The 55,389-nt window shown below is 62.8% G+C and carries 57 protein-coding genes (1 of these 57 running past the window's edge); 34 read left to right on the forward strand and 23 right to left on the reverse strand.

Annotated features, from left to right (window positions below; all coding sequences use genetic code 11):
- Positions 1-536 precede the first annotated feature (536 nt).
- From V6M87_RS01950 to V6M87_RS01965, 4 genes are read right to left on the reverse strand one after another with little or no spacing between them, the layout of a single operon-like run.
- Entirely contained in the window at positions 537-1,307 is a 771-nt protein-coding gene (locus tag V6M87_RS01950) for an SDR family NAD(P)-dependent oxidoreductase (protein ID WP_332848042.1), read from the reverse strand.
- Positions 1,308-1,341: 34 nt separating this feature from the next.
- The gene (locus tag V6M87_RS01955; protein ID WP_332848043.1) at positions 1,342-1,857 is read right to left on the reverse strand and encodes a TPM domain-containing protein; all 516 of its coding nucleotides are present in this window, start codon (positions 1,855-1,857) and stop codon (positions 1,342-1,344) included.
- The gene (locus V6M87_RS01960) at positions 1,857-2,675 is read right to left on the reverse strand and encodes a TPM domain-containing protein (RefSeq protein ID WP_332848044.1); all 819 of its coding nucleotides are present in this window, start codon (positions 2,673-2,675) and stop codon (positions 1,857-1,859) included. The genes V6M87_RS01955 and V6M87_RS01960 overlap by 1 nt, the downstream gene beginning before the upstream one ends.
- Before the next feature lie 2 nt (positions 2,676-2,677).
- Positions 2,678-3,277, reverse strand: a complete 600-nt coding sequence (locus V6M87_RS01965; RefSeq protein WP_332848045.1) for a LemA family protein — start codon at positions 3,275-3,277, stop codon at positions 2,678-2,680.
- A gap of 147 nt (positions 3,278-3,424) precedes the next feature.
- Between V6M87_RS01965 and pyrF the strand changes: the two genes are divergently transcribed.
- On the forward strand, positions 3,425-4,243 hold the full coding sequence (gene pyrF, locus V6M87_RS01970; protein WP_332848046.1) for an orotidine-5'-phosphate decarboxylase: 819 nt from the start codon (positions 3,425-3,427) through the stop codon (positions 4,241-4,243).
- 92 nt (positions 4,244-4,335) lie between these two features.
- Here the strand turns inward: pyrF and sbcB are convergent, their stop codons facing one another.
- From sbcB to V6M87_RS01985, 3 genes are all read right to left on the reverse strand, one after another.
- A complete protein-coding gene (sbcB, locus tag V6M87_RS01975) occupies positions 4,336-5,781 on the reverse strand; it encodes an exodeoxyribonuclease I (protein ID WP_332848047.1) in 1,446 nt (481 codons plus the stop codon).
- 125 nt (positions 5,782-5,906) lie between these two features.
- The gene (locus V6M87_RS01980; protein WP_332848048.1) at positions 5,907-7,544 is read right to left on the reverse strand and encodes a methyl-accepting chemotaxis protein; all 1,638 of its coding nucleotides are present in this window, start codon (positions 7,542-7,544) and stop codon (positions 5,907-5,909) included.
- 233 nt (positions 7,545-7,777) lie between these two features.
- Positions 7,778-8,743 (reverse strand): GGDEF domain-containing protein, encoded by a 966-nt coding sequence (locus tag V6M87_RS01985; protein ID WP_332848049.1) that lies wholly within the window; start codon positions 8,741-8,743, stop codon positions 7,778-7,780.
- A 165-nt stretch (positions 8,744-8,908) separates the two neighbouring features.
- Between V6M87_RS01985 and V6M87_RS01990 the strand changes: the two genes are divergently transcribed.
- A complete protein-coding gene (locus tag V6M87_RS01990; protein ID WP_332848050.1) occupies positions 8,909-9,784 on the forward strand; it encodes a helical backbone metal receptor in 876 nt (291 codons plus the stop codon).
- A gap of 64 nt (positions 9,785-9,848) precedes the next feature.
- On the opposite strand, the gene V6M87_RS01995 is transcribed toward V6M87_RS01990, so the two are convergent.
- From V6M87_RS01995 to V6M87_RS02010, 4 genes are all read right to left on the reverse strand, one after another.
- Positions 9,849-10,214 (reverse strand): HPF/RaiA family ribosome-associated protein, encoded by a 366-nt coding sequence (locus V6M87_RS01995; RefSeq protein ID WP_332848051.1) that lies wholly within the window; start codon positions 10,212-10,214, stop codon positions 9,849-9,851.
- Between the two features lie 82 nt (positions 10,215-10,296).
- Positions 10,297-10,977 carry a DUF1345 domain-containing protein gene (locus V6M87_RS02000; protein ID WP_332848052.1) on the reverse strand — a complete coding sequence of 227 codons (681 nt, stop codon included), beginning with the start codon at positions 10,975-10,977 and terminating at the stop codon, positions 10,297-10,299.
- Complete coding sequence (locus tag V6M87_RS02005) at positions 10,964-12,223, reverse strand: MFS transporter (RefSeq protein ID WP_332848053.1); 1,260 nt, start codon at positions 12,221-12,223, stop codon at positions 10,964-10,966. Before V6M87_RS02005 ends, V6M87_RS02000 begins: the two co-directional genes overlap by 14 nt.
- 125 nt (positions 12,224-12,348) lie before the next feature.
- A complete protein-coding gene (locus tag V6M87_RS02010; protein ID WP_332848054.1) occupies positions 12,349-13,377 on the reverse strand; it encodes a CDP-6-deoxy-delta-3,4-glucoseen reductase in 1,029 nt (342 codons plus the stop codon).
- A gap of 110 nt (positions 13,378-13,487) precedes the next feature.
- On the opposite strand from V6M87_RS02010, the gene V6M87_RS02015 reads away from it, so the two are divergent.
- The gene (locus tag V6M87_RS02015; protein WP_332848055.1) at positions 13,488-14,438 is read left to right on the forward strand and encodes an SDR family oxidoreductase; all 951 of its coding nucleotides are present in this window, start codon (positions 13,488-13,490) and stop codon (positions 14,436-14,438) included.
- Here the strand turns inward: V6M87_RS02015 and V6M87_RS02020 are convergent.
- The 3 genes from V6M87_RS02020 to V6M87_RS02030 form a co-directional block, all read right to left on the reverse strand.
- Positions 14,369-14,920 carry a glycine-rich domain-containing protein gene (locus tag V6M87_RS02020; protein WP_332848056.1) on the reverse strand — a complete coding sequence of 184 codons (552 nt, stop codon included), beginning with the start codon at positions 14,918-14,920 and terminating at the stop codon, positions 14,369-14,371. The two genes, V6M87_RS02015 and V6M87_RS02020, sit on opposite strands and share 70 nt — an antisense overlap.
- A gap of 227 nt (positions 14,921-15,147) precedes the next feature.
- Positions 15,148-15,894, reverse strand: coding sequence for a glycine-rich domain-containing protein (locus tag V6M87_RS02025; RefSeq protein WP_332848057.1), 747 nt, complete (start codon positions 15,892-15,894; stop codon positions 15,148-15,150).
- Positions 15,895-16,158: 264 nt separating this feature from the next.
- Positions 16,159-18,018, reverse strand: coding sequence for a CHASE domain-containing protein (locus V6M87_RS02030; RefSeq protein ID WP_332848058.1), 1,860 nt, complete (start codon positions 18,016-18,018; stop codon positions 16,159-16,161).
- A gap of 204 nt (positions 18,019-18,222) precedes the next feature.
- Between V6M87_RS02030 and V6M87_RS02035 the strand changes: the two genes are divergently transcribed.
- Positions 18,223-19,383, forward strand: coding sequence for an esterase-like activity of phytase family protein (locus V6M87_RS02035; protein WP_332848059.1), 1,161 nt, complete (start codon positions 18,223-18,225; stop codon positions 19,381-19,383).
- A gap of 259 nt (positions 19,384-19,642) precedes the next feature.
- On the opposite strand, the gene V6M87_RS02040 is transcribed toward V6M87_RS02035, so the two are convergent.
- Together V6M87_RS02040 and V6M87_RS02045 are read right to left on the reverse strand one after the other, a co-directional pair.
- Positions 19,643-19,978: a hypothetical protein gene (locus V6M87_RS02040; protein WP_332848060.1), complete on the reverse strand. Its 336-nt coding sequence runs from the start codon at positions 19,976-19,978 to the stop codon at positions 19,643-19,645.
- 69 nt (positions 19,979-20,047) lie between these two features.
- Positions 20,048-21,802, reverse strand: a complete 1,755-nt coding sequence (locus V6M87_RS02045; RefSeq protein WP_332848061.1) for a glutamine--tRNA ligase/YqeY domain fusion protein — start codon at positions 21,800-21,802, stop codon at positions 20,048-20,050.
- Between the two features lie 164 nt (positions 21,803-21,966).
- Between V6M87_RS02045 and V6M87_RS02050 the strand changes: the two genes are divergently transcribed.
- From V6M87_RS02050 to V6M87_RS02070, 5 genes are all read left to right on the forward strand, one after another.
- Entirely contained in the window at positions 21,967-22,257 is a 291-nt protein-coding gene (locus V6M87_RS02050; RefSeq protein WP_332848062.1) for a DnaJ domain-containing protein, read from the forward strand.
- A gap of 26 nt (positions 22,258-22,283) precedes the next feature.
- Positions 22,284-22,805 (forward strand): hypothetical protein, encoded by a 522-nt coding sequence (locus tag V6M87_RS02055; protein ID WP_332848063.1) that lies wholly within the window; start codon positions 22,284-22,286, stop codon positions 22,803-22,805.
- Positions 22,802-23,581, forward strand: coding sequence for a hypothetical protein (locus tag V6M87_RS02060; protein ID WP_332848064.1), 780 nt, complete (start codon positions 22,802-22,804; stop codon positions 23,579-23,581). The genes V6M87_RS02055 and V6M87_RS02060 overlap by 4 nt, the downstream gene beginning before the upstream one ends.
- A gap of 29 nt (positions 23,582-23,610) precedes the next feature.
- On the forward strand, positions 23,611-24,561 hold the full coding sequence (locus V6M87_RS02065) for a hypothetical protein (protein WP_332848317.1): 951 nt from the start codon (positions 23,611-23,613) through the stop codon (positions 24,559-24,561).
- A 78-nt stretch (positions 24,562-24,639) separates the two neighbouring features.
- Positions 24,640-24,891 (forward strand): hypothetical protein, encoded by a 252-nt coding sequence (locus V6M87_RS02070; protein WP_332848065.1) that lies wholly within the window; start codon positions 24,640-24,642, stop codon positions 24,889-24,891.
- Between the two features lie 51 nt (positions 24,892-24,942).
- Here V6M87_RS02070 and V6M87_RS02075 read toward each other — a convergent pair whose 3' ends face one another.
- Entirely contained in the window at positions 24,943-25,875 is a 933-nt protein-coding gene (locus V6M87_RS02075) for a LysR family transcriptional regulator (protein ID WP_332848066.1), read from the reverse strand.
- Between the two features lie 105 nt (positions 25,876-25,980).
- Between V6M87_RS02075 and V6M87_RS02080 the strand changes: the two genes are divergently transcribed.
- Genes V6M87_RS02080 through mgrA form a run of 3 tightly spaced genes read left to right on the forward strand, consistent with a single transcriptional unit; the run spans position 25,981 to position 28,801 of the window.
- Complete coding sequence (locus V6M87_RS02080) at positions 25,981-26,754, forward strand: SDR family NAD(P)-dependent oxidoreductase (protein ID WP_332848067.1); 774 nt, start codon at positions 25,981-25,983, stop codon at positions 26,752-26,754.
- 14 nt (positions 26,755-26,768) lie between these two features.
- Positions 26,769-27,755 (forward strand): aldo/keto reductase, encoded by a 987-nt coding sequence (locus V6M87_RS02085; RefSeq protein WP_332848068.1) that lies wholly within the window; start codon positions 26,769-26,771, stop codon positions 27,753-27,755.
- 8 nt (positions 27,756-27,763) lie between these two features.
- Entirely contained in the window at positions 27,764-28,801 is a 1,038-nt protein-coding gene (mgrA, locus tag V6M87_RS02090; protein WP_332848069.1) for an L-glyceraldehyde 3-phosphate reductase, read from the forward strand.
- A 64-nt stretch (positions 28,802-28,865) separates the two neighbouring features.
- Here the strand turns inward: mgrA and V6M87_RS02095 are convergent, their stop codons facing one another.
- Positions 28,866-29,759 (reverse strand): LysR substrate-binding domain-containing protein, encoded by an 894-nt coding sequence (locus tag V6M87_RS02095; RefSeq protein WP_332848070.1) that lies wholly within the window; start codon positions 29,757-29,759, stop codon positions 28,866-28,868.
- Between the two features lie 101 nt (positions 29,760-29,860).
- On the opposite strand from V6M87_RS02095, the gene V6M87_RS02100 reads away from it, so the two are divergent.
- Both V6M87_RS02100 and V6M87_RS02105 read left to right on the forward strand, forming a co-directional pair.
- A complete protein-coding gene (locus V6M87_RS02100; RefSeq protein ID WP_332848071.1) occupies positions 29,861-31,111 on the forward strand; it encodes an MFS transporter in 1,251 nt (416 codons plus the stop codon).
- A 59-nt stretch (positions 31,112-31,170) separates the two neighbouring features.
- Positions 31,171-31,497 (forward strand): hypothetical protein, encoded by a 327-nt coding sequence (locus V6M87_RS02105; protein WP_332848072.1) that lies wholly within the window; start codon positions 31,171-31,173, stop codon positions 31,495-31,497.
- Positions 31,498-31,500: 3 nt separating this feature from the next.
- Here the strand turns inward: V6M87_RS02105 and V6M87_RS02110 are convergent, their stop codons facing one another.
- On the reverse strand, positions 31,501-32,724 hold the full coding sequence (locus V6M87_RS02110; RefSeq protein ID WP_442920544.1) for a CaiB/BaiF CoA transferase family protein: 1,224 nt from the start codon (positions 32,722-32,724) through the stop codon (positions 31,501-31,503).
- Positions 32,725-32,798: 74 nt separating this feature from the next.
- Complete coding sequence (locus tag V6M87_RS02115; protein WP_332848074.1) at positions 32,799-34,565, reverse strand: cation:proton antiporter domain-containing protein; 1,767 nt, start codon at positions 34,563-34,565, stop codon at positions 32,799-32,801.
- A gap of 253 nt (positions 34,566-34,818) precedes the next feature.
- On the opposite strand from V6M87_RS02115, the gene trpS reads away from it, so the two are divergent.
- Entirely contained in the window at positions 34,819-35,838 is a 1,020-nt protein-coding gene (trpS, locus tag V6M87_RS02120) for a tryptophan--tRNA ligase (protein ID WP_332848075.1), read from the forward strand.
- 33 nt (positions 35,839-35,871) lie between these two features.
- The gene (locus V6M87_RS02125) at positions 35,872-36,921 is read left to right on the forward strand and encodes a serine endopeptidase (RefSeq protein WP_332848076.1); all 1,050 of its coding nucleotides are present in this window, start codon (positions 35,872-35,874) and stop codon (positions 36,919-36,921) included.
- Positions 36,922-36,965: 44 nt separating this feature from the next.
- Here V6M87_RS02125 and V6M87_RS02130 read toward each other — a convergent pair whose 3' ends face one another.
- Positions 36,966-37,370, reverse strand: a complete 405-nt coding sequence (locus V6M87_RS02130) for a DUF3597 domain-containing protein (protein ID WP_332848077.1) — start codon at positions 37,368-37,370, stop codon at positions 36,966-36,968.
- A 210-nt stretch (positions 37,371-37,580) separates the two neighbouring features.
- Here V6M87_RS02130 and V6M87_RS02135 point away from each other — a divergent pair, with 210 nt between their 5' ends.
- The 7 genes from V6M87_RS02135 (at position 37,581) to V6M87_RS02165 (ending at position 46,008) form a co-directional block, all read left to right on the forward strand.
- Entirely contained in the window at positions 37,581-37,889 is a 309-nt protein-coding gene (locus tag V6M87_RS02135; RefSeq protein ID WP_332848078.1) for a DUF1294 domain-containing protein, read from the forward strand.
- Positions 37,886-38,647 carry a glycerophosphodiester phosphodiesterase gene (gene ugpQ / locus V6M87_RS02140; protein WP_332848079.1) on the forward strand — a complete coding sequence of 254 codons (762 nt, stop codon included), beginning with the start codon at positions 37,886-37,888 and terminating at the stop codon, positions 38,645-38,647. The genes V6M87_RS02135 and ugpQ overlap by 4 nt, the downstream gene beginning before the upstream one ends.
- Positions 38,648-39,029: 382 nt before the next feature.
- Positions 39,030-41,639, forward strand: coding sequence for an alanine--tRNA ligase (gene alaS, locus V6M87_RS02145; protein WP_332848080.1), 2,610 nt, complete (start codon positions 39,030-39,032; stop codon positions 41,637-41,639).
- A 245-nt stretch (positions 41,640-41,884) separates the two neighbouring features.
- Positions 41,885-42,142, forward strand: a complete 258-nt coding sequence (locus tag V6M87_RS02150) for a sulfurtransferase TusA family protein (protein WP_332848081.1) — start codon at positions 41,885-41,887, stop codon at positions 42,140-42,142.
- A gap of 143 nt (positions 42,143-42,285) precedes the next feature.
- On the forward strand, positions 42,286-43,035 hold the full coding sequence (locus V6M87_RS02155) for an electron transfer flavoprotein subunit beta/FixA family protein (RefSeq protein WP_332848082.1): 750 nt from the start codon (positions 42,286-42,288) through the stop codon (positions 43,033-43,035).
- Between the two features lie 36 nt (positions 43,036-43,071).
- A complete protein-coding gene (locus tag V6M87_RS02160) occupies positions 43,072-44,004 on the forward strand; it encodes an electron transfer flavoprotein subunit alpha/FixB family protein (RefSeq protein ID WP_332848083.1) in 933 nt (310 codons plus the stop codon).
- Between the two features lie 213 nt (positions 44,005-44,217).
- The gene (locus tag V6M87_RS02165) at positions 44,218-46,008 is read left to right on the forward strand and encodes an acyl-CoA dehydrogenase (RefSeq protein ID WP_332848084.1); all 1,791 of its coding nucleotides are present in this window, start codon (positions 44,218-44,220) and stop codon (positions 46,006-46,008) included.
- 68 nt (positions 46,009-46,076) lie between these two features.
- Here the strand turns inward: V6M87_RS02165 and V6M87_RS02170 are convergent, their stop codons facing one another.
- A complete protein-coding gene (locus V6M87_RS02170; RefSeq protein ID WP_332848085.1) occupies positions 46,077-46,775 on the reverse strand; it encodes a hypothetical protein in 699 nt (232 codons plus the stop codon).
- A 115-nt stretch (positions 46,776-46,890) separates the two neighbouring features.
- Here V6M87_RS02170 and V6M87_RS02175 point away from each other — a divergent pair, with 115 nt between their 5' ends.
- The 3 genes from V6M87_RS02175 (at position 46,891) to V6M87_RS02185 (ending at position 48,940) form a co-directional block, all read left to right on the forward strand.
- On the forward strand, positions 46,891-47,472 hold the full coding sequence (locus tag V6M87_RS02175; RefSeq protein WP_332848086.1) for a TetR/AcrR family transcriptional regulator: 582 nt from the start codon (positions 46,891-46,893) through the stop codon (positions 47,470-47,472).
- A gap of 97 nt (positions 47,473-47,569) precedes the next feature.
- A complete protein-coding gene (locus tag V6M87_RS02180; RefSeq protein WP_332848087.1) occupies positions 47,570-48,418 on the forward strand; it encodes an alpha/beta hydrolase in 849 nt (282 codons plus the stop codon).
- 9 nt (positions 48,419-48,427) lie between these two features.
- A complete protein-coding gene (locus V6M87_RS02185) occupies positions 48,428-48,940 on the forward strand; it encodes a GNAT family N-acetyltransferase (protein ID WP_332848088.1) in 513 nt (170 codons plus the stop codon).
- A gap of 1 nt (position 48,941) precedes the next feature.
- On the opposite strand, the gene V6M87_RS02190 is transcribed toward V6M87_RS02185, so the two are convergent.
- Complete coding sequence (locus V6M87_RS02190; protein WP_332848089.1) at positions 48,942-49,358, reverse strand: TM2 domain-containing protein; 417 nt, start codon at positions 49,356-49,358, stop codon at positions 48,942-48,944.
- Positions 49,359-49,578: 220 nt separating this feature from the next.
- Between V6M87_RS02190 and rpsP the strand changes: the two genes are divergently transcribed.
- From rpsP to V6M87_RS02230, 8 genes are all read left to right on the forward strand, one after another.
- Positions 49,579-49,830, forward strand: coding sequence for a 30S ribosomal protein S16 (gene rpsP, locus V6M87_RS02195; protein WP_332848090.1), 252 nt, complete (start codon positions 49,579-49,581; stop codon positions 49,828-49,830).
- Between the two features lie 31 nt (positions 49,831-49,861).
- A complete protein-coding gene (gene rimM, locus V6M87_RS02200) occupies positions 49,862-50,392 on the forward strand; it encodes a ribosome maturation factor RimM (protein WP_332848318.1) in 531 nt (176 codons plus the stop codon).
- Positions 50,393-50,427: 35 nt separating this feature from the next.
- The gene (trmD, locus tag V6M87_RS02205) at positions 50,428-51,186 is read left to right on the forward strand and encodes a tRNA (guanosine(37)-N1)-methyltransferase TrmD (RefSeq protein ID WP_332848091.1); all 759 of its coding nucleotides are present in this window, start codon (positions 50,428-50,430) and stop codon (positions 51,184-51,186) included.
- A gap of 87 nt (positions 51,187-51,273) precedes the next feature.
- Positions 51,274-51,657 (forward strand): 50S ribosomal protein L19, encoded by a 384-nt coding sequence (gene rplS / locus V6M87_RS02210; protein ID WP_332848092.1) that lies wholly within the window; start codon positions 51,274-51,276, stop codon positions 51,655-51,657.
- Between the two features lie 71 nt (positions 51,658-51,728).
- Positions 51,729-52,397: a CoA pyrophosphatase gene (locus V6M87_RS02215; RefSeq protein ID WP_332848093.1), complete on the forward strand. Its 669-nt coding sequence runs from the start codon at positions 51,729-51,731 to the stop codon at positions 52,395-52,397.
- Positions 52,398-52,479: 82 nt separating this feature from the next.
- A complete protein-coding gene (locus tag V6M87_RS02220; RefSeq protein WP_332848094.1) occupies positions 52,480-53,439 on the forward strand; it encodes a CobD/CbiB family protein in 960 nt (319 codons plus the stop codon).
- Positions 53,440-53,536: 97 nt separating this feature from the next.
- Complete coding sequence (locus V6M87_RS02225; protein ID WP_332848095.1) at positions 53,537-53,866, forward strand: DUF3579 domain-containing protein; 330 nt, start codon at positions 53,537-53,539, stop codon at positions 53,864-53,866.
- A 154-nt stretch (positions 53,867-54,020) separates the two neighbouring features.
- Positions 54,021-55,389, forward strand: partial view of a M16 family metallopeptidase gene (locus V6M87_RS02230; protein ID WP_332848096.1) — the 5' portion only. The gene runs 1,349 nt beyond the window's last position; 1,369 of the gene's 2,718 nt are visible here — the first part of the coding sequence; its start codon is at positions 54,021-54,023; its stop codon lies beyond the right edge, outside the window.

A 55,389-nucleotide genomic window follows, 5' to 3' on the forward strand; every position in this document is an offset into this window, starting at 1 on the left:
GCCCGACGAACGTGGGCTGGCCGTCATATATGACTTGCCTCGTCCTAGCATGGATCACCATGCGTCGTCCTTGCGCCTTGCCCACGTTCGCCGTGCAGCGCAATCGCGCACGACACCATCAGCTTCCTCCTACCTACCGGGATGGGTTCTAAGGCGGACCTTGCCAGGACCAGCAGACAAAAAAATGCCCACCTTTTGAAGGCGGGCACAACCCAAGAATGGGACCAGACGGAGATCGGTTCGGTGCACCGTGTAAGGCGCGGTACACCTGTCTGCAATCAGGCATATCGGTTGCGTGTAGAGCAGATGAATTGAGTATAGGAGCCACGTATGACGTGGATATGACACAGGACAAACACGTCGGTCCACCGTTGCGAGTCCATAAAAATCAGGGCAAAAAAAAGCCCGCTCTGGGCGGGCTTGAAACTATTTTCTTGGAGGAGAATAGTGGAGACAAGTTCATTATGCTGTGCGGGAAATCGGTTGTCTAATGGTCTTTTCAGATACCAGATATTCGCGCCACGCATAACTTCGACTCAAGCACCGTCCTTAACGGGAACCGTGTAGTTCAGCGCCATGCGCCCACCGTCGGCGTAGATGGTCTGGCCGGTCATGTAGGAGGCGTCGTCGCTGGCCAGGAAAGCAGCGATGGCGGCGACTTCTTCCGGTTCGCCGCAGCGCCCCAGCGGGGTGCGCGACAGGATCGTGTGGCGTGCCTCCGGGCTGCCCAGCACGGCTTTTTTGGCCAGCTCGGTCAGGATCGTGCCGGGACCGATCGCATTCACGCGGATGCCGTACTGGGCCAGGCCGATGGCCGCCACGCGCGTGAGCTGGTTGACCCCGCCTTTCGAGACCACGTAGGGCACCTGGTTCGGAATGGTCAATTCGGCATTCACGCTCGACATATTGATGATGCAGCCGCTTTCGCGTTTGACCATCTCGCGCGCCGCCGCCTGGCTGCACAGGAACATCGATTTCAGGTTGATGCGCAGCACCCGGTCGAAGTCTTCTTCTGCCAGGTCGAGGAAATCGGCCGCGTGGGTGACCCCGGCATTGTTGATCAGGATATCGATCTGGCCGAAGGCGGCGAGGGTGGCGGCGATCAGGGCGTCAACGTCGACTTTCTGGCTGACGTCGGCGCCGAAGAAGCGCGCATTCTCGCCCAGTTCTGCGGCGACCTGCGCGCCCTCGGGCCGGATATCGGCCAGCATGACGCGTGCCCCTTCCTGCAACAAGCGCACGGCGCAGGCGTGGCCGATGCCCTGGCTCGCACCGGTAATAATCGCAACTTTATTGGCTAATTTCATGCATCGCTCGCGGGAGAATCGTAAAAGCGCGAGTTTACAGCATGGCTGGCCGGTCCGGTAACTCGTTGGGGCGCCTGTCGGTGGCGGGAAAGTGCGTGCGCAACAAGTCGTTGACACGGGCGATCGCGGCCAGCGTACTGTCGTGGAAATTACCTTGTGCGAAGCCGGCTGTCATCGTGTTGCAGACGGCTTGCCACGTTGCCGCATCGATGCAGCGGTCGATCCCGCGGTCGGCGACGATGTCGACCCGGCGCTCGGCAAGATTGACGTAAATGAGGACGCCGCAATTGTCCGCGGTATCCCAGACGCCGCATTCGGCAAACATGGCCAGCGCGCGCTGGCGGTTGCTCACGCCGGCCCAGACGGCCGCCAGCGGCAGCGATTTTTCCACCACCAGGCGGATTTCACCGCGGTGGGTTTGTTCGCCAGTCATCACTGCCGCCGTGATGGCGTCCAGCGTGGGGGGCGGAAACGCCCGTTTTGCCACGGCGGTGGTGGTGGCAACATGGCGCCAGACACGCTTGAAGTTGGTTTTCAGATTGTCGCTCATTACCAGTCTCCCGAGGCGCCGCCGCCATCAAAGCTGCCGCCGCCACCGCTGAACCCGCCACCGCCGCCAAAGCCACCGCCGCCGAGGCCGCCGCCGCCGCGTCCTGCATTGGCCAGGATGCTGCCGATCACGAACCCGGTCGCGCCACTGCCCCAGCCGCCACGACCCAGGCTGGCGCCACGGCCGCGCCCGCCGAACACGCCGCGCAGCACCATGAAGCCGACCGCGATCGCCAGCAGGGCGACCAGCGGAAAGCCGCCACTACTTTGTCCGGAAACCGGCGCAGGCGTTTGGGCCTGCGCCGGTGCCGGGAATTTTTCTGCGCTGAGCAAGGTTGCGATGGCGCCGACGCCGGCCGCCAGGCCTTCGTAATAATTCTTTTCGCGGAAGTGCGGTGCGATCACATCCTGCAGCACGCGCTTGGACTGGGCGTCGGTGAGTGACCCCTGCACGCCGCGCCCGGCTTCGATGCGCAAGCGGCGCAAGGCGCTTGGATTGTCGCGTGCCACCATCAGCAGCACGCCATCGTCGACGCCCTTGCGACCCAGTTTCCATGCTTCCACCACGCGGATGCTAAATTGCTCGATGGCTTCCGGCGCGGTGGTCTTCACGGTCAACACGGCAATCTGGCTACCGGTCCGCGCTTCATAATCGGCCAGGACAGCTTCCAGTTTGGCTTGCTGGGACGCGTCGAGCATGCCGGCACCGTCGACCAGGTGACCGGTCAGGGCCGGCACGGCTTGCAGCTGCGCCCGCGCCGGCGCCGCCGCCGCCGCCAATAACAACAGGGAGAGGGCGCAAGCCCACAAGGCGCGCATGCTTATTTGCCGAAGTTGACGGTGGGTGCGGTCGAGATGGCTTTCTCGTTCTCTACCGTGAACGATGGTTTCGCGCTATAGCCGAACGCCATCGCCGTCAGATTGGTGGGAAAGCTGCGCACCGTCACGTTGTAATCCTGCACGCTGACGATGTAACGCTGGCGTGCCACGGTGATGCGGTTTTCCGTGCCTTCCAGCTGCGACTGCAGGTCGCGGAAACTGGTATCGGCCTTCAGGTCAGGGTATTTTTCCGACACGACCATCAAGCGAGACAGCGCACCCGACAATTCGCCCTGCACCGCCTGGAACTTCTTGAATGCTTCCGGATTGTTCAGCACTTCCGGCGTGATCTGGAAGCTGGTCGCGGCCGCGCGCGCGCGCGTGACCGCTTCGAGCGTCTCGCGTTCATGGCTGGCATAGCCCTTGACGGTGTTGACCAGGTTCGGGATCAGGTCGGCGCGGCGCTGGTACTGGTTGACCACTTCACTCCATGCCGCCTTGGTCGCTTCGTCCTTGGTCTGGAACTGGTTGTAGCCGCAGCCGGACAGGATGGTGGCAGCCAGGATCAGGCCGGCGAGACGGGAAAAGAAGGAAATGCGCATGATGAGGTGTCCATACAAGTTGTCAGATGGTCAAAAATATACCTGAAACCCGCGAGATGAGGCGTTTCTTGTGTGCGCAGGCGGACATTGGAGAGTCCGGTAGCGGCGAGTACAATCACGCACATTGTTTTTCAGACCAGGACTACCGTGACTTTCATCGAACAATTGTCCGCCGCGTGGAGCAGTAATAACTCGCTGCTGTGCGTCGGCCTCGACCCCGACCTGGACCGCTTGCCGGCCGCGTTCTCGCGCGACGCCGCCGGCGTGCTCGCGTTCTGCAAGGCCATCGTCGACGTGACTGCCGACCTGGCCTGCGCATTCAAGCCGCAAATCGCCTATTTTGCTGCCTTGAAAGCTGAGCCGGAACTGGAGCAATTGTGCGCCTACATCCGCGTGCGCTATCCGCACTTGCCGATCATCCTCGACGCCAAGCGCGGCGACATTGGCGCCACCGCGCACCAGTACGCGCGCGAAGCGTTCGACCGCTACGGCGCGCATGCCGTCACCGTCAACCCGTACATGGGCTTCGATTCGATCGAGCCGTACTTTGCTTGGCCCGACCGCGGCGTGATCGTGCTGTGCCGCACTTCGAATGCGGGCGGGTCGGACCTGCAGTTCCTCGATGTAGGCGAGCGGCCGCTGTACCAACACGTGGCGCAGCTGGTGGCGGACAAATGGAACCGTCACGGCCAGTGCGCCCTGGTGGTGGGCGCAACCTTCCCGGAAGAAATCGCGCAGGTGCGCGCGCTGGTGGGCGACATGCCGCTGCTCATTCCCGGGGTTGGCGCGCAGGGTGGCGACGTCGAAGCGACCGTGCAAGCCGGCAAGACCGGGCAGGGCACAGGGATGATGATCAATTCCTCGCGCGCGATTTTGTATGCCACGCCGCAGGATGGCGAAGACTTTGCCGCCGCCGCGCGCCGTGTGGCAACCGAGACGCGGGATGCGATCAACGCCTGCCGCTAAGTTGGCGGCGCTGGTGCTGGATGTTCAGTATGGGCGCCGGCTTTCGCCGGGGTGACGGCTGCACGGCTTTCACCGGGGTGACGGCTGCGGGGCTAACGAACCTCCGGGGCGATCGCCTCGGCGTAGTCGTACAGCGCCCCTAAAATTTGTTCGGCGTGCTCGTCGGCATCTTCCGACAGCGCGTCGATCTCCATTTGCAGCTGCTCGATCGAGCGCGCGCCGCCGGCGCCGTCGTACAGGCGCGCCGCACGATGCCGTTCCCACTGGCGCCGTTCGCCATCGCCCAGGCTGTCCGGGAAATTGCGCGCGCGGTAGCGGAACAGGATTTCTTCCAGGCGCTCATCGTCGAAGGTCGGGCGCGCCTTGGCAAGTTGTTCCGGCGTGTCGCCGCGCAATTGTTCCAGCTTGCGACGGTCGTTGTTGCCAACAAAACCGCCATACAGGTCTTCATCGACATCCAGCGGGGCCGAGGCAGGGCGCTGGTACACCTCGGCCCAGATCGCGGTCATGTCCGGCCCGGACGCGGCCAGCGCGGCGTGACGCTGCCCCTGTTCCAGGTTGAGTTCCCAGCGCGCGGCCTGGGCCGCGCTGAGCGTTTTCAGATTCCCCACCAACATCGGCGATTTATTCAGGTGCACGCTTTTGACGGGCAGGCGTGTGACGCCTTCCGGCAGGTCGGCATTGCGCGTAAACATGCGCATGCGGATGGTCTCGACGTCGAGCGTGAACAGCTCGGACGGATCGTGGCGGCAATCCCAGACCAGCACTTCGTTCTTGTTGGTCGGATGGGTGCCCAGTGGATAGACCAGCCCGATGCAGCCGCGTTCGGCGGGAAACATGCCGGACACGTGCAGGAACGGCGTGCGCTCGGCCCGGTCCAGGTGCAAGCCCATTTCGCTGGCGACCTTGTCCTTTTTGCGCAGTTGCAGGCAGAACGTGAACAGTTTTGGTTGCTTGTCGCGGATCAGGCGCGCCAGGGCAATGGTGGCACGCACGTCGGACAGCGCATCGTGTGCGGCCTCGTGGAGCAAGCCGTTCGCTTTGGCCAGGTCCCCGAGTTTGAAGCTGGGCTTGCCGTCTTCGCGCAGCGGCCATTCGATGCCTTCCGGGCGCAGCGCATAGGTCATGCGTACGACGTCCAGCAAATCCCAACGGCCGCAATTGTTTTGCCACTCGCGCGCATACGGGTCGATCAGGTTGCGCCAGAACAGGTGGCGCGTGATTTCATCGTCAAAACGAATGGTGTTGTAGCCGACCCCAATGGTGCCGGGCTGGCTGAACGCCGCCTCGATGGTGGCGGCGAATTGGTACTCGGGCACGCCCCATTCGAGACACTGCTGCGGCGTGATGCCGGTGATCAGGCAGGACTGCGGATCGGGCAAAAAATCCGGCGCAGGCTGGCAGTACAACATGATCGGGTCGCCGATTTCATTGAGGTCGGCATCGGTGCGGATGGCGGCGAACTGGGCAGGACGGTCGCGTCGCGGAACCGCGCCGAAGGTTTCGTAGTCGTGCCAAAGGTAGGTGAATGAGGACATGCTGGAATTCCTTGGGCGTCATGGGGAAAAACCACGACGGATGCTGCCACCGTGATTCCAGCATTGTACTGAATTGGCGCGGCTTGCAACGGGGTGGCGCCGGTCGCGCCGCCCCGCCTGCCTGCTCAGGCTGGCACTTTGGCCAGCAGCTTGCGTGGCGCCGCCGTGGCCGGCGCCACCGGACGGCGCGCCTGCGGCCTGGTGGCGCGGTCATCCTTGACTTTGAACTGGCTGACCTCATCCGACAGCGCTTGCGCCTGGTCGCGCATGCTTTCCGCCGCCGCCGCTGCCTGCTCGACCAGGGCCGCATTTTGCTGTGTCATTTGGTCCATCTCCGTGATGACGGTATTGATTTGCTCGATTCCGCTACTTTGCTCCTGGCTCGCGGCCGTGATCTCGCTCATGATGTCGGCCACGTGCTTGACGCTGGTGACGACTTGATCCATGGTCCGGCCGGCCTCGTCGACCAGGCGGCTGCCCTGTTCAACCTGTCCCACCGAGTCGTCGATCAAGATCTTGATTTCCCTGGCCGCCGATGCCGAACGCTGGGCCAGCGACCGTACTTCGCTGGCGACCACGGCAAAACCGCGTCCCTGTTCGCCGGCACGCGCCGCTTCCACTGCCGCATTCAGGGCCAGGATATTGGTCTGGAATGCAATGCCATCGATGACCCCGATGATATCGACGATCTTGCCCGAACTGGTCCGGATCGAACCCATGGTCTCGACCACCTGGCGCACCACCGTGCCACCCTGGACTGCCACGCCACTGGCGGTCATCACCAATTGATTCGCCTGGCGCGCGTTGTCGGCATTTTGCTTCACGGTACTGGTCAATTCTTCCATGGTGCTGGCCGTTTCCTGTAAGGCCGAGGCTTGCGACTCGGTGCGCCGCGACAGGTCGGCATTGCCGGCAGCAATTTCCTGCGCTGCCACCGAGATTGTGTCGGTCGAGCCGCGCACGCCGCCCACCAGATGCGACAAACTGCCGCTCATTTGCCGCAGCGCGTCGAGCAACTGCCCGGTTTCGTCACGGCCAATACCGTCGATTTCCGTCGTCAGATCACCCGCCGCCACGCTTTTGGCGACCTCGACTGCCCGTGCCAGCGGTGCGGTAATCGAGCGCGTCAGCAGCAGTGTCGAGGTCGCCCCCAGTGCCAGCATGACCGCGCCCAGCGCCATCATGAGGTTGCGGCTGGCGATATTCGTGGCAGCGATCCGGGCCGCTTCCTGATCGACCTGGTGCCGCTCCTCTGCCGCCAGTTCGGCAATCGCGGTGAGGAATGCTTTCGACACCGGAATGAATTTTTCTTCGAGCAACTGATTGGCAGCTGCGGAGTTGCCGGCTTTTTGCTGCACCATGATTTCCTGGCGGCTTGCCAGGTAGACCTTGCGCACATCGACGACCGCCTTGAACAAGGCGATTTCCTGCGGGGTATCCATATGGCCTTCGACAGTTTTTTGCAGTTCATTGGATGCTTTCGCACCTTCAGCGGCATCGGCGGTAAAAAAGACATCGAGCGCCGGGTCGTTGGACTTGATGATGGCCTGGGTGCGGCGTACTGCCACGTGAATGTAGCGGTTCCAGTCGCCGATGAGGCGTTCGGTCGCGAGCGGTTCGCTCAGCAGCGCAGCCGCAGCGCGCGCCACATTGTCAAGGCGGTTGATGCTCACGCCGATTGTGAGCAAGGAAAAAAACAGGATGCTGGCAAAGCCAAGACCGAGGCGGCGGCCGATACCGAGATTTCGAAAGTAAGTAAGCATGATTTTCAGAGGTGGGTTAGGGCGGTGAAACCTGGCGCCCTTACGCACCATGCGGTTCGATTGCAGACAGCTGGCTGTCGTCGATCACGCGGCATGGCAGGGGCGAACACCCATTCAGTGTAGAAGGGGTGCTTGCCTTGCTGCAACTTATTTTTACTTACTAATTGATGTGTACCAACTATTCGTCTCATTCCGGCACGATACCTGCGCGATACCGGCGCCGCCCGCCCGGCTCAAAAACAGATGCGGTCGCGTCCGGCTTCCTTGGCGCGGTACAGCGCTGCGTCGGCGTCGGCCACGATGCTGCGTTCGTCGCCGCCAGGTGTCAACGAGGCAATGCCGAACGAGCCGGTGATATGCGGCAGCGGTATGCGCATGTCGTCGAACACGACGGTATTGCGCATCTTTTCGCACAGGCGCTCGGCCACCATTGCTGCCACCGACGGCGCGGTTTCAGGCAACAGCACCAGGATTTCCTCGCCGCCGTAACGGACCGCGAAATCGGACGGGCGCAGCAGTGCGCGCACCAGCGTGGTGGCGGCGCACAGGGCACCGTCGCCGGCCAGGTGGCCATGGGTATCGTTGAATTTCTTGAAGTGGTCGAGGTCTATCATCAGCACCGACAGCGGGTGGCCGTCCTGGCGCGCGCGCGCGACCAGTTTCGGCAGCATGTCGTTCAGCCAGGTGCGGTTGTAGAGTCCGGTCAAACCATCGTTGAGCGATAGCTGGCGGTAGAACTCGCCCAGCTTCTGACGCCGGCGCAGCAAGGCATTGGCGGCGCGAATACGGAACGACAGCAGGCGCAGCAGATTGCGCGCCACGCCATTGCTCTGGTCGATCAGGCGCCACACCAGGTCCGGCTCGATGACCAGTAATTCGGTGTCTTCCACTGCCGTCATGGCGGCCAGGTTAGTGGCGTCGTCCAGCACCGATTGCTCGCCCACGCTCTCGCCCGGCAAGATGCGCGCGGGTGCGCCTTCGGCGAACATCACGCCGTTATCGTCCGCCACTTCCAGCGCGCCGGACAGCACGATGTACAGGCGCGCGCGGAAGGTGTCCTCCACGACCTTGTTTTCCGCCAAACGTACAATGGCGCAATGCGCCAGGGCAGCGTTGACTTCGGCGCTTTCCGCGTCGCGGAACAATTGCAGGTCGGCGGCGCTGTAGCGGGAAGCACCAAAGGTACCGATGTTTTCCAAATTATTCTTTCATGGTCATGATTTAACTGCAGGTTGCATGAAAATTGTAAAAATATGGCTTAAAAACGTGGTAAATCCGCCAAGTCGCGGCATGCGCGCGACCAACCCTCCGCATTCTATGCGATTTGTTTGGCAGATGGCCGCTGGCGATGTTCCAATATAGTAATGAAAGATACCGATCCCTACAGTCCTGAGTTCAGGCTGGCAGTGCCATCATCCGGCCAGCCGGGCGCCACGTCACCCTACCCGGTCGACGCGGTCGGGACCCCACATGCGCCCGCGCCCGGCGCCCGCATCGTCTGCCTGGTGCCGTCCATTACGGAGTTGCTGTGCGACCTGGGCCTGGCCGATCAACTGGTTGGGCGCACCGGGTTTTGCATCCATCCGGCCGCGGTGGTTGCCGCCATTCCCAAGGTGGGCGGCACCAAGGATGTGAACATCGACAAGATCCGCCAGCTGCTGCCCACGCACGCTATCGTCAACATCGACGAGAACACCAAACCCACTGCGGAGGCGCTGGCGGAGTTCGTCCCGCACGTGGTCGTCACCCACCCGCGCGCGCCGCGCGACAACCTTGCCCTGGCGCGCCTGATGGGTGCGATCTTCTGTAAACAAGCGGAGGCCGAACGCTGGTGCGCCCAGTTCGAGCGCGAGCTGGCGGCGCTGGAAGCGATGCAGCCGGGCGCCGAGCGCACGGTGCTGTACTGCATCTGGCGCGACCCGTGGATGACGATTTCCAGCGACACCTATATCGCCCGCATGTTGGGCGAACTCGGCTGGCAAGTGCCGGCGTTTGACGATGCGGCGCGTTATCCCACGTTTGCCTGGACCGATGGATTGCTCGACCAGATCGACGCCGTGTTGCTGTCGACCGAACCCTACCGTTTTACGGACGCGCACGTGGAGGAGCTGGCCAGTCAGATCGGCAAGCCAGTCATGCTGGTCGATGGGGAAATGATGTCGTGGTATGGCAGCAGGGCGGTGGCGGGGCTGGGCTATCTGCGCAAGCTGCGCACCGAGCTGGAGCGTGGGATCGGCTAGTGTGCCCGGTGAAGGTGGGCGCCGGCGCGGCGCTGGCAATGCAGCGGCGCCGGCCCAAACTGCTTTATGCTGCGAGGTCCGGATCTTCTTCGGTCGCAGCCACTGGCGGCGTGCTGTGCAGGTTCTTGTCGTGCAGGCGGCCCAGCGCGCTGTCGATGGCACGCTTGAGTTTATCGGCGGCGCCGCTGATGGCCTGGTGCACATTGGCGGCATGGTTGGTGACGGCGATAGGCTGGTAGCCGGTCACGCGCGCTTCGAGCATGCAGCGCAGGCCGCCGGCTTTCTGGCCATTGTCGTCGCTCAGGTGCACTTCGACGCGGGTGATGTGCTCGCCAAAACGGTCGATGGCTGCCTTGACGGCGGTTTCTACATGTTCGTCCAGTCCGGCGCTGCGTTGGATGGACTTGTCGGTGTTGATGTTGATCTGCATAAGGTTCCTCCTGCTTAACAAAAAACGGTGATTTGATCTTACACCGTGCGCAGAAAATCGCGCGTCCAGCAGAACGGCGCGTTCAATTGTTCATCAGTCCCGCCGCAATATTGATCGCCAACCCGACAATCACCAGGTTGAACAGGTAGCAAATCACGGACTGGCTGAGCACCAGTTTGCGCATGGCGCGCGACATGACGCAAACGTCCGAGGTTTGTACCGCCACCGAAATAGTGAAAGAGAAATAGAGGAAATCCCAGTAGTTCGGTTCCTTTTCGTCGTCGGGAAATTTCAGTTCCGGCTGGTCGCTGTCGCTGTTGTAAAACATGTGCGCGTAGTGAAAACAGTAGAGCACGCCGAGCAGCAGCCAGGAGCCGGTCACGGTGACGGCCGTGATGATGTAATGCAGTGCCTGCTGCCCGTCACCGCCCTTGCCCGCGCTGGCCAGTTCCGAGATCACGGCGGCCATCGTCAGCGCAATCCCGATCGTCATCGTGACCAGCACCAGCGCCGCGCTTTCATCCTGGCGGGCGGCCAGTTCGCGGACCCGGTGGTGGTCGGCCTTGTTCAGCGGATAGATAATGATGAGCAGGTACAGCCACACCGTGACGTTCCAGCCGATCAGCGCCTGGCGCAGCGCCGTTTCGTCGTGGAAGAACAGGCCGCTGGCCACGCCCACCAGCAAGGCCACGGTGAGATAGGGCCGGCTGCTGACGAAGCGGTGCAGCAGCGTGCGTTCGGCCAGTGGCTTATGCTTGGGCACGGGCTTTTTCTTCCGCGTCGTGATGAGGGAAGCGGTCCATTTTCGACAGCACCGGGAACAGCACGGCCCACAGGCCCGTCACGACCAGCGTGGCCGCACCGCCGAGGAAAATCGCCCGCACCAGGCCGAGCCAGCCGGCCGTGATGCCCGACTCGAATTCGCCCAGTTCGTTGGACGCCCCGATGAACACCGAGTTGACCGCGCTGACGCGCCCGCGGATGGCGTCCGGCGTTTCGTACTGCACCAGCAAATGGCGGATGTAGACGCTGACCATGTCGCCCGCGCCCAGCAGGCACAGGGCGATCAGGGCGATCGAGAAATTCGCGGTCCAGCCCAAGGTGAGCGTGGCCAGGCCGAACACCGCCACGCCGCCGAACATCCAGGCGCCCACGCGGCGCCGGATCGGGAAGAACGCCAGCGCGATCGAGCAGATGGCGGCACCCGCGCCGGGCGCCGTGCGCAGCCAGCCCAGCCCGCTCGCATCGGTATGCAGGATGTCGTGTGCGTAGGCCGGCAGCAGCGCGGTGGCGCCGCCGAACAGCACCGCGAACAGGTCGAGCGAAATGGCGCCCAGCACGATCGGGCGCGACCACACGAAGCGCAGACCTTCGAGCAAGGTGCTCCAGCTGACCGGCGCCGTGTTCATCACTTGCGGCGCGCTGGTGGTCATGGCCATCGTGATTACCGACAGGGTCAGGAGGATTGCGGCGACCAGGTACACGGTGGTCGGACCGAAGGCGTACAGCAAGCCGCCCAGCACCGGGCCGGCAATCACGGCCACGTGGAAGCTCGACGAGGACAGCGCCACGGCCTGGCTGAAGCTCTCGTGCGGCACCAGGTTTTTCAACACCGCCTGCGAGGCCGGCATCATGAACGCGCGCGCGCTGCCGAAGATGACCAGGATCGCGAACACCGGCCAGACGATGGTGCTGCCGCTCCAAGTAAAGGCCAGCAGCAGCGCGCTGGTGGCCAACTGCGCGCCGAAGCACCAGACGATGATGTTGCGGCGGTTGTGCGTATCGGCGATGTGGCCGGCCCACAGAATGAGCACCAGGAAAGGCGCGAATTGCGCCAGGCCGATCAGGCCAAGGGCAAACAGGCTGTGCGTCATCTGGTACACCTGCCAGCCGACGGCAACGCTTTGCATTTGCACCGCCAGGGTGCCGAGGACGCGCGAAGAGAGGTAGAGCGAGAGGTTACGGTTGCGCAGGACGGCAAAGCCGTTGGACGAAGACTTCACGGACATGGGGGCTTTCGGGACAATGCGACGAAGGAAGGTCTCATTGTGCCCGATGTGGACGAGCTGCGCAGTCCATACGGGCCCAGCGCCAGCGCATTTATTTGTCTGCCCACCCGCGCCCGAATTGCCTTTTAAAACTGGTGCAGATCCGCTTCCGACGTAAAGGCATCGGCATAAAACTCGTCTTCCGGCAAACCGCACTTGCCGACGTAATCGGCGCGCGCGGAATCGACCATGATGGGGGCGCCGCAGGCATACACCTGGTAGCCCGACAGGTCGGCCTGGTCTTGCATGACGGCGGCGTGCACGTAGCCGGTGCGCCCGCTCCAATGATCGTCCGGCTGCGCATCGGAAATCACCGGCACGTAGCGGAAATGCGGCAGCGTCGCGGCCCATTCTTCGCACAGTGCGTGCATGTATAAATCGGATGGGCGGCGGCCGCCCCAGTACAAGGTCACGGGACGGGGCGATTCCAGGTGCTGCAAGTGCTCCACCAGCGCTTTCACGGGCGCGAAGCCGGTGCCGGAAGCGAGCAGGATGATGGGCTTGTGCGACTCTTCACGCAGGAAGAAACTGCCGTGCGGGCCTTCGAAGCGCAGGATGTCGCGCTCCTTCATGGTGGAAAATACCTGCTCGGTGAACAGGCCGCCCGGCATGTGGCGTATGTGCAGCTCGAGCGGCTGATCGAGCGACGGCGCGTTGGCGATGCTGTAAGAACGGCGCTTGCCGTCGCGCAGCAAAAATTCGATGTACTGGCCGGCGCGGTAGGCCAGCGCTTCATTGGCCGGCAATTGCAGCGTCAGGATGGCGACATCCTGGGTGACCTTGGTGAGGCTGGCCACGCGCGACGGCATCTTGCGCACCGGGTAATCGCTGCTGCCGCCCACTTCGCGCACGGCGATGTCGAGGTTCGAGGTGGGGACCACGCAGCAGAACAGCGCGAAACCGTCGGCTTTCTCCGCGTCGGACAAGGCGCGCGCCTGGTGCGGCTTCTGTTCAAAGGAGCCGGACAACACCTTGCCCTTGCACGAACCGCATGCGCCATTTTTGCAGCCATAGGGCAGGCCAATGCCGGCATGCAGGCCGGCTGCCAGGACGGTATCGTCGATGTCGCAAGTAAATGTGTGGCCGCTGGGCGCCACGTTGATCTGGAAAGTCATGCCTGAGAATGCCGAATAAGAGTGGACGGGGGGGGCGCGAGGGTGGATTTTACACCGCTTCGGGCTGTGCACAGCAGCGCTGCCTGCTGGTGCTCCCGTACAATTGCGGCATGACTCCTGCCCAATCTTCCTTCTCACTTCCACGTCTGCTCATTGTCGGCTGCGGCGATGTCGGCATGCGCCTGCTGCCACTGGTGCGCGACCGGTTTCGCGTGTTTGCCGTCACCAGCAATCCGGCGCGCTGCGCCGAACTGCGCGCGGCCGGCGCGATTCCCGTGGTGGCCGACCTCGATCTGCCGCATACGCTGGCGCGCCTGTCGCGGCTGGCGCCGCTGGTGGTGCACATGGCGCCGCCGAAAGGGGAAGGCGCAAGCGATACGCGCACGCGCCACCTGGTCCAGGCGCTACGCGGCGCCACCCGGCTGGTCTATCTCAGCACCAGTGGTGTGTATGGCGATTGCCACGGTGCGCTGGTCGCGGAAACCCGCACGGTGGCGCCGCACAATCCGCGCGCGCGGCGCCGCGTCGACGCCGAACGGACACTGCGCGCCTGGGGCCGGCACAGCGGCAGCCAGGTCGCCATCATCCGGGTGCCAGGCATTTATGCGGCCGACCGGCTGCCGATGAAGCGCCTGGCCGACCAGGCGCCGGCCCTGCGTGCCGAGGACGATGTATTTACGAATCATATCCACGCCGACGACCTGGCGCACATCGTGGCGCTGGCCTTGTTCCGGGCGCGCCCGGGACGGATCTACCACGCGGTCGACGATACGCACATGAAGATGGCGGAATATTTCGATGTCGTGGCCGATGCGTTTCAGGTGGCGCGGGTGCCGCGCCTGGCGCGTGCCGAACTGGCGGCGCAGGCGTCGCCGGTGACGATGTCGTTCATGTCCGAGTCGCGCCGTCTCGACAATGGCCGCATCAAGCACGAACTCGGTGTGCGCCTGCGCTACCCGGATGTGACTGCGGCAGTGCAGGCGATGGCGGCTCAGGCCGGGATGGCGTTGACGGGTGCTGCAGCGGACCGGGCAATCGTCGGGCCGGCGGAACCGCAATAACTGACGGCCGAGCCGCAATAGCTGACGGCGCGACCGCAGTAACTGACCGCCGAGCCGCAATAACTGACCGCCGAACCGCAATAGGATTTGGCGCCGGTCGCGGCCGGCAGGGCGCCGAACGTGGCCTGGTAAAGCGACGCCATGCGCGCGGCGCGCCGGAACCTTTCCGGCGCTTCGCTGGCACCGGCCAGGCCCACGGCAGGGTCGTGGTGCAGGAAGTAGCCGAATGCGGCGGTGCAATCGGCCGCATATTTCATGGTGTCGAGAATGTGGTAATGCCAGAAAGTATCGACCTCGACGCTGGGAACGGTTTGCTCGGTCGGAAACGCTTTCATCAGGTACAAAAAACGCCGGTATTCCACTTCGGCAGCATCGACGCGGGCGCGGCTCCAGCCTTCGCCGCTTTCCACATGGCACAATTTGGTTTTGATACGATCGAGGTCGAGGGCCGCGATGGCGGCAAAGGCGGTTTGATTGATCATTATTAACATCCTTGGCTGGTTATCGTCGTCGTGATTTCGATGTATGCAAACCACATATTGTCGATGTGGAACTACGTACATGACGAATATCAATATCGGACAGATAACTCAGCTGGTTGTTGATAATTATCAAAGGCGAGCAAAAAGACGAGCTACTCCTTGAACTTTTTGGGTTGGCAGCGATCGGCAAGCAAAAAGGCTTGTCGATCGCGGGGATGACTAGCGCATCAGCTGGCTTGCTGGACGGTCAGCAGGATGTCCGGGCCGACCTGCACTGCGGTCGGCCGCGCCGCACCGCACCATGCCATTTGTGGCGTCGCGGTGGTCGCACCGCACCACGCCAGTTGTGGCTTCGCCGTGGTCGCACCGCACCATGCCAGTTGCGGCGCCGCCGTGGCCGAGCCGCACCACGCCAGTTGTGGCGCCGCCGTGGTCGCACCGCACCACGCCAGTTGGGGCTTCGCCGTGGTGGCACCGCACCACGCGACGGCCTGGCCGGCAGGGGCCGCCGTCGTGGCGCCACACCAGGCCGTCGCCTTGGCCGCCGCCACGCCGCACCATGCAGGCGCGCTGGCGATCGCGGCCGGCATGCTGGCGCCGAAGGTCGCGGCGTACAGTTCCTGCATGCGCGCGCCGGCGCCGTCGCGTGCCGCGGCGTCCTCTTCGCCCGCCAGGCCCAGGTAAGGGTAGTGGTGCAGGAAGTAGCCAAACGCGGCAGCGCAGTCGGCTGCATATTTTGCCGTGTCCAGAATATGGTAGTGCCAGAACGTGTCCACATCGACCAACGGCGCGGTCGACTCATTCGGATACAGCTTCATTAAGGTCAGAAAACGCCGATACTCCGCTTCGACGCTGTCGGTGTGGGCCGCAGTCCAGCCTTCTCCCGATGCGGCATGCATCAGCTTGGTTTTGATGGGGCCCAGATCAAGGGCGTTGATGGCATCGATGGCGCTGGAAGTTTGCATGGTATTCATGGAAGTTCCTTCATTTCGGCGTGATTAATATGGGTTTTATGCTGCTGCAGTACGTTGCTGCGATGGGTTTGTCGATCCGGCTTGGGCCTCCTTTTCGGGTTCGTCGATGAAGCCGACTTTGCCCGAGATCAACAGGAAAGGATTGATCCACGTCAATTCTTGCTCGGTGGATTCTTAGTGCCGAGGGGCGTCGGCTGACAGCGCGCCGTGCCATATGGAAGGTGTGGGAAAAAACCGACTCAGCAGGGCGCTGCGCCGGTGCCGTCAGACCCGCGTCAGCGTGCGCATCAGTGCCGCAGCCTGCACTGGTGGCGGCATGATCGGCGCCGGGACTGCCAGGTTCAGTGCTGCCGACACGCTCACTTCGATCGTCGTGCCGGCGCCGGGACGGCTGGTGACGGTGAAGGCGCCGCCCAGGATCTTGACCCGTTCCTCGATGCCGACCAGGCCGAACGAGCCCGGATTGTCGCGCTTGGCGGAATCCATGCCGACGCCGTTGTCGCTGATGGTCATCGTGATGCGCGCATGCAGCAAGCGCAATTCAACGCGCACGCGCGTGGCCTGGGCGTGGCGCGAAATATTCGTCAGCGATTCCTGCAGAATGCGGAACAGCGCCGTGGCGCAGCCATCGTCGATGGCCATGTCGTCCAGGTCTTCCATCACATCGCAGGCAATCCCGGTGCGCTGGCGAAATTGCGCCACTTGCCAGTCGACTGCCGCGCCGAGGCCCAGATCGAGCACGTTCGGACGCAGGTCATTGATGATCTGGCGCACGCTTTTGATGGTGATGTCGATCTGCTGCAAGGTGCGGCGCGCGCGCGCGTGCAACTGGGGGTGGCGGGCGCTGGTGCGCGAGGCCAGCAAATCGGCTTCGATGCGCAGCGCCAATAAATTCTGGCCCAGGTCGTCGTGGATTTCACGCGCAATGCGCTTGCGCTCGCCTTCCTTGATATTTTCGGTGTGGGCGGCCAGGCGGCGCAGGTTCTCATTCGAAATTTGCAGGCGGCCCTCGCTGCTGCGCAGTTCCTGGGTCATGTCCTGGGCCAGCTTCAGGGCGCGCCGGCGCGACGAGGCCAGCGTGTGGAACAGGGCATACAGCAGGGCGCTGCTGGTGACCCCGGCCAGCATGGCCAGCCAAGGGACATAGGCATCGAAACCGGTGTACAGGTTTTGCTTGTGGATACTGAAATGGGCTTCCCAGCGGCGTCGGTTGAATTCGACCGGTAGCGCCACGTGGAAGTACTGGCCGTCCGGGTTCAGTGCCGACGTCTCGCGTTCTTCGCCCGACATGCTGTCGTACAGCACCTGCGGCTGGCGCATGGCTTGCACGGCGAGCGCTTGCGGATCGATCAGGCGCAGGCGCACGTCGTGCACCGGGATGTCGTCGAGCGCGCCTTTCACGAGGTTCTGTACCGAAAAGCCGATGCCGACCGAGCCGACGTAGGCGGCGCGCCGCTCGGCAACCGTGCTGCGCGGCAGATCCGAGCGGTAAATCGGCATGCGCATGCCGAGTCCGACGGTGGTCGAGTTGAGCGTGACCTTGGTACCGGACGAGGTCGGCAAGCCGGTGTCGCGCGACTCAAGCAGCGAGGCTTCCACCGCCGGCAGGATCTGCAAGTCTGTGCCGAATTTTTTGGCCCATGCCGAGATCGGCTCGATATAGGTCAGCACCGTGTATTCGGCGCGCCGGCCGGGTGGTTTGATGGCGAACGCGGGGTAGCCGGACGCGACCTTGGCCAGGTCGTCGCGCTGCACGGCCTCGAACGCGGCGCGCTCGGCGTCGGTCACGTGGCGTGCAAAATTGATGGTTTCGATCCCGGGAAATTCCTTTTCCAGGTTCAGGCCGTCGACGTAGCGGTGAAATTGCTCGCGTGTCAGGTCGTTCTGGGTCTGGAACAGGCTGGCGCTGCCGCGCAGGACATCGGTGTAAGTCTTGATGCGGCCCGTGATCGCGCTTTGCGCCGTCAGCGCCATATTGCGGAAGCGTTCTCCGGCGTCGGCCTCGATGGTTTTCTCGGTGGCGGCAAAGAACAGGCCGCCGACCGAGCATGACAGCACCACGCCGGTCCAGTAGGCCGGTAGCCATGTGAGGCGGCGTGGAAACGGGCTGGACGAAAGGTGCATGGCGATCCTCGTAACACCCACTGGGGAATGTGCCTGGGCTCGCTTCCAATAGTAGCTTTCAGTATCAATGAAGGCAATACCGGCGATGCTTGCGACGCCAATTCGGCCCGTTCCATGCAGTGGGCATTCCTGCTGAGCAAAAAAGCCTGACGTAGCGTAGGATTTGCGTGCTTTCAAGCATCCATCAACCCGACGCAGATCAACATGACTCCCAGCCGATTTACCACTTTGCGCTTCGCCATCCTCTCCCTGGCCAGTGCCGTCCTGCTGGGCGGCTGCGCCCAGTTGCCGCCGGCGCGCAGCGCAGCGGACACGATTTCCCAGCTGCGCCTGATCGGCGAGCAGCGTCTGCCCCACCGGCCGGTGTTCAATGGCACCATCGTCGGCGGCCTGTCCGGCATCGACTACGATCCCGTCCATGGCGACTGGGTCATGATTTCCGACGACCGTTCCGAGCAGAATCCGGCCCGCTACTACCGCGCCCGCTTGCGCTACGACGACAAGGCGTTTACCGCAATCGAGCTGACCTCGGTACATACCATGCTGCAGCCGGATGGCAGCCCTTATCCATCGAGCAAGCAGTACCCCGCGCGCGCCGGGGTGGTGCCCGACCTGGAGGCGGTGCGGATCGACCCGCAGGACGGCAGCCTCTGGTACACCAGTGAAGGCGACGTCAAGCTGGGCCTGCACCCCTTCGTGCGCCGCGCCGCGCCAGATGGACGCTACCTGGCCGAACTGCCGTTGCCGCCGCTGTTCAAGGTCGACCAGGCGAAACGCTCTGGCCCGCGCGACAACCAGGCGTTCGAAGGCCTCAGTTTCGCCCCAGACGGCAAGACGCTGTGGGTCTCGCTCGAAGGGCCGCTGTACCAGGACGGTGACGTGCCCGATACAGCGCGCGGCGCGGTGAACCGCATCACCCATTTCGCGCGTGACGGCAAGGTGCTGGGCCAGTATGTGTATCCGCTCGGGGTGCTGCCTGCCGCGCCGGGCAAGGGCAAGAACGCGGACATCGGCATTGCGGAGTTGCTCGCGATCGGCCCGAGCCGCCTGCTGGCGCTGGAGCGCGCCGGGATCGAGAACGATGCCGGGGTGTACACGACCTACGTGCGCATCTACGAAATCGACACCGCCGGGGCCACCGATGTCAGCAGCCTGCCGACGCTCGCGGGTGCGTCGTACCGCCCTGCAGCCAAACGCCTGGTGCTGGACCTGAACGCGATTGGCTTGCCCACGGTGGACAACCTGGAAGGCATGGCGTTCGGCCCGGTGCTGCCGAATGGCCACGCCAGCCTGGTGCTCATCTCGGACGATAATTTCAGCAAGAAGCAGGTGACGCAGGTGCTGGTGTTCGACGTCATTCCATAGATCCCAAGCCACTTCCAAAAAACAAGTGCTCAACAATTAGGGTCAGAGTAGATTTATCGAGCAATTTTCCATAGTTGTCGATTAAATCTACTCTGACCCTCATTCTTTTCAGCGTCGAACAATTGCCCAACAATTAGGGTCAGAGTAGATTTATTGAGCAATTTTCTATAGTTGCCCAATAATTCGACACTGACCCTATAGGCCCGGTTTTTTGATACGCGCTGTTTTCGACATCGGTTGATTGCCCGGCACCGGACGATCAGCCTGACGCATCGAGCGCGGCGAACCACCCAGCATACGGCGTGTTTGCGGCCATCTTCCGGTTGAAATCCGGTGCGCCATCGGTCCACCAGACCTGGCCACGCTCACCGAGGCCATGTTTTGCCGCATCGACTGCGGCGCGCGCGCTGCCCTCGGCAGCGGCGTCGCCTGCCTTCAGCGCCAGCCCGACTTCGCGCCGTGCCCGCATCAACTGGTTCACCAATGCCTGGCGCACGTCGGGTGCCAGGCCCGGATTGCTGGTACGCCACAAGCGGCCCTTTACGACGAAGTAGCGGCCGTCCGGCGTGTGGGGATGTGGCTGGTTTGATGGCATGGCCCCACTATACAAAAAAGCCCGCCGCGGCGAACCGGGGCGGGCTTGATAGCGTGCGCGGCAATCAGCTTATTTCCAGCTGTCCTTCAAGGTCACGGCGCGGTTGAAGACCGGTTTGCCAGGCGTCGAATCGACGCTGTCGGCAACAAAGTAACCGTGGCGCTCGAACTGGAAGCGCTGCTCGCCGACCGCGGCCGCCAGCGACGGCTCCAGGTAAGCCGTCACGGTTTCCAGCGCGTTCGGATTGAGGGCCAGCTTGAAGTCTTTACCGCCAGCGTCCGGATTCGGGTCGAGGAACAGGCGATCGTACAGGCGCACTTCCGCCTCCAGTGCGTGGGCTGCGCTGACCCAGGTAATGGTGCCCTTGACTTTATAGGTGTCGGCGCCCGGCGTGCCCGATTTCGAGTCTTCGAAATAGTTCACGTGGACAGCGATGACCTTGCCGTCCGCATCCTTGTCGAAGCCGGTGCACTCGGCGATGAAGCCGTATTTCAGGCGCACGCGCGAACCCGGTTTGTCGGCCGTCGGCGGCGTGAAGCGGAAATAACCCTTGACCGGGGTTTCCATGAAGTCTTCCTGCTCGATCCACAGTTCTTTGCTGAACGGGAAGGCACGCGACCCCATTTCCGGATGGTGCGGGTGAACCGGTGCGCTGCACTCGACCGTTTCGCCCGCAGGGAAATTGTCAACGATCAGTTTCAACGGACGCAGCACGGCAATCGCGCGCGCCGCCTTCGGGTCGAGGTCGTCGCGCAGCGAACCTTCCAGCGTGCTCATGTCGATCCAGGCATCGGCCTTCGACACACCAATGCGCTCGCAAAACAATTGAATCGATTCCGGCGAGTAACCGCGGCGGCGCAGGCCGACCAGGGTTGGCATGCGCGGATCGTCCCAGCCGGACACGATGTTTTCGTCCACAAGCTGGCGCAGCTTGCGCTTGCTCATCACGAGGTAGGTCAGGTTCAGGCGCGAGAATTCATACTGGCGCGGCACTGGTGGCGTGAAAAAGCCGCCCGGTGCGAGGGTGGCCAGCAGCCAGTCGTAGAACGGCCGGTGGTCGGTGAATTCCAGCGTGCACAGCGAATGCGTGATGCTTTCCAGCGCATCCGAGATCGGGTGCGTGTAATCGTACATCGGGTAGATGCACCAGGCGTCGCCCGTGCGGTGGTGGTGCGCGTGGCGGATGCGGTACAGCGCCGGGTCGCGGTTGGTCATGATCGACGATGCCATGGCGTCGTCGCTCATTTTGGCGCGCAGGATGTGGGCGCCATCCGGGTACTTGCCGGCCTTCATGTCGCGCAGCAATTGCAGCGATTCGGCAGCCGGGCGGTCGCGGAACGGCGAATTGGTGCCGGGCGTGCCGAAGTTGCCGCGGTTTTTGGCCATGTCATCTGCGCTCTGGCTGTCGACATAGGCGTGACCGTGTTCGATCAGGTATTCCGCCATTGCGTACAGCTGGTCGAAGTAGTCGCTGGCGTAGTGCAGGTAGGCCTGGCCGCCTTGCTCCCACGAAAAGCCGAGCCATTTGACGCTGTCCATGATGGTGTCGACGTATTCCTGGTCTTCTTTTTCCGGATTGGTGTCGTCGAAACGCAGGTGGCAGCGGCCGTTGTAATCGCGCGCCATGCCGAAATTGAGGCAGATCGACTTGGCGTGACCGATGTGCAGGTAGCCATTTGGCTCCGGCGGGAAACGGGTGATGACAGACGGCATGCCCGGACGATCGTGCGTCCCTGCGGCAATGTCGTTGTCGACGATCGCACGCAGAAAGTTGGACGGCGGCGCATTGGCCGCAGGCGCCGCGGAATTCTTTTCAATGCTCATGGAAACTTGCCTGGGTGAATAAAGTAACAGCCATTTTACCGTACCCGTGTCGCTGTCGCGGCCCGGGCTGTGGCGGCATACAATCGCGCGGTGTTTCCGGATAAACCCGATCTGGAGGATAATGATCGATTAGCCTTTTTTTCGCTTGCCACCGGAAAGTTCAAATGGAAAATTACTACGCGACTCTGGGCGTGGCCCCGAATGCCAGCGATGACGAGATCAAGAAGATCTACCGCTCGCTGGCCATGCGTTATCACCCCGACCGCAATAGCGCGCCGGGCGCCGAAGCGCGCTTCAAGGCCGTCAGCAAGGCCTATGAAATCTTGTCCGACCCGGTCAAGCGCGAGGAATACAACCAGAGCGTGAACCACCGCATCGTGCTCGATGCCGAAGCTGAAGCCCACGCGTTGTGGCGCCAGGTGTTCAGCCTGAACGGCGTGGCACTGGCGGCGTAAATTTTTTATAAAGAACAGGAATCACCATGACACGAGTACATCCCGAATTTGCTTACCAGTCGCGCGAGCTCGACGGCCAGATCGACGGCATCCTGGGCGACCCGCCCAACAAGAAAAACTACAAGATGATGGTCGACGCGCTGGTCTCCGAGTATGCGGGCGGCGGCGGCATCGAAGATGTCAACATGATGAGCTTTGCGCTGGTCGACCGCATCAGCTTCACCGATCCAAAAGGGTTGTTGAAAGCCGCCGCCGACTATGAAAGCGACGATCCGTCCAGCGTGTTCGGCATGGCCAAATGCGATGCGGAAGGCGAGGCAATGTACGCCGCCATGACCGAGCACCATCCGGAACTGGCGCGCCAGGCCATCATCACGGCGTTCCTGTTCAAGAACCAGCGCAAATGGGAAGACGACGACCAGTCGCTCGAGCAACTCTCGAAAGACGACGACGGCGCGCAGGACTACGACGAGGACAGCCACGATAGCGATGGCGGCGCCACCGACGACTTCGCCAACGTGTTCGACCAGGATGGAGACTCCCGATGAGCGAAAAGAGCAATCTGCCGGCACTGTCCAAACAGGTGAGCGAGCTGGTGCTGGCCGGCTCGCTGGCCCATGCCGAAGAAGCGTTTTCGCAAGCTGCCGAGACCCATGGCGACCTGGCTGTCGCCGAAGTGCTCAGCACGCTGGCGCCACAAGTTACCGCGCTGCACCTGGCCGGTTTCGACGGCGGCAAGACGTCGCTGGCGACCTTGCTGGTGCCGCCAAAAGCGTGGGCCGACAGCCTGGCGTTCTTCGCCGCGGTGTGGTCGGACGACAATATCGAGGACGACCCGGAGCGCCTGGCCGAGTCGCTGTTTTCGCACGTGCATGGCGTGGTGTATTCCACCGACGACCTGGAACGCCGGCGCGAACTGCTGTTTGAAGCCACTGCCACCGACCACGGGGCCACCATTTTCGCGACGCTGTTTTCGTTGGCGCCAAAAGAAATCCTGGAAGTGGCCGGCGAAATCATCACCAAGGGCGCGTATGTGACGGGCCAGACCTCGTCCGACAGCGATATCGTGCCGGTGGCCATCGACCTGGCCCAGGCCAGTGAAGACGGCTGGGACCGCTCACTGTTTGAACTGTTCCCCGAGTTCCGCCACAGCGCCGATCTGGCCGACGCCGAGTTCACCGACGACCCGGACGAAGAGCAGCCCTTCATGCAGCGCTCGACCAAGGAATTGCTGTACCGCTTGCGCAAGCAGGTACCGTCGACGCGCAGCACCACGTCGAAACGCAGCGGCCGGCGCAGTATCGGCACGGATATCTTCTCGTGACCGGGGTGGACAAGACGGCGGCGCCGAACATGCTGCCGGCCCTCGTGGTCGAGCAGTTGCCGCTGCTGATACGCGCCATGCGCAAGCTGCCGCAGATGGGGCAGGATGACGACGCCGAAGGGCTGGCCGAGGAATTGGCCGGCATCACGGCCATGGTCGCCGAGAAATTCACCAACGACCGCACTGCCGAAGGTATCGGCCGCGCGCTGTTGTTGACGGTGGGCGTGGTGTCGCTCGGCCTGGAGCAGGAAGCAGCCCAGGCGGCAGCGCAGGATGCCGCTTACGACGACCTGTTCGACGATGAGGACGATGAGGAAGAAGAGGAAGAGGTCGACCTCGCGCCCGATGCGGCGGCCCTGGTGTGGCTGATCGAGCATGGCGCCGAGCAGGCCTTCCAGACCGGCTTCCGTCTGGTGCGCGACCTGGCTGCGTTGCCGGAAGATACGCTGGTCAGCGAATACGACAACGACCCCGTGTATTCGGCGCGGCGCATGAAGGATTTATTGGTCGATCTGTGCAGCGCCGAGCCAACCGAAAATTGGACCGGCTGGGACCGCTATCGGCAGGAACTGAAGCAGCGCAAGGGCGTGCAGGCAATCGTGCGCGCAGCCAACTGGTTGCGCCGCCACCACAGCGACGGTCCGGTGGTCGATCCCGACCTGAATGCCGAGGGTGTGATTGCCATGGCGATCATTTTTGCTGTCGAAGGGGGCGGGCGCATCGTCGCGCGCGCGGGACAGAAAGAGTTTGAACGGTTTGTGAAATCGGTGCGCAAGAACAAGCCCGATTTTGAAGCTGGCTGGAAGCAGTTGCTGGAAAAAATCCCGGCGCAGCACCAGGAAATCATGGTCGACCGGATTGCGACGTACCGGGAAAGCTGCACCGTGCTGCAGAAAATCGGTACGCGCGCGGCCATGAAGACCTTGCTCGGAGAGATGGAGAATTATGCGGGGTCGGAGCTGGATGCGGAGTATCCTTAACGCAAGCACGCACGCATGCAGCAGCGGCCGATACCAATGGTACACACATCAAACGGTTGGACTCCTGGAGGAATAATTTTGAATGAGAAAATTGTTTTGAGAATTTCTGATAGCGTCTGCGTGGATCTGGATGGCATTAAGCTGCAGTCGACAAATGACGTTGCCGAAGCGCTGGAAAAAATCAGCGCCAAACATCCGACTGCGACTGTCTCCATTGAGGCCGACGATTCCAATCATTACGAAGCCATCGGCAAAGCGATTTACGGCAGCCATCGAGCTGGTTTTTCGGGCGAACGACTGCGCATTCTCGTCGATGGGCAGATTTTGTAATGCTGGCTCGGGCGCGGCCAGGTGCACCCCTTCGCTCACACCTAATTTCAGTCAGTGCAAGGGGGGCAGCAATTGCTGTCCGCGAATAATATCTATCAGCGTACGCAGGGCCGGATGCTTGTGCCGACGACTGCTGTAGTACATATGGAACGGTTCGCCATCGGCAGCATGGGCGTCGAGTACCACGCGCAGGCTGCCGTCGGCAAGCTCGTCGGCGATGCGGCTCTCGAGCAGATAGGCCAGGCCCACGCCGGCTTTGGCGGCGCTGATCGTGGCGGCCGTGTTGTTGATGGTAATCAGGCCGGGCACGCTGATGCCGCGCTTGCCCCTTGCCTCATCCGCCTCGTTGCCATTGAGCTCCCAGCGGTAGGTTGAATTGTCTCCCAGCAGCAGTTGCAGGCAGCTGTGATCGGCCAACTCGTCCAGGCGCCGCGGCTCGCCGCGGCGCGCCAGGTAGGCCGGGGCACCCGCGACCACCCAGCGCTGTGGGCCGGACAAGGCGACCGCAATCATGTCTTCCGGCACATAGTCGCCATAGCGGATGCCCGCGTCATACCCTTCGGCAACGATATCGATGGGCCGGTCCTCCACCACCACCGTCAGTTTCACGTCCGGGCAAAGGCGCGCAAATGCGGGCAGGGCCGGCGCGATCAACAGATGGGCCGCATCGGCAAACACGTTGATGCGCAGGGTGCCGAAGCGGCGTGCGCCCGGGGCGTCGATCTCGGCGAGCGCGTTGCCGATCATATCGAAGCCTTCTTCCAGCCGCCCCGCCAGCGCCAGGCCGGTGTCGGTCGGGGCGACCGCGCGACTGGTCCGGTTCAGCAGCTTGGCACCCAGGCGTTCTTCCAGCCGGCGCATTGCATGGCTGGCCGCTGACGGCGTCACACCAAGCTGGATCGCGGCGGCCTTGAAGTTGCGCGTGCGCATAATGGTGAGGAAGACCCGCAGGTCGGCAAGTTCGACACGATCAAAAACAGACATAAGTGAATTGGCCTTAACGCTTCAATGAATCCTGCTCACTTGAAATTTTAGCATCGCGGCGCGCAAGCACAGTACGATCTTTGCTGTCCTAACTGGAGACAGACCATGACCGCACCACAACTGACGCTGGCGGACCTTTCCGGCAAGCGCATCCTGATTACCGGCGGCTCGACTGGCATCGGCGCGGCCGTGGTGCTCGGCTTTGCCGCGCAAGGCGCGCAGGTCGTATTGCACTACAACGCCAGCGTTGAGCCAGCCGAACAATTGCGCGCGCAGTATCCCGGCCAGATTACCCTGCTGCAGGGTGACCTGTCCGCAGCGGGCGAAGTGGCGCGGGTGGTCGCCGAGGCCGCGCGCCTGCTGGGCGGGCTTGACGGCTTGATCAATAACGCGGGCAGCATGCTCGGGCGCATTCCCACCACCGAGGCGACCGATGCGCATTTCGACGCCGTGCTGGACCTGAACGCCAAGTCGGTCTGGCAGGCCAGCATTGCCGTTCATCCACACCTGAAAGCGGCCGGCGGCGGCTTTATCATCAACACCACGTCGATTGCCGCGAGGAATGGCGGCGGCAATGGCGCGGTGCTGTATGCGGCGGCAAAAAGCTTTGTCAGCAACCTGACGCGTGGCCAGGCCAAAGAGTTCGTGGGCGACAATATCCGCGTCAACGCTGTGGCCCCGGGACTCATCCTGACGCCGTTCCACGTGCGCGATACGCCTGCGTCCATGATGGCTGCGCAGAGCGCCACCATTCCGATGGGCCGTGCCGGTCTGCCACAGGAATGTGTGGGTGCCTTTTTGTTTCTCGCATCCGAATCGATGTCCGGCTATATCACCGGACAAATTATTGAAGTAAACGGCGGGCAACTGATGCCTTGATTGGAAAGATCACCATGAAATTACGACCATTCGGCCGCACCGGCCACAACATCTCCGAAGTCGGCTTCGGCGCCTGGGCCATCGGCGGCGCGTGGGGCGATGTCTCCAGCGTGGATGCCAAGGCGGCGCTGCATGCTTCGCTCGACGCCGGCACCAACTTTATCGACACGGCGGACGTCTACGGCGACGGTCGCTCCGAGCGCTTTATTGCTGAAGTGCTCAAGGAACGCGGCGGCGCACGACCGTATGTGGCCACCAAGGCCGGGCGCCGGCTGACGCCGCATGTGGCCGATGGCTACAACGAAGAAAATCTGCGCGCGTTTGTCGAGCGCTCCCTGGTCAACCTGGAGACCGATTGCCTCGACCTGGTGCAGCTGCACTGCCCGCCGCCGGACGTGTATTACCGTCCGGAAGTATTCGACATCATGGACCGCATGGTCGCCGCCGGCAAGATTCGTCACTACGGCGTATCGGTGGAAAAAGTGGAGGAGGCGCTGAAAGCGATCGCCTACCCGAACGTGGCGTCGATCCAGATCATCTACAATATTTTCCGGCAGCGCCCTGCGGAGCTGTTTTTCGCGGAGGCGAAAAAACGCGAGATCGGCGTCATCGTGCGCGTGCCGCTGGCGTCCGGCGTGCTGACGGGAAAAATGCGTGCCGATACGGCATTTGCGGCCGACGACCACCGCGCTTTCAACCGCAACGGCGAAGCGTTCGACAAGGGCGAAACTTTCTCCGGCGTGCCGTATGACGTGGCACTCGACGTGGTCGAAGAAATCCGCCGCCTGGTGCCTGGCGATGTCACCATGGCGCAATTTGCGCTGCGCTGGATCCTGATGGAAGATGCCGTCAGCACCGTCATTCCTGGTGCCAGAAATGCCGAGCAAGCCGCCGCCAACAGCGCCGCCAGCAACTTCCCTGTACTGCCATCGGAAACAATGGATGAACTGCGCAGCATCTATCAGCACCACATCGCACCATTCGTGCATCAGCGCTGGTAGGGGGCAATATGGACTATCGCGCAGCAGAAGACCGGTATGAACAAATGCAGTATCGTCGCGTGGGGAAAAGCGGACTCCAGCTGCCCTTGCTCTCGCTGGGACTTTGGCATAACTTCGGCGACACCACGCCGTTTTCCACGCAGCGCGAGATGCTGCGCACGGCATTCGACCTGGGCATTACGCACTTCGATCTGGCGAATAACTACGGACCGCCGTATGGCAGCGCGGAGTGCAATTTCGGCCGCCACTTCAAGGACGATTTCAAGCCCTACCGCGATGAATTGATCATTTCCAGCAAGGCAGGCTACGACATGTGGCCCGGGCCCTACGGTCAGGGCGGCGGTTCGCGCAAATACATGCTCGCCAGCCTGGACCAGAGTTTGCAGCGCATGCAGCTCGATTACGTCGACATTTTTTATTCGCACCGCTTCGATCCGCACACGCCGCTGGAAGAAACCGCCGCTGCGCTGGCGCACGCAGTCCAGCAGGGCAAGGCCCTGTATGTCGGCGTGTCTTCCTACTCGGCGTCGCATACCGCGCAAATGGCGCACTTGCTGCAAGAGTGGAAAGTGCCTTGCCTGATCCACCAGCCGTCGTACAGCCTGCTCAACCGCTGGGTCGAGAAGGAAGGCTTGCTCGCCAAATTGAAGGAGGAGGGCATCGGCTGCATCAGCTTTTCGGCGCTGGCGCAAGGCCTGCTTTCCACCAAATATCTCGATGGGGTGCCGGCCGATGCGCGCATCAATCGGCCCGGTGGCGGCTCGTTCAAGCCGGAATTCCTCAGCGACACCAATTTGCAGCGGGTACGCGACTTGAACGCGATCGCCCTTCGGCGTGGCCAGACGCTCACGCAGATGGCGCTGGCCTGGGTGCTGCGCGACCCCACCGTCAGCTCCACGCTGATCGGCGCATCGAGCAGCGCACAGATCCGCGAGAACGTGGGCGCGTTACGCAATCTCGCATTTTCTCCGGAAGAGCTGCAGGCCATCGACGCCGTGGCGCAAGATGGTGACATCAATCTCTGGCGCAGGTCATCGAGCGATTGATTTGAAACGGTAGGTTTTGTTGCAAAACATGGCACCAGCTCTGGCAAGCGTCGGCGTGACGGTTTCAGAGCTCGGCAGCTTCACGCGCCAACGCGGTGAACGCGTCGATCAATGGGGAACGCTCCCCCGCCCGCTGCACCAGCATCAACTGCGTCGTCGCCGCCGCGTCGTCCAGCGGCCGGTACACCACCCCATTCATCCGGATCCGGTCGAATGATGACGGCAACAGGGAAATTCCGCACCCCGCAGCCACCAGCCCGATGATCGTCGACGCCTCGCCCGCCTCCTGCGCGATATGCGGCACAAATCCCGCCGCCCGGCACAATCTGAATATCAGCCCGTAAATGCCCACGCCCGCATTGGCCGGATACATCACGAACGGCAAGCCCGCCAGCGCACTGACCGGCACCACGGCGCATGCTGCCAGCGGATGCGTTTCGGGCAGCACCAGCAGCAGCGGGTCGGTGCGCAGCACTGTGCTCTCGAGCCCGTCGGGCAGGGGACCGTCGGGCGGGCGGATGAAGCACAGGTCGAGCGTGCGCTGGATCAGCGCGTCGAGCTGGTGCAGGGTGGCCATTTCGTGCAGGGTCAAGGTCACGGCCGGAAACTGGCTGCGGTAGCCGTTGATCAGTTTTGCAAATAGCGGCGTGTAGGGTGTCGAGTAGGTGAAGCCGATGCGCAGTTCGCCCACCTCGCCGCGGGCGGCGCGGCGCGCGGTGTCGCCGGCCTGCTCGGCCAGGGCCAGGATGCGGCGCGCATCAACCAGGAACAATTTCCCCGCTTCCGTCAGGCGCACCCAGCGCTTGCTGCGCTCCAGCAATTGCGCGCCGATATCGCTCTCCAGCGCCTGGATGGCCTGGCTCAGCGGCGGCTGGCCAATGTGCAGGCGCGCGGCGGCGCGCGTGAAATGCAACTCTTCCGCGACGGCGATGAAGTAACGCAGGTGACGCAGTTCCATGGTATCCAGTCATCTATTTTTTCAATGAATAGCGCCTCTAATATATATTGGACAGTATGACTGTGCAAACCTAACATGGGTTTCGATCCAAGGACCCCGTCATGCAAGCCACTAGCGTCACCCCCGATCTTGTTCCTGTCGCCCCGATTTCCCCCGGCGCCGCCGACTTCAAACGCATCAACCGCGCCATGATGTTCGGCGGCTTTTCCACCTTTGCGCTGCTGTACTGCATCCAGCCGCTGATGCCGATGCTGTCGCACGAGTTTGCACTCACTGCGGCGCAAAGCAGCCTGGCGCTGTCGCTCTCGACCGGGATGCTGGCGGTCTCGCTGATCGTCTCAAGCCTGCTGTCGGAACGCGTAGGACGCAAGCCGATGATGGCGGCATCGATGACGCTGGGCGCGATCCTGACCGTGCTGTGCGCCTTCGCGCAAACCTATCCGCAACTGCTGGTGCTGCGCGGCCTGCTCGGCTTCATGTTGGGCGGCATGCCGGCCATTGCGATGGCCTATCTGAGCGAAGAGATCGACCCGCGCGCGCTGGGCCTGTCGATGGGCTTGTATATTAGTGGCAGTGCGTTCGGCGGCATGCTGGGCCGGATGGCGACGTCCCTGATCAGCGATTTTTACAACTGGCGCCCGGCGCTCGGGCTGATCGGTGCGGCCGGTCTGTACGCGGCCTGGGAATTCTGGCGCAGCCTGCCGGCATCGAAAAATTTCCGGCCCGGTTCGCGCGGCATTGCCGGCTTGGTGCGCGGCGCGCGCGGCCATTTCACCGATGCTGGCCTGCCATGGCTGTTCGTGCTGGCGTTCCTGCTGATGGGCGCCTTTGTCAGCCTGTACAACTATATTGGTTACCGCATGCTGGGCGCGCCGTTCGCACTGCGCCCTGGCGTGGTGGGCCTGCTGTCGCTGCTGTATTTGCTGGGCATCTTCAGCTCGGTCTGGGCAGGGCGCCTGGCCGACCGCCTGGGCCGGCGCAATGTGCTGTGGCTGGTGATGGGCGCGATGCTGGGCGGCTTGCTGCTCACGTTAATCAATTTCTTGCCGACCATCGTGCTGGGCATGGGTTTGTTTACCTTCGGCTTTTTCGCCTCGCACTCGGTGGCCAGCAGCTGGGTTGGTCGGCGTGCGCGCGCGCCCCAGGCGCTGGCCTCGGCGCTGTACCTGTTCTTCTATTATCTCGGATCGAGCGTGGTGGGCTGGGTGGCCGGCGTGGCGTGGGAGTGGCGCAACTGGCCTGGCGTGGTGCTGGTGCTGGGCGGCGCGCTGGGCCTGGCCCTGCTGATTGCCTTGAAACTGCGCACCCTTGCCCCACTGGAATCTGCTGCAATTATGGCGGCCGAAGCGTGAACTTCAGGGCACGCCGCTAGTCCAACCTTGACTGTTGAAAACATATCGAGGAGATGATCATGCTACAAGCCAACGAAATTGCCCGCCGCTTCCAGCACCTGCAAGCGACCATCGATGAAGCGCAGCGCGCGTGCCAGGCGTCCCAGGATGCGCCGCAGGAAATTCGCAGCTGCATCGACCGCCTGTCGCAGGAATACCGGCAAGCCCAACCCGTCATGGCATCGAACGACCAGACGCGCATCGCTGCCGCCGTCGACAAGCTGGAAGACATGGGCGACGAAGCCAAGCGCCTCAGCCGCGCCAATCCGCAAGTGGCGCCGCAGGTGGAAGCCGCCGTCAAGCGCGTGCACGACGAACTGTCCGACTTCAAGCACAAGCTGCACTAATCTTTACAACACCCCGTGCGCGTGCAGATCGGCGATGTCCTTGGCACTTTTGCCGAGGACATCCCGCAGCACTTCGACCGTATGCTGGCCCAGCAGCGGCGGCGCCAAATCGGTGACCACCGGCGTGGCCGACATGCGCATCGGGCTGCGCACCAGCTTGACGCTGCCGGCGCTCGGGTGCGGCAGCTTGAACGCGAGTTCGCGCGCCTGTACTTGCGGGTTGGCGAACACATCGGCGATATCGTTGATGGGGCCGCATGGCACGCCGACCGCTTCGAGAAGCGCGATCCAGTCCGCGCGGCTGCGCTCAAGCACCATCGCGGCCAGCAGCGGCACCAGTGTGTCGCGATGTTTTACGCGCAGCGGGTTGGTGGCGTACAGGGGATCGTGCGCCAGTGCGGGACGGCCGCCTGCTTCGACGAATTTCTGGTACTGGCTGTCGTTGCCGGCCGCGACGATGATGTGGCCATCGAGGCAGGCGAAGGTCTGGTACGGCACGATGTTGGCATGCGCGTTGCCCCAGCGCTGGGGCGGCGTGCCCGTGTTCAGGTAGTTGCTGCCCATGTTAGCCAGCATGGCCACTTGCGTGTCGAGCAGTGCCATGTCGATGTACTGGCCTTCGCCCGTGCGGTCGCGGTGGGTGAGGGCGGCCAGCACGGCGACGGTGGCGTACATGCCGGTCATGATGTCGGTCAGCGCGACGCCCGCTTTTTGCGGGCCGCCGCCGGGCAAGGCATCGCGCTCGCCGGTCACCGACATCAGGCCGCCCATGCCCTGGATCAGGAAGTCGTAGCCGGCGCGATGGGCATACGGACCGTCCTGACCGAAGCCGGTGATGGAGCAATACACAATGTCGGGCTTCAGCGCGCGCAAGCTGGCGTAATCGAGACCGTAGCGCGCCAGCTGGCCGACCTTGAAATTTTCCAGCACCACGTCGCAGTGCAAGACCAGTTCGCGCAGCAGGGCCTGGCCGCCAGCGCTGGCGATGTCAACCGTGACCGAGCGCTTGCCGCGGTTGGCGGCCAGGTAATACGCGGCTTCGCTGGTGGGGTTGCCGGCGGCGTCGTGCGCGTATGGCGGCCCCCAGGCGCGGGTGTCGTCGCCTACGCCCGGACGCTCGATCTTGATCACGTCGGCGCCCAGGTCGGCCAGGTTCTGTGCGCACCATGGGCCGGCCAGCACCCGCGACAGGTCGAGCACGCGAATGTGACCAAGCGCCTTCGGCATGCCGCCCGCAGGCGCGCTGTGCTGTACTGAATCTGTCATCTTGCCATCCTCTTCTTCCATGCCAGGGTGGGCGATTATAGCGGCTTGTGCTGTGCGGCTTGTGCGAGGGATGCCTCGAACACATCGCGTTCGGCGTCGATGATGGCATCGACGCGGCGCGCGTCCAGCCCCATTGCCTCCAGCACAAAAGCGGACAGTTGCAGGCTCGCTTCCAGCGTTTCCGGCACCACCACCGTGGCGCCGGCGCTGGCCAGCGCGTGCGCATTGCGCTCGTCGCGCGCGCGCGCAAACAGCGGCACGCCGGGAAACTCGCGCCGTATGCCGCGCACCGCATGCATGGCCGAGGCCGGATGATCCATGGTCAGTACGATGGCCGGCGCGTCGCCCGCCGAGACGCGCCGCAGCAGCTCGGACTGGGCGGCATTGCCGAAGTACACTGGCAGGCCGCCGGCATGGAATTGCGCGACCAGTTTCGCGTTGTTTTCGAAGGCAATGAACGGAATGTTCTGTTCCTTCAGCAGCTTGGCCAGTTGCTGGCCGACGCGCCCGAACCCCGCAATGATGATGCGGCCGCGCACGCTGTCCAGCTCGTCCTGTTCGAGCTGGCGCGCGGCCGGCTGGTGTGCCTGCTCCCAGCGCGCGCCGATGGCGCGGCCCAGGCGCGCCAGCAAGGGCGTGACGAACAGCGACAGGCCGACCGCCAGCATGATGCGGCTGCCGAACGCGCCATCGACCAGTTGCGCGCCGACCGCATAGCCGATGATGATGAAGGCAAACTCGCCACCCTGTCCCAGCAGCAGGCCGCCTTCGATGGCGCGCCCCCAGTTCAAACGCCCCAGCCGGAACAGGCCGGCGACGACGATCCCCTTGATGAGCAGCAGGCCAAGCACGGCGCCCGCCAGCCACAGCGGGGCAGCGATCATCTCCCGCGCATCCATTTGCATGCCGACCGTCATGAAGAACAGCCCCATCAGCAAACCCTTGAACGGTTCGATCATCAATTCGACTTCGTGGCGAAATTCGGTTTCGGCCAGCAGCAGGCCGGCGATCAGCGCGCCCAGCGCCATCGACAAGCCGGCGGCGGCCGACAGCGACGCCATGCCGAACGTGACCAGCAGGATCAGCGCCATGAACACGTCCGGCTGGTGGTGGCGCGTGAATGTGCGGAACAGCGGGTGCACGACGCGCCGGCCCGCCAGGTAGATCAGCGCGATCGCGCCGCCCGCCTTGGCGATGCTAATGAGCACCAGCATGGTGGTGGCGTCGGCGTCGCCGCTGCCTTTGCCGAGCGCGCCGATGACGATCAGCAACGGCACGACGGCCAGGTCCTGCAGCATCAGCACGGCAAACGCGGCCTGGCCCAGTTTGGTCCCGGTCGTGTGTTGTTGATTCAGGAGTTGCATGACGACGGCGGTCGACGAGAGCGACAGCACCAGCCCGAGAATGGCGCTGCTCAGCCACGCTTGTCCTGCCAGGTGCAGTGCGCAGGCGAGGGCGGCGGCGCTGAGCAGTACTTGCGCGCCGCCGATGCCGAACACCCAGCCGCGCATAGCCCACAGGCGCGCCATCGACAGTTCCAGGCCGATCATGAACATGAGGAACAGCACGCCCAGTTCGCCCAGCGCACTGACGCCTTCACCGGCCGGAAAGGTGAGCCAGGCCAGCCAGTGGAATTGCGGCGCCAGCAGTCCCAGGCCGAACGGGCCAGCCAGCGCGCCGGCGGCCAGGAAACCGAGCACCTGGTTGATGCGCAGGCGTTGCAGTAGCGGAATCAGGATGCCGGCCAACAAGAGGAAGAGCAGGATTTCGCGCAGAAAGGGGAAGTCATGTTGCTCGTGCACGATGCAGCCTTTACGGGGTTGGACAGGCTTATCTTATAACGGGCACGTTGCAGAAAGGGCAGTAGTTGACATTGGAACAGTAAGGTGTCACCCTGCGCTCCATGAATTTTTCCTTCTCACATGTTGGCTACTGGTGGCGTTGCTGATGCAGTGCGGCCGCTCGACATGAAGAAATAAGTCAATCAACGCCGCCTCGATTCAGGTGGCGTTTTTATTGGGCGCGGCACATCGGGGCACAACACAGGAGTTTTCCATGAGTTCGATCACCACCCCGCCGGCGACTGTCATTCTGACCGGCGACCGTCCCACCGGCCCGCTGCACCTCGGTCACTTTGTCGGCAGCCTGCGCAACCGCGTGGCCTACCAGCAGCAGTACCAGCAATTCGTGATGCTGGCCGATGCCCAGGCCCTGACCGACAATATGGAAGACACCGGCAAGGTGCACCGCAACGTCATCGAAGTGGCGCTCGACTACCTGGCCGTTGGCATCGATCCCACCAAGACGACCATTTTCATCCAGTCGCAAGTGCCGGAATTGACCGAGCTGACGTTCTATTATTTGAACCTGGTCACCGTGGCGCGCCTCGAGCGCAACCCGACCGTCAAGGAAGAAATTCGCCTGCGCGGGTTTGAACGCGACATCCCGGCCGGCTTCCTGACCTATCCGGCCAGCCAGGCCGCCGACATCAGCGCGTTCAAGGCGACCCTGGTGCCGGTCGGTGAAGACCAGATCCCGATGATCGAGCAGACCAACGAAATCGTGCGCCGCTTTAACCGCCTGGTGCAGCGCGACATTCTGGTGGAAACCAAAGCGCTGGTGCCGGAAATCGGCCGCCTGCCTGGTATCGATGGCAAGGCCAAGATGAGCAAATCGCTGGGCAACACCATCAACCTGGGCGACAGCGCCGACCAGATCCGCGCCGCCGTCAAGCAGGTGTATACCGATCCGCTGCATTTGCTGGTGGCCGACCCGGGCCACCTCGAAGGCAACGTCGCCTTCCTGTACCTGGACGCGTTCGACACCGACAAGGTGGCGCTCGAAGAGATGAAAGCGCATTACGTGCGTGGTGGGCTGGGCGACAGCGTCGTCAAGAAACGGCTCGACACCGTGTTGCAGGAGATGCTGGCCCCGATCCGCGCGCGTCGTGAAGAATTCGCGCAAGACAAGGGACAAGTGCTGCAAATGCTCAAGGAAGGCACGATCAACGCACGTGCCGTCGCGGCTGCCACCGTCGACGAAGTGCGTCGCGCGCTGGGCTTGTCCTACTTTTAAATTGTTGTCGGCGTCCATGGAATGGAGTGCAGGATGAGCAAAAGTTTACGCCTGACCGAAAAATGGATGCAACGCGCACTCTGGCTGGTGGCGTTCATCTTCGCTGCCTTCCTGACCGGCCTGGGCAGCCAGATCGTCGGCAACCTGTGGGACGTTGAAACCGCGCTGACCGTCGAGCAATTTATCGACCCGGCGGCGCTCACTGCGGTGAAGGCGCAGCGCGACCAGGCCATCGCCAGGCGCGATGCCGCCAATACGCGACTCGAGCAGGCCGAGGAAAAGCACAAGGTCGCGCGGGCCAACACCGCGTCGGCGCGCGAGACATTCAACAACTGGCTTTCGACGCGCACGGCCACCGCGCGTCCAGACCAGGATCCCGAGCTCATCAAGCGCACCGAAGCGCTCGACGCGTTGGCAGCCAGCGAGCGGCACGCGCTGGCGGCGGTTGAAGTCGAACGCCAGGCCATGCTCGATGCGAGCCAGGCCACGGAAGCCGCCGTTGCGCGCCGGGATGCGCTCGAGCGTCCCGCCGCTGCAGCATATGCCACGGCCATGCAGCGCAAGGAACTGCGCGTGTTCGCCTACCGGCTCGCGCTGACCTTGCCGCTGCTGGTGCTTGCCGGCTGGCTGTTTGCAAAGAAGCGCAAGAGCAATTACTGGCCGTTCGCCTGGGGTTTTATCCTGTTTGCGCTGGTCGCGTTCTTTGTCGAACTGGTGCCATATCTGCCGAGTTATGGTGGCTATGTCCGTTACGTGGTCGGCATCATCGTCACCGTGCTGGCCGGGCGCTACGCGATTATTTCGCTGCAGCGCTACCTCGCGCGCCAGAAGGAAAGCGAAGCGCTGCCGGATGTGCAGCGGCGCCAGACGCTCCAATATGACGTGGCCATGGCGCGCCTGAGCAAGGGCGTGTGTCCGGGCTGCGAGCGCGCGGTCGACCTCAAGGATAATGCGCTCGACTTTTGTCCGCACTGCGGCATCGGCCTGGCCGATCGTTGCAGCGCTTGTGCGACGCGCAAGAATGCGTTTGCCCGCTTCTGCTTTGCCTGCGGTACGCCGGCCAACACCAGCCTGGCCGATTAGCCATAAAAAAGCCGCAGCCGACCTTCGGGCTGCGGCTGGCGCAATCAGTCTTTGAGGTCGGCCGGCACCTTGCCGCCGTTGGCGGCCAGCTTGTTCATCACCTGGCGATGCAGCCAGATATTCATCGACGCCGAATCGTTGGTGTCACCCGTGTAATGCAGCTCGGCCGCCAGTTCCTTGCGCGATTGCAGGCTGCTGTCCAGGCCCAGCAATTTCAACAGGTCGACGATCGAGGTGCGCCAGTTCAGCGGCTGCCCGGCCGAGGCTTGCATGCCGGACAGGATGGCCTCCACATCGACTTCTGCCATCGGTGCTGGCGCAGCCGCCGGCGCGCTCACAGGGGTAGCTGCAGCGGGCGCTGGCGCGGCGGGCGCCGTCGGGGCAGGACCCTGTGCCGCTGGATGCGAACCCGGGAAGATCTTGTGGAAAATATTGCTGAGGATACCCATGGTGTTGTCCTTGTTGTGGTGTGAATAAAAAAAATCGTAGCGCTTGATGTCTTGCGACTGAAAGAGATCCGGAGGATAGCGCGCACGCCACGCTGGCTCTGTTCGATACCGAACGGCGCGGACGGAACGCAGTTTCCGCGCAGATATTCAAGTGGACAAGCGCGCGGCGCCCACCTAAGCTGGCGGCATCCTGTTCTTCGATCGTGCCGCATGCAATTTCTTTCCGATCCCGCCCTGCTGGAAATCCTGCCCGTCATCGCCGTGCTCTACCTGTTTTTCAGCGTGATCGCGTTTTTCAATTACGCGCGCGACAAGTCAGCGGCGCGCAAAGGCTTGCGCCGCACCTCGGAGCAGCGCCTCCTGTTGCTGGGCCTGGTCGGCGGCTGGCCGGGCGCCTTGCTGGCCCAGCAAACCTTGCGCCACAAGACGGCCAAGCGCAGTTTTCAGTTGCAGTTCTGGGTCAGCGTGGTGGTCAACTTGCTGGCGCTGGGCTGGCTGATCGTGGCGGGCCGGACATGAGCAGCAAGCACGGGACGTGGCCCTATCCACGCGTGCTGGCGCACCGTGGCGGCGGCACCTTGGCGCCCGAAAACACGTTGGCGGGCGTCAACGAGGGCATGCAGCGCGGCTTTCGCGCCATCGAATTCGACGTCATGCTGGCGCGCGACGGCGTCGCGGTCGTCATGCACGACCCGTACCTGGGCCGCACGGTGGCCGGCAGCGGAAACGTCCCCGACTACGACAGCGTGGAACTGTCCGGCATGGACGCCGGCAGCTGGTTCGGTCCCGCCTACGCCGGCGAGCCGGTGCCAAACTTCGTCGAATTCGCGCAGTACTGCAAGGCCAACGGCATCTGGATGAACATCGAGATCAAGCCGGTGCCCGGTCATGAAGCCGCGACCGGCGCGACGGTCGCGCGCATCGCCGCCGCGCTGTTCGCCGATGAAATCGGCACACCGGCCGCGCCCTTGCTCTCTTCGTTCAGCATGGCAGCGCTGGCGGCGGCCCAAGACGCCGCTCCGCAGCTCGCGCGCGCCTGCCTGTTCGATACCTTGCCGCCCGATTGGCAAGCCCAGGCGCGCGCCCTCGGCGCCGTCGCGATCCACACCAACCACCGGCACCTGACGGCATCGACGACCCAAGCCATCCAATCCGCCGGCCTCGGCCTGCTCTGCTACACCGTCAACACGCCCACCCGCGCCCGCACGCTCCAGTCCTGGGGCGTCGACTGCCTCTGCACCGACCGCCTCGACTTGATCGGCCCCGACTTCACCTAAAACAATGTCCCAAAAATTAGGGTCAGTGTCGAATAATTGACCAATTGATTGCCGACAACCGCCCAGACCCAGGACGCAGCTGATTGCAGTTCGATTCCCCAGAGAAATTACCCAAAAATTCGACACTGACCCGCATTGGCGGCCGCTGAGATCAATTGCAAAACAAATAGGGTCAGTGTCGATTAATTGGCCAATTGATTGCGGAGTATGTGCTGGTGGAATGGGTGTTGAGGGGCACTAAATGTGATCAATTGCTCGGAAATTCGACTCTGACCCTAATTGTTGGGCAAGTTCGTTCGGGCAGGGGAGGTGACAGGGAACGATGGCGCTACGCTATAATCGTCTTCTTTATCAGCATGCTGCCATCCTTCGCTCCCACGACATGAAATCATCCGAAATCCGCGACAAATTCCTGAAGTTCTTCGAATCCAAAGGCCATTCGATTGTCCGTTCCAGCTCGCTGGTTCCCGGTAACGATCCGACCATGTTGTTCACCAACAGCGGGATGGTGCAATTCAAGGATGTGTTCCTCGGCGTCGATTCGCGCCCGTACACGCGTGCGACCTCCGTGCAGCGCTGCGTGCGCGCCGGCGGCAAGCACAATGACCTGGAAAACGTCGGCTATACCGCGCGCCATCACACCTTCTTCGAGATGCTGGGCAACTTCAGCTTCGGCGATTATTTCAAGCGCGATGCGATCAACTATTGCTGGGAATTGCTCACCAAGGTCTACGGCCTGCCAGCCGAGAAGCTGACCGTCACCGTGTATTTTGAAGATGACGAAGCCTATGATATCTGGGCCAATGAAATCGGCGTGCCGGTCGAGCGCATCATCCGCATCGGCGACAACAAGGGCGCGCGTTACGCATCGGACAATTTCTGGCAGATGGGCGAAACCGGCCCGTGCGGCCCGTGCACCGAAGTGTTCTACGACCACGGCGCCGATATCTGGGGCGGCCCGCCGGGCTCGCCTGACGAAGACGGCGACCGTTTCATCGAAATCTGGAACCTGGTGTTCATGCAGTTCGTGCGCGATGAAGCCGGCACCATGTCGCCGCTGCCGAAGCCGTCGATCGATACCGGCATGGGCCTCGAGCGCCTCGCCGCAATCCTGCAACACGTCCACAGCAACTACGAAATCGACCTGTTCCAGGCGCTCATCAAAGCCGCCGCGCGTGAAACCGCCAGCACCGACTTGCACGACAATTCGCTGAAAGTCATCGCCGACCATATCCGCTCGGCCAGTTTCCTGATCGTCGATGGCGTCATTCCCGCCAGCGAAGGCCCCGGCTATGTGCTGCGCCGGATCGTCCGCCGCGCCCTGCGTCAGGGTCACAAGCTGGGCCAGACCAAGCCGTTCTTCCACAAGCTGGTCGAGGACCTGAACATCGAGATGGGCGCAGCTTACCCGGAGCTGAGCGAAGCCAAAGAGCGCGTCGCACAAGTGCTCAAAGCCGAGGAAGAGCGTTTCGGCGAAACGCTGGAAAACGGCATGAAGATCCTCGAAGCGCAACTGGCCAAGGACAGCAAGAACCTCGACGGTGCCACCGCTTTTACGCTGTACGACACCTACGGCTTCCCGCTCGACCTGACTGCCGACATCTGCCGCGAACGCGGCATCACGCTCGATGTTGACGGCTTCACCGCCGCGATGGAACAGCAAAAGAAAACCGCGCGCGCCGCGGGTAAATTCAAGATGGCCGCCGGGGTCGAGTACGCCGGCGGAAAAACCAAGTTCGTCGGCTACGAGAAGCTGGTCCACAACACCCACGTCATCGCGCTCTACAGCGAAGGCGTGTCGGTGCACGAACTGAAAGCCGACCAGGCCGGCATCGTGGTCCTCGACACCACCCCGTTCTACGCCGAATCCGGCGGCCAGGTGGGCGACCATGGCCTGATCGGTAATGGCGTCCACGCCTTCGAAGTGGAAGACACGCTGAAAATCCAGGCCGACGTGTTCGGCCACCACGGCGTGATGAAAACCGGCACCCTGAAGGTGGGCGACACGGTCGACGCGCAAGTGGACGAAGCCAAGCGCGCCCGCACCATCCGCAACCACTCGGCCACCCACCTGATGCACAAAGCCCTGCGCGAAGTGCTGGGCGGCCACGTGGCACAAAAGGGCTCGCTGGTCGACCCCGACAAAACGCGTTTCGACTTCAGCCACACCGCGCCGTTGACACTTGACGAGATCGCCCGCGTCGAAGTCATCGTCAACCGCGAAATCCTGGAAAACCACGCCACGCAAGCCCAGAACATGTCGTTCGACGACGCCGTCAAACACGGCGCGATGGCACTGTTCGGCGAGAAATACGGCGATGAAGTGCGCGTGCTCGACATTGGCTCGTCGAAAGAGCTGTGCGGTGGCGTCCACGTCACCCGTACCGGCGACATCGGCCTGTTCAAGATCACCTCGGAAAGTGGCGTCGCGTCCGGTATCCGTCGCGTCGAAGCAGTCACGGGCGAAGGCGCGCTGGCGCTGGTGCAAGGCATGACCCGCCGCCTGCAGGAAGCAGCAGCCTCGCTGAAAACCAATCCGGAAGAACTCACGTCGCGCATCGGCCAGGTGCAGGACCAGGTCAAGTCGCTGGAGAAGGAACTGGCCGCGCTGAAATCGAAGCTGGCATCCGGGCAGGGCGACGAGCTGCTGACCCAGGCCGTCGACGTGAACGGCATCAAGGTGCTCGCTGCCGTGCTCGATGGCGCCGACGTTGCACGCCTGCGCGAAACCATGGACAAGCTGAAAGACAAGCTGCAAACCGCCGCCATCGTGCTGGCCAGCGTGATTGACGGCAAAGTCAGCCTGATTGCGGGTGTCACTGCCGATGCAACGGTCAAAGTCAAGGCCGGCGATCTGGTCAACTTTGTTGCCAAGCAGGTCGGCGGCAAGGGCGGCGGCCGGGCAGACATGGCGCAGGCGGGCGGCACGGAGCCAGCCGGCCTCGAGCAGGCGCTGGCCGGCGTGACGGCCTGGGTGGCCGAGCGGACCTGATTAAATTCAGGGCAAAATACACCAATAAGCGCGGCGAGAATCGGCTTCGGTCGACTCTCCACATAGCATTGTCAACCAATACTATCCGCGCGCCGTTCATTCCATATTCATACCAATATTGCAAGAAATAAAATGTCAGTTGCGACCGCGCAACACCGACCCGAAAACATTGGTGCAGTGCGTCATGCTCCGCGAATTGGAGTAGACTTCGTCAAATGAGCACTACCATCCCCAGCAGGCAGGCAATGAGCGATACCATTCTCGACAGCGACACCGTGGCGTTTCACAAGGATCTGGATGCACGTGGACTGAACTGTCCCTTGCCTATCCTCAAGGCGAAGAAAGCCTTGGCCGACATGGAAACCGGTCAAGTGCTGCGCATCGTCGCCACCGACACCGGCTCCGTGCGCGATTTCCAGGCCTTCGCCAAGCAAACCGGCAACGCGCTGCTCGCCCACACCCATATCCACGGTGAGTTCACTTTCCTGATGCGTCGCAAGTAAAACGCAGAGAAACGTCGTTTAGACGTTTCCTTCTACTTAAAAATCGCACGATCGTGCTTTAATTTCGTGCTGAAGGCGTTTTTCTCTTATAATTCAGGTCACTTTAGCTCGTCGTCACTTCTAAATTTCCCAAAGGCATACCCATGAAAGTTCTGGTACCCGTCAAGCGCGTTGTCGATTACAACGTCAAAGTTCGCGTCAAGTCCGACGGCAGCGGTGTCGACATTGCCAACGTCAAGATGTCGATGAACCCCTTCGACGAAATCGCGCTCGAAGAAGCGATGCGCCTGAAGGAAGCCGGCAAGGTTACCGAAGTGGTGGCGGTATCGATCGGCGTCACCCAGTGCCAGGAAACCCTGCGCACCGGCATGGCCATTGGCGCCGACCGGGCAATCCTGGTCGAAACCGCCGGCGACACCGAGCCGCTGGGCGTGGCCAAGGTCCTCAAAGCGCTGGCCGATAAAGAACAACCGCAACTGATCATCCTCGGCAAACAAGCCATCGACGACGACTCGAACCAGACCGGCCAGATGCTGGCCTCGCTGCTGGGTTGGCCACAAGCGACGTTCGCGTCGAAAGTAGTACTGGAAGACGGCAAAGTAACGGTCACCCGTGAAGTCGACGGTGGCCTGGAAACGCTGGCGCTCACGCTGCCGGCCATCATCACCACCGACCTGCGCCTGAACGAGCCGCGCTATGTAACGCTGCCGAACATCATGAAGGCCAAGAAAAAGCCGTTGGAAGTGATCAAGCCGGAAGACCTGGGCGTCGACGTGACCCCGCGCCTGAAAACCCTGAAAGTCGTGGAGCCGGCCAAGCGCTCGGCCGGCATCAAGGTGCCGGATGTGGCGACCCTGGTTGCCAAGCTGCGCAACGAAGCCAAAGTCATCTAAGTTTTTGCGCCACCACTATATAAGACAAGGAACATCATGGTCGCTCTAGTCATTGCCGAACACGACAACGCCAGCCTGAAGGGCAGCACCCACCACACCGTCACCGCGGCGCTTGCCTGCGGCGGCGAGGTTCACCTGCTGGTGGCCGGCAGCAATGCCGGCGCCGCCGCCGAACAGGCTGCGCAGATCGCCGGCGTCACCAAAGTGCTGGTCGCCGATGCGCCGCATTTTGCCGATGGCCTGGCCGAAAACGTCGCCGAACAAGTGCTGGCCCTGGCCAGCGCCTATTCGCACATCCTGGCCCCGGCCACCGCTTACGGCAAAAACATCCTGCCGCGCGTGGCTGCCAAGCTCGACGTTGCGCAAATTTCCGAAATCACCAAGGTTGATTCGCCCGACACCTTCGAGCGCCCGATCTATGCCGGTAACGCCATCGCCACCGTGCAGTCGACCGATGCGGTGAAAGTCATCACCGTGCGCGGCACCGGTTTCGATGCGGCCCCGAGCACCGGCGGTAGCGCTGTTGTGGAAGCCGTCACCGCCGTGCTTGACTCCGGCAAGTCGACGTTTGTCGGCCGCGAGCTGGCCAAGTCGGACCGTCCCGAACTGACCGCCGCCAAGATCATCGTCTCCGGTGGCCGTGGCATGGGTTCGGGCGAAAACTTCAAGCTGCTCGAACCGCTGGCCGACAAGCTCGGCGCCGCCATGGGCGCGTCACGCGCCGCGGTCGACGCCGGCTACGTGCCGAACGATTGGCAAGTGGGCCAGACCGGCAAGATCGTCGCGCCGACGCTGTACATCGCCGTTGGTATTTCCGGCGCGATCCAGCATTTGGCCGGCATGAAAGATTCGAAGACCATCGTCGCGATCAACAAGGATCCCGAAGCGCCGATCTTCTCGGTGGCCGACTACGGCATCGTGGGTGACCTGTTCGACGTGGTGCCGGAATTGATCAAAGCACTCGGTTAAACACATTGCTTGCGCGGAGGGGACTTTCCATTGTTGCCCTCCAGACCGTCATCCCCGCGCAGGCGGGGACCAATAGCACCTTCGTTTTGTGGCAACACTGATCGTAAGTGATATAGGTCCCCGCCTTCGCGAGGATGACGTTTTTACGTCAGGTGAACCAAATTTACGCGAGCAGATCGCGTGCGTCATGAACAGAATAACGAGGAGACAACCGTGAGCTACAACGCACCCCTGAAAGACATGCTGTTCGTCATGAACGAACTGGCCGGCCTGGCCGACATCCACCAGTTGCCCGGCTGCGAAGACGCGACGCTGGACACCGCCGAAGCCGTCCTCGAAGAAAACGCCAAGTTCTGCGGCAACGTCATCGCCCCGCTGAACCACGCCAGCGACAAGGAACCGAGCTTCTGGCATGACGGCCAGGTCACCACCTCGAAAGGTTTCAAGGAAGCGCATAAAGCCTTCGCCGAAGCCGGCTGGCAGGGTGTGCAGCACCCGGTCGACTTCGGCGGCCAGGGCTTGCCGAAACTGCTCGCCACGCCGTGCATCGAGATGCTCAACGCGGCCTCGATCTCGTTCGCGCTGGTAGCGCTGCTGTCCGACGGCGCCATCGAAGCGCTGCTGACGGCGGGCTCCGACGCCGATAAAGCCACCTACCTGGAAAACCTGGTCTCGGGTAAATGGACCGGCACCATGAACCTGACGGAACCGCAAGCCGGCTCCGATCTCGCCGCCGTGCGCACGCGCGCGGTGCCGCAGGGCGATGGCACCTATAAAGTGTTCGGCACCAAAATTTATATCACCTACGGCGAGCACGACCTTACCGAAAACATCGTCCACCTGGTGCTGGCACGCACGCCCGATGCGCCCGCGGGTGTGAAGGGTATTTCGCTGTTCATCGTGCCGAAGTTCCTGATTAATGCCGACGGCTCGCTGGGCGCGCGCAACGATGCGCACTGCGTCTCCATCGAACACAAGCTCGGCATCAAGGCCAGCCCGACGGCCGTGCTGCAATTTGGCGACAACGGCGGCGCCATTGGCACGCTGGTGGGCGAAGAAAACCGCGGCCTCGAGTACATGTTCATCATGATGAATGCAGCCCGCTTCGGCGTCGGCCTGCAGGGCATCGGCCTGGCCGAGCGCGCCTATCAGCAGGCAGTCGCCTTCGCCAAGGACCGCGTGCAGTCGCGCGACCTGGCTGGTTCCGCCGGTCCGGTCTCGATCATCCATCACCCGGACGTGCGCCGCATGCTGATGTCGATGCGTGCCCAGACCGAGGCGGCACGCGCGCTGGCATACGTCGGCGCCGGGCTGTCGGACCTGGCCCATCACCATCCTGATCCGGAGACGCGCAAGACCAATCTCGCCATCTACGAATACCTGGTGCCGGTCATCAAGGGCTGGTCGACGGAAATGTCGGAAAACGTCGCGCGCGACGGCGTGCAAGTGCACGGCGGCATGGGTTTTATTGAAGAGACCGGCGCCGCCCAGCACTACCGTGACGCCAAGATCCTGACCATCTACGAAGGCACCACGGCCATCCAGGCCAACGACCTGGTGGGCCGCAAGACGCTGCGCGACGGTGGCGCCACCGCCAAGGCCATCCTCGCGCGCGTGCGCGACACGCAGGAACAACTTGCGGCGCGCGAGGGCGACGACATGGCGGCCATCCTGCGCCAGTTGCGCGCGGCCAGCACGGCGCTCGACGACGTGGTTGACTACGTGGTGAACAACACCAAATCCGACGTCAAGGCCGTGTTCGCCGGCAGCGTGACCTACCTGAAGCTGGCCGGCATCGTGCTGGGTGGCTGGCAGATGGCGCGCGCGGCCCTTGCGGCGCAGGGCAAGCTCGATGCAGGCGAGGGCGATGCTGCCTTCATGCGTGCCAAAATCGGCACCGCCCGTTTCTTTGCCGATCACTTCCTGACCCAGGCGCCGGGTCTGCGCACGGCGATCATCGAGGGCAGTGCCGGCGTGCTGGCACTGGACGAAGCGCAGTTCTAAGCGCTGTCGCGCCATCTCAAGCAGCCTGCGGGCTGCTTTTTTTTGTCTGCTGGTCTGGCTTCATGCGCTCATGCGCGCGTTGTCCGGCTGCTGGCAAACAGCATCCCGGCGGCCCCCAGGTACCACAGCGCCTGGACGCCGAACAACAGTGGCAAGTTGGAGGGATTCAATTGTACCTCTCCAAATACCATGTAGGCTGCCGGCAGCAGTCCGGCCAGCAAGCCCACGAGCGCCAGCGATCGCGCCCACGGCAGCCTGGCGTGGTTTGACGCCAGCGCGTATGCGAAGGCTGGGAGCGCCACGCCGAGCGCCAGCAGGCCGGCCTTGCTCAATACCTGGATGACGGTGCCGATGGCGACGAGCATGCTGACAGCCTGGTCAGTGTGGACCACCGTGCTGCCGGCGAAGCGGTGTGCCAGTTGCGGCGCCACGAAGCCGTCGCACAGCATCGCCAGCGTCAGCAGGGCGCAGGCGATGGCGTAGCCTGTCATGCCCAGTCGCACCGAGGCTCGGGTGGCGCCCAGCAGGCCTGCAAACACGGCGTGCGCCGCGGCCAGGCCGGCGAACATGGCAATCAACACGCCGTGAACGATGGCGGCGCTGCTTTGCATGGCCGCGATCTGCAGTAGACTGTCCTGAGCCGAGCTGGTCTTTTCGCCGGTGGGATGATGCGACAGGGCCACCAGTGCGAGGAGGGTGATGGCGGCCATGGCGGCACCGGCGCTGCGGTAGCGTGTTGCATTGTTGTTGGCGAAGGTAGCAGGCATGGGTTCGGTCCGGTCATGAAGGAAAACCCATTTTATCGATGTTGCGGCGGCCATCAAGCGGCGCCGGCGGTGCTTTGTCCGTTAGCGGACATGTGCGCCAATCTGTCCGGAAACCATGATGACAACTGAAGCGCTGGATCGGCGCAGCCAGAAAACCCGCGCCGCACTGCGGGCCGCGTTTGTGGACCAGGTGCTCGCGCACGGCTATGACGCGGTCCAGGTCAGCGCCGTGATTGCGCAAGCGAACGTCGGCCGCTCGACCTTTTACGAACACTTCCGCTCCAAGGGCGACTTGCTGTGCGCCAGCATCGAAGCGCCATTCACCTGCCTGGCCGCGCTGGTCGTGCCGGCCGCCGCGCCGGCCCACATCATCGCTGTGCTGCGCCATTTCCGGGACAACCAGCAAGTCGCGCGCGTGTTGCTGGGACCGTCAACCCGGCCGCTGCTGGGTCAGGCACTGGCGGCGCTGATTGCGCAGAAGCTCGATGGCACCCCATCCGTTCCCGCCGGGATCGCCGCGCGCATGATCGCCGACGCCCAACTGGCCCTGATTGACGCGTGGATCCTGGGACGCCCGGCCTGTACGGTCGAGGCAGCTGCCGAAGCCATGCAGCGGGCGAGTGCGGCCATGGCGAGCGCACTCGGCGCCACGGCAAGTGAAAGGCAGGCGCTCGATGACGTGTTGCTGCCTGTGTAACTGGATGGCTTTTTGTTGGTATCTTTTATAAATTGCCAACCCGTCGTTAAAGTGGGATATATTTCCTTTATATAACTTTACAGGCTTGGCCGACCGCATGCGCTACCCGAAAACCTGGCTTCTGGCAGGCGCCTGCCTGGCCGGCATCGCTGCCGTCCTGGGCGCAGGCGAAGTGCTCAGCGCCCCGTCGCGCAGCAGGCTGGGCGACGCGCCACCGGCCCTGCACGCAAGCACGGTCCACATCGGCAGCGTCGCCGGCTGGATGATCCGTGGCCGCCCGGGCGCCGGAGCTGTGCTGCTGTTGCATGGCGTGCGGGCAAACCGCAGCGAGATGCTGGGCCGCGCCCGCTTCCTGGTGCGCGCTGGCTATACGGTGTTGCTGATCGACCTGCCCGCGCATGGCGAGAGCGGAGGCGAGCGCATCACCTTCGGCGCCCGCGAAAAGGAGGGCGTGCAGGCCGCGCTGGCCTGGCTGCGCACGCAGGCGCCGGGCGAGCGGATCGGCGCCATCGGCGTGTCGCTCGGCGCGGCGGCGCTGGTGCTGGCCCATCCTGCGCCGGCCCTCGATGCGGTCGTGCTCGAATCGATGTACCCGACCATCGAGGAAGCCGTGTCCAATCGCCTGCGCGTGCGGCTGGGAGTACTTGGCGCGTGGAGCACGCCGCTGCTGGTCGAACAATTGCCCTGGCGCGTGCAAGTGGCCCCAAGTGCCTTGCGCCCGATTGTCGACATTGCCGCCATGACCAGTCCGGTCTTCATCATTTCCGGCACGGCCGACACGCAAACCCCGGCCACCGAGACGCGCCGGATTTTCGATGCCGCCCGGTCCAATAAAGCGCTCTGGCTGGTCGAGGGCGCCGCCCACGTCAATTTGCACAATTACGCCGGTCCCGATTACGAACAGCGGGTGGGTGGCTTCCTGGCCGATCACTTGCGCCAACCTTGATTGACTGCCATGCCAACGACAATTGAAACACGCCAACTCTTGCTGCGCCCCTTCACCCTCGACGACGCGCCCGATTACTGGCCGCTGGCCAAGTTGCCTGATGTGCTGCGCTACACCGGCGAAGACGCCCGCACCTCGCTCGAGGAGGTGCGTGAAGTCTTGCTGACCCGTCCGCTACGCGACTATGCGGTGCACGGCTACGGCCGCATGGCGTGCATCGAAAAGAGCACCGGTCGCCTGGTCGGTTTCAGTGGCCTGAAGTACCTGGAGGATTTACAGGAGACCGATATCGGCTACCGCTTTCTGCCCGATAGCTGGGGCAAGGGTTACGCCACCGAAAGCGCGCAGGCGCTGATGGCGCACGGCAGGGAACAGTTCGGCCTGACCCGCATCATCGGCCTGGTGCAGCCAGCCAATGGCGCGTCGAGCCGCGTACTGGAAAAGCTGGGCCTGGTCTACGAGCGCAGTTTCGATCCGGACGACGGCCACGGCATATTGAAGGTGTACGCCACGCCGGCCTGATTCAACCGTAAGCGCCGCCCGTGTACAGCAGGTCGAACAGCCGCGAGATCGTCCCGATCAGCGCGGTCATCCCGACCAGCATCGTGATCACCAGCAGCAGCGCCACCAGCCAGCTCGTGTTGCTGCTGCGGCCAGACGCGGCATTGTGGCGCGCATCCCATTTTTCGTCCGGCGTGACGCCGATCACCAGCGCTTCGAGGAAGCCGACGATGGCCGACACCAGCACCGGCAGCAGCACCCAGAACACATTCGGCGCGTGGCCGGCGCCGTACACCATGCCGACCAGCGGGATGCAGCACACATGCAGGATACCGAGCCGATCGAACGGGCCACGCAAATAAAACCGGTGCACGCCAATCGCGCCGAAGGTCAGGGCCAGGAACGTGGCGAGCGTTTTATTCTTGTGCGGGGAGGGCATAAGTAGCGTGGTTGATGGGGCAAACCAACAGTATCCGCGATATTGCCGCGCTGGTGTGACCATCCCACGCACACCGAAGGTGGCGGGAAAGCCTGAAATAGACGATAATCTTTGATTCACCCGAACTGCGCGCCCTGTCTTCATTACCGCTTGCTGCTGTGCGGCATTGCGCGCTATAATTGTCGGCTTTTTCCGCCCAGCACAACTTTTTGGAATTATTATGGTCGTTATTCGTTTAGCTCGTGGAGGCGCCAAAAAGCGCCCGTTCTTCAATATCGTTGCAACCGACTCGCGTAATCGTCGTGACGGCCGTTTCATCGAGCGCATCGGTTTCTACAACCCGATGGCGGCTGGTGGCGAAGTCGGTCTGCGTATTACCGCTGATCGTCTGGCTTACTGGCAAGGCGTTGGCGCACAAATGTCGCCAACCGTGGCTCGCCTGGTTGCTTCGCAGCCAGCAGTCGCAGCGTAAGTAGTAAACAGATTTGAGCGATTCAGCAGTCCTGCAACCGCCTGACGACCTGACGCAAGTCGGGTACGTCTCTGGCCCGTTCGGCATCACCGGTTCGATCCGCGTGACGCCATTTTCGACCGATGCGGATGCGCTGCTGAGCGTGAAAACCTGGTGGCTGAGTAAACCCAGCCTTGGTCCCGTCAAAGTACGGACCGCCAAATTGCACGGCGGCGACGTCGTGGCCCAGTTGGCCGGACTGGTTGGCCGGGATCCGGCGGAGGCGCTCAAGGGCGCCGCCGTGTCGATCCCGCGCAGTCAGTTTCCCGCCTTGCCTGCGGATGAATTTTACTGGTCCGATCTGATCGGACTGGATGTCGTGAACCTTGCCGGCGAAGCACTTGGCAGCGTGACCGACATGATGGACAACGGCGCACAGTCGATACTGCGCATTACGCCGTTGCCGGTGGCAGGTAGTGAAGAGAAGCAGTCCGAGCGCCTGATCCCGTATGTGGACCAGTTCGTCAAGACCGTGGACCTCGCCGGCAAAGAGATTACCGTCGACTGGGGCCTGGATTATTAAGCAGCCTCGGTTGAAGGACGCAGTTGAAAGTCGCTATGCAGTTTGATGTCATCAGCCTGTTTCCCGAGATGTTTGCCGCGTTGACGCAGTCCGGGGTCACCCGTCGCGCCTTCGAGCAACAGCGTTGGAACCTGACCGTGTGGAATCCGCGCGATGCGACCACGGACCGTCACCGCACCGTCGACGACCGCCCCTATGGTGGCGGCCCCGGCATGGTGATGATGGCGAAGCCGTTGGAAGCAAGCATTGCGGCCGCGAAGCAGCGCCAGGTCGACCTCGGTTTGCCGGCGCCACGCGTGGTGTTCATGTCGCCGCAGGGCAAGCCCTTGACGCATGAACGCGTGATGCAGCTGAAAGACGAACCCGGTTTGATCGTGCTGTGTGGCCGCTACGAAGCGGTCGACCAGAGACTACTTGACCGTTGTGTCGACGAAGAAATCAGCCTCGGCGATTTCGTCTTGTCGGGCGGTGAATTGCCCGCGATGGCGCTGATGGATGCGGTGCTACGGTGGTTGCCGGGTGTGCTGGGCGACGATGCGTCGGCAGTCGAAGACAGTTTTGTCAACGGCCTGCTCGATTCGCCGCACTACACGCGCCCGGAAGTGTACGAAGACGTGCCTGTGCCACCCGTGCTAATGGGTGGCAACCACGCAGAAATCATCAAGTGGCGCCGCCAGCGCATGCTGGAAGCGACCTCGAGCAAACGGCCCGATTTGCTGGACAAGGCGCGCAGCGCCGGTCAGCTGACGAAGGCCGATGAGCAGTTTTTGGCAGGTTTATTAAAACCTGTGTAGTAACGAGCACCGGCATGTCGCCTGTGCTCAACCCCATCCTCTACTGGGCGTTGGTAGTGCCAGCAAGATGGTTATCGGAGTTATAAAATGAACTTGATTCAACAACTTGAGCAGGAAGAAATTGCGCGCCTCGGCCGCACGATCCCTGACTTCGCACCTGGCGATACCGTTATCGTCAACGTCAACGTCGTCGAAGGTACGCGCAAGCGCGCCCAGGCGTACGAAGGCGTGGTCATTTCCCGTCGCAACCGTGGCCTGAACTCGAACTTCATCGTTCGTAAAATCTCGTCCGGCGAAGGCGTCGAGCGTACGTTCCAGCTGTATTCCCCGCTGATCGCATCGATCGAAGTCAAGCGTCGTGGTGATGTCCGCCGCGCCAAGCTGTACTACCTGCGTGAGCGTTCGGGTAAATCGGCACGTATCAAAGAGAAACTGCCAATGCGTCGCAACACGGCTGCCGCTGCAAAATAATTGCAGTTGCAAGTGTGAAAAAGGCACCTGGATTCAGGTGCCTTTTTCTATTCCAGTTGGAGAAATGTAGTTTGGCCAAGATTGATTTCGATCCAGAGTTGTTGCCTGTAGATGCGCTTGGCGGCGAACCGGCGCTGGCGCCCGAACGTCTGGACATTGCCTGGCTGCGCGCGCGGCTGGCCCACCCGACCCGCTGGGACCCCGAATACCCGGATGAATCGATGGCGCGCCCGAGCGTGCTGAAGAACGCCGCCGTGCTGGTGCCGCTGGTGCAGCGCGAAGGCGGCCTGACCATGCTGCTGACCCAGCGCACGGCGCACCTGAACCACCATCCCGGCCAGATCAGCTTTCCCGGCGGACGCGCGGAATGGTACGACTCGTCGCCGATCGAGACGGCCTTGCGCGAAAGCGAAGAAGAGGTTGGCCTGCAGCGCCGCCACGTCGACATCATTGGCGTGCTGCCCGATTACGTTACCGCCACCGGCTACCGCGTCACGCCCGTCGTGGGCCTGCTCACGCCGCCGTTCGAGCTGATTGCCGACCCCGGCGAAGTGGCCGAGATATTCGAAGTGCCGTTGTCGTTCCTGATGGACGGCCTGAATCACCAGCGCCTGTCGGTCGACTTGCCGGAAGGGGCGGGGCGGCGCAGTTTTTATGCGATGCCGTACCAGCGCTTCTTTATCTGGGGCGCCACGGCCGGCATGCTGCGCAATCTGTTTCATTTGTTACGCGCAGATTGACGCCAATTGCAGGCTAGAAATTTGATTCCTGCAGGAGACTGCGCTATCGTGGCGGTGCTTTGCAAAATATAAAAGGACGCCGATGACTTTTCTTTCCATTCTGTGCGCGCTGTTGATCGAACAGATGAAGCCGTTGCGGGCCGATAACCAGATCTACTCCGAGATCAAGCGCCTGGCCACGCGCATGGAAAGCTGGTTCAACGCGGGCGAGTCCGGCAATGGCCGGCTCGGCTGGTTCCTGATGATGGCCACCCTGATGGTGCCCACCGCAGCGATCTACTGGGTGCTGTCGCACTATGAAATGGTGTTCGCCAAGTTTGCCTGGAACGTGTTGATCGTCTACCTGACCCTGGGTTTTCGCCACTACAGCCATTATTTCACGTCGATCCAGTACGCCCTCAATGCTGGCGACGATGCCCAGGCGCGCACCTTGTTGGCCGAATGGACGCGCCAGGACACGGTCGGCCTCGACACCACTGAAATTGCCCGCCTGGCCGTCGAAAAATCGCTGATCACCACGCACCGTAATGTCTTCGGCGTGTTCTTCTGGTTTCTGATGCCGGTCGGTCCCGCCTGCGCGGTGATGTACCGCGTGGCCGAATACCTGGCGCGCGCCTGGAACGAGCCGGATCATATGCGCAATGAAGCGTTCGGCCAGTTTGCCGCCCGTGCCTTCTACTGGATCGACTGGATTCCCGTGCGCCTGACCGCGATTGCCTTTGCCGTGGTCGGTAATTTTGAAGACGCCATTTACGCCTGGCGCAATTTCGCCAGCCGCTGGAGCGACGAAGCGCGCGGCATCATCCTGGCCGCCGGCGGCGGCGCGATGGGCGTGCGCCTTGGCACACCGCTGGAAAACGCCCCGCGTGCGGTGCCGATTGACGCGGCCACGGTCGACTTTTCCGACGCCGACACCGATGTGTTGCCCGGCGAAGAGCCGAGCGTGCGTGCTCTCCAAAGCACGGTGGGCCTGGTCTGGCGCGCGCTGCTGCTGTGGATGATGCTGCTCCTGTTGCTGTCCGGCGCGGTGTTCCTGGGTTGACCCAGCAAGCTTCGTCCAGCAGTCTTCTATAAGATATAATACTGGGGTAGTTTTCCTTCAGACAGTTTCTCGAATTCTCACTTTGTCAGCACGCGCGATGGCCGATTTACCGGAAAACAGGAAAGAACAGGCAGATGAGTTTTTCATCCTGGGTCTGACCAGCGAAGGCAGGCAGTTCCGTCCCAGCGACTGGGCCGATCGGCTGTGCGGCGTCATGTCCGGGTTTCGCCCGGCCGGCAGCGGCGGGCGCCATGCGCACCTGGGCTACTCGCCGTATGTGCGCCCGGCCATAAAGAACGGGGTGAAGGCGGTGCAGGTCGCGCATGCGCTCAAGGACCTCGAGCCGCTCGCGTATCACTTCGTGCTCAACTTCGCCAAGGACAATGATTTGCAGGTCATCGAGGGTGGGGCGGAGAACCAAGCTTAACGCCGTCGGATCGCGTTATTGTCCTCTCTGCTCATGGGTGCCACGACCCCATAACCCGTCTCCGAAGTCTTCCCCTGTCGCGCCGTCTTAAGTATTCCCCAGCCCGTCCTCTGCTACTATCCGCAGACCGCCGCGCCACCACCAACGGGAATCCATGACACTCATTCGCTTGCTGCGCTCCAGCGCCCCAGCCGTTTTCTTCTTCATTGCCAGCGGCGCCTTCGCCGCCACCGCGCTGCCCAAAGGCGTCACCCTCGGCCCCTCCGCCGAAGGCATCACCGAATACCGCCTCCCGAACGGCCTGAAAGTGCTGCTCTTCCCCGACGCCTCGCGCCCGACCATCACCGTCAACGTCACCTACCTGGTCGGTTCGCGCCACGAAAACTACGGCGAAACCGGCATGGCCCACCTGCTCGAACACATGCTGTTCAAGGGCGCCAGCAAGAACCGCGACATCACCCAGCAGTTCGCCACGCGCGGCATGCAGTTCAATGGCACCACCTCGCTCGACCGCACCAATTACTACGAAGTGTTCCAGGCCACCGGCGACAACCTGAACTGGGCGCTGCAGATGGAAGCGGACCGCATGACCCGCTCATTCATCGCGCGCAAGGACCTGGACTCGGAGATGACGGTCGTGCGCAATGAATTCGAGAGCGGCGAGAATTCCCCCACCGGGGTGCTGATGAAGCGCATGCAGAGCGTCGCCTACGACTGGCACAGCTACGGCCGTTCCACCATCGGCAACCGCAGCGACATCGAGAACGTCGGCATCGCGAACCTGCAGGCGTTTTACCGCACGTATTACCAGCCGGACAATGCGGTGCTGCTGGTGGCCGGCCAGTTCGACGAGAACAGCACGCTGGCGACGATTGCGCGCCAGTTCGGCGCCATTCCCAAGCCAAGCCGTACCTTGCCGAAGTTCTGGACGGTCGAGCCGACCCAGGATGGCGAACGCACGTTTGCCGTGCGCCGCGCCGGCGACACCCAGACGGTCATGCTCGGCTACAAAATCCCGTCCGGCCTGCACGACGACACCGACCTGCTGAACTTCGCGTCCGACATCCTGGCGTCGGCGCCAACCGGTCGCCTGCACAAGCAACTGGTGGAGTCCGGCATGGCCAGCCAGGTGTTTGCCTTCGGCCAGACCGGCTACGCGCCGGGCCTCGAATACGTCGGCGCCGTCGTCAAGAAAGATGCGCCGATCGAACCGGTGCGCGCAGCCTTGACGCAGGCGGTGGAAAGCTTCGCGCAGACGCCGCCCACGCCGGAAGAAATGGAACGCGTGCGGCGCAGCTACCTGAACGATTACGAGCGCAGCCTGAACGACCCGCAGCGTGTCGGCGTGTCCTTGTCGGAAGCGATTGCGCTGGGCGACTGGCGCCTGTTTTTCGTCGGGCGCGAACGCGTGCGCAGCATCACCAGCGCCGAGGTGGCGGCTGCGGCGGGCCGTTATTTCAAGCGCGACAACCGCGTCACCGGCACCTTCATTCCCGACAGCGCCCCCGAGCGCGCGCTGGTCC

Origin of the sequence: Massilia sp. S19_KUP03_FR1, assembly GCF_036688685.1 — a bacterium.
Lineage (GTDB): Bacteria > Pseudomonadota > Gammaproteobacteria > Burkholderiales > Burkholderiaceae_D > JALYUM01.

Coding starts and splice junctions, on each gene's coding strand:
- V6M87_RS02085 (WP_332848068.1), top strand. CDS start 26,769: ATGAAATTACGACCATTCGGCCGCACCGGCCACAACATCTCCGAAGTC.
- V6M87_RS02220 (WP_332848094.1), top strand. CDS start 52,480: ATGACTTTTCTTTCCATTCTGTGCGCGCTGTTGATCGAACAGATGAAG.
- V6M87_RS02015 (WP_332848055.1), top strand. CDS start 13,488: ATGACTCCTGCCCAATCTTCCTTCTCACTTCCACGTCTGCTCATTGTC.
- V6M87_RS01980 (WP_332848048.1), bottom strand. CDS start 7,544: ATGCTTACTTACTTTCGAAATCTCGGTATCGGCCGCCGCCTCGGTCTT.
- V6M87_RS02135 (WP_332848078.1), top strand. CDS start 37,581: ATGCAATTTCTTTCCGATCCCGCCCTGCTGGAAATCCTGCCCGTCATC.
- V6M87_RS02185 (WP_332848088.1), top strand. CDS start 48,428: ATGCCAACGACAATTGAAACACGCCAACTCTTGCTGCGCCCCTTCACC.
- V6M87_RS02125 (WP_332848076.1), top strand. CDS start 35,872: ATGAGCAAAAGTTTACGCCTGACCGAAAAATGGATGCAACGCGCACTC.
- ugpQ (WP_332848079.1), top strand. CDS start 37,886: ATGAGCAGCAAGCACGGGACGTGGCCCTATCCACGCGTGCTGGCGCAC.
- V6M87_RS01990 (WP_332848050.1), top strand. CDS start 8,909: ATGAAAGATACCGATCCCTACAGTCCTGAGTTCAGGCTGGCAGTGCCA.
- V6M87_RS02175 (WP_332848086.1), top strand. CDS start 46,891: ATGATGACAACTGAAGCGCTGGATCGGCGCAGCCAGAAAACCCGCGCC.
- V6M87_RS02170 (WP_332848085.1), bottom strand. CDS start 46,775: ATGCCTGCTACCTTCGCCAACAACAATGCAACACGCTACCGCAGCGCC.
- mgrA (WP_332848069.1), top strand. CDS start 27,764: ATGGACTATCGCGCAGCAGAAGACCGGTATGAACAAATGCAGTATCGT.
- V6M87_RS02060 (WP_332848064.1), top strand. CDS start 22,802: ATGAGCGAAAAGAGCAATCTGCCGGCACTGTCCAAACAGGTGAGCGAG.
- V6M87_RS02020 (WP_332848056.1), bottom strand. CDS start 14,920: ATGATCAATCAAACCGCCTTTGCCGCCATCGCGGCCCTCGACCTCGAT.
- V6M87_RS01950 (WP_332848042.1), bottom strand. CDS start 1,307: ATGAAATTAGCCAATAAAGTTGCGATTATTACCGGTGCGAGCCAGGGC.
- V6M87_RS02105 (WP_332848072.1), top strand. CDS start 31,171: ATGCTACAAGCCAACGAAATTGCCCGCCGCTTCCAGCACCTGCAAGCG.
- V6M87_RS02225 (WP_332848095.1), top strand. CDS start 53,537: ATGGCCGATTTACCGGAAAACAGGAAAGAACAGGCAGATGAGTTTTTC.
- alaS (WP_332848080.1), top strand. CDS start 39,030: ATGAAATCATCCGAAATCCGCGACAAATTCCTGAAGTTCTTCGAATCC.
- V6M87_RS02155 (WP_332848082.1), top strand. CDS start 42,286: ATGAAAGTTCTGGTACCCGTCAAGCGCGTTGTCGATTACAACGTCAAA.
- trmD (WP_332848091.1), top strand. CDS start 50,428: ATGCAGTTTGATGTCATCAGCCTGTTTCCCGAGATGTTTGCCGCGTTG.
- rpsP (WP_332848090.1), top strand. CDS start 49,579: ATGGTCGTTATTCGTTTAGCTCGTGGAGGCGCCAAAAAGCGCCCGTTC.
- V6M87_RS02050 (WP_332848062.1), top strand. CDS start 21,967: ATGGAAAATTACTACGCGACTCTGGGCGTGGCCCCGAATGCCAGCGAT.
- V6M87_RS02160 (WP_332848083.1), top strand. CDS start 43,072: ATGGTCGCTCTAGTCATTGCCGAACACGACAACGCCAGCCTGAAGGGC.
- V6M87_RS02075 (WP_332848066.1), bottom strand. CDS start 25,875: ATGTCTGTTTTTGATCGTGTCGAACTTGCCGACCTGCGGGTCTTCCTC.
- V6M87_RS02040 (WP_332848060.1), bottom strand. CDS start 19,978: ATGCCATCAAACCAGCCACATCCCCACACGCCGGACGGCCGCTACTTC.
- V6M87_RS02190 (WP_332848089.1), bottom strand. CDS start 49,358: ATGCCCTCCCCGCACAAGAATAAAACGCTCGCCACGTTCCTGGCCCTG.
- V6M87_RS01965 (WP_332848045.1), bottom strand. CDS start 3,277: ATGCGCATTTCCTTCTTTTCCCGTCTCGCCGGCCTGATCCTGGCTGCC.
- V6M87_RS01955 (WP_332848043.1), bottom strand. CDS start 1,857: ATGAGCGACAATCTGAAAACCAACTTCAAGCGTGTCTGGCGCCATGTT.
- trpS (WP_332848075.1), top strand. CDS start 34,819: ATGAGTTCGATCACCACCCCGCCGGCGACTGTCATTCTGACCGGCGAC.
- V6M87_RS02045 (WP_332848061.1), bottom strand. CDS start 21,802: ATGAGCATTGAAAAGAATTCCGCGGCGCCTGCGGCCAATGCGCCGCCG.
- V6M87_RS02080 (WP_332848067.1), top strand. CDS start 25,981: ATGACCGCACCACAACTGACGCTGGCGGACCTTTCCGGCAAGCGCATC.
- V6M87_RS02010 (WP_332848054.1), bottom strand. CDS start 13,377: ATGACTTTCCAGATCAACGTGGCGCCCAGCGGCCACACATTTACTTGC.
- V6M87_RS02030 (WP_332848058.1), bottom strand. CDS start 18,018: ATGCACCTTTCGTCCAGCCCGTTTCCACGCCGCCTCACATGGCTACCG.
- V6M87_RS02005 (WP_332848053.1), bottom strand. CDS start 12,223: ATGTCCGTGAAGTCTTCGTCCAACGGCTTTGCCGTCCTGCGCAACCGT.
- V6M87_RS02025 (WP_332848057.1), bottom strand. CDS start 15,894: ATGAATACCATGCAAACTTCCAGCGCCATCGATGCCATCAACGCCCTT.
- V6M87_RS02180 (WP_332848087.1), top strand. CDS start 47,570: ATGCGCTACCCGAAAACCTGGCTTCTGGCAGGCGCCTGCCTGGCCGGC.
- rplS (WP_332848092.1), top strand. CDS start 51,274: ATGAACTTGATTCAACAACTTGAGCAGGAAGAAATTGCGCGCCTCGGC.
- V6M87_RS02100 (WP_332848071.1), top strand. CDS start 29,861: ATGCAAGCCACTAGCGTCACCCCCGATCTTGTTCCTGTCGCCCCGATT.
- V6M87_RS02095 (WP_332848070.1), bottom strand. CDS start 29,759: ATGGAACTGCGTCACCTGCGTTACTTCATCGCCGTCGCGGAAGAGTTG.
- V6M87_RS01960 (WP_332848044.1), bottom strand. CDS start 2,675: ATGCGCGCCTTGTGGGCTTGCGCCCTCTCCCTGTTGTTATTGGCGGCG.
- V6M87_RS01995 (WP_332848051.1), bottom strand. CDS start 10,214: ATGCAGATCAACATCAACACCGACAAGTCCATCCAACGCAGCGCCGGA.
- V6M87_RS02055 (WP_332848063.1), top strand. CDS start 22,284: ATGACACGAGTACATCCCGAATTTGCTTACCAGTCGCGCGAGCTCGAC.
- V6M87_RS02110 (WP_442920544.1), bottom strand. CDS start 32,724: ATGCCGAAGGCGCTTGGTCACATTCGCGTGCTCGACCTGTCGCGGGTG.
- V6M87_RS02065 (WP_332848317.1), top strand. CDS start 23,611: ATGCTGCCGGCCCTCGTGGTCGAGCAGTTGCCGCTGCTGATACGCGCC.
- V6M87_RS02035 (WP_332848059.1), top strand. CDS start 18,223: ATGACTCCCAGCCGATTTACCACTTTGCGCTTCGCCATCCTCTCCCTG.
- V6M87_RS02150 (WP_332848081.1), top strand. CDS start 41,885: ATGAGCGATACCATTCTCGACAGCGACACCGTGGCGTTTCACAAGGAT.
- sbcB (WP_332848047.1), bottom strand. CDS start 5,781: ATGTCCTCATTCACCTACCTTTGGCACGACTACGAAACCTTCGGCGCG.
- V6M87_RS02130 (WP_332848077.1), bottom strand. CDS start 37,370: ATGGGTATCCTCAGCAATATTTTCCACAAGATCTTCCCGGGTTCGCAT.